Origin of the sequence: Streptomyces sp. NPDC007901, from assembly GCF_042959465.1 — a bacterium.
GTDB lineage: Bacteria > Actinomycetota > Actinomycetes > Streptomycetales > Streptomycetaceae > Streptomyces.
The window spans coordinates 85,664-141,199 of record NZ_JBIBKW010000022.1 but is presented as its reverse complement, the minus strand read 5'-3'; the positions used below and the strand labels follow the sequence as shown (position 1 = coordinate 141,199).

The 55,536-nt window shown below is 71.8% G+C and carries 54 protein-coding genes and 1 pseudogene (1 of these 55 running past the window's edge); 34 read left to right on the top strand and 21 right to left on the bottom strand.

Annotated elements, in window-relative coordinates:
* Together ACFZDK_RS45140 and ACFZDK_RS45135 are read left to right on the top strand one after the other, a co-directional pair.
* Positions 1-1,224, top strand: partial view of an AAA family ATPase gene (locus tag ACFZDK_RS45140; RefSeq protein ID WP_390982077.1) — the 3' portion only. The gene continues 6 nt to the left of window position 1, outside the view; the window shows 1,224 of its 1,230 coding nt (coding positions 7-1,230); the start codon falls outside the window, past its left edge; its stop codon occupies positions 1,222-1,224.
* Entirely contained in the window at positions 1,221-2,462 is a 1,242-nt protein-coding gene (locus ACFZDK_RS45135; RefSeq protein ID WP_390982074.1) for a VWA-like domain-containing protein, read from the top strand. Before ACFZDK_RS45140 ends, ACFZDK_RS45135 begins: the two co-directional genes overlap by 4 nt.
* A 34-nt stretch (positions 2,463-2,496) precedes the next feature.
* Here ACFZDK_RS45135 and ACFZDK_RS45130 read toward each other — a convergent pair whose 3' ends face one another.
* On the bottom strand, positions 2,497-3,180 hold the full coding sequence (locus ACFZDK_RS45130) for a PAS domain-containing protein (protein WP_390982072.1): 684 nt from the start codon (positions 3,178-3,180) through the stop codon (positions 2,497-2,499).
* A gap of 110 nt (positions 3,181-3,290) precedes the next feature.
* Here ACFZDK_RS45130 and ACFZDK_RS45125 point away from each other — a divergent pair, with 110 nt between their 5' ends.
* Positions 3,291-4,259: a threo-3-hydroxy-L-aspartate ammonia-lyase gene (locus tag ACFZDK_RS45125; RefSeq protein WP_390982069.1), complete on the top strand. Its 969-nt coding sequence runs from the start codon at positions 3,291-3,293 to the stop codon at positions 4,257-4,259.
* On the opposite strand, the gene ACFZDK_RS45120 is transcribed toward ACFZDK_RS45125, so the two are convergent.
* The 3 genes from ACFZDK_RS45120 to ACFZDK_RS45110 all read right to left on the bottom strand — a co-directional run bounded on the left by ACFZDK_RS45120 (position 4,246) and on the right by ACFZDK_RS45110 (position 6,146).
* Positions 4,246-4,569, bottom strand: a complete 324-nt coding sequence (locus ACFZDK_RS45120) for a hypothetical protein (RefSeq protein WP_390982066.1) — start codon at positions 4,567-4,569, stop codon at positions 4,246-4,248. The genes ACFZDK_RS45125 and ACFZDK_RS45120 overlap by 14 nt on opposite strands.
* 146 nt (positions 4,570-4,715) lie before the next feature.
* Positions 4,716-5,108 (bottom strand): SCO5389 family protein, encoded by a 393-nt coding sequence (locus ACFZDK_RS45115; protein WP_390982064.1) that lies wholly within the window; start codon positions 5,106-5,108, stop codon positions 4,716-4,718.
* 78 nt (positions 5,109-5,186) lie between these two features.
* The gene (locus ACFZDK_RS45110; protein ID WP_390982061.1) at positions 5,187-6,146 is read right to left on the bottom strand and encodes an ATP-binding protein; all 960 of its coding nucleotides are present in this window, start codon (positions 6,144-6,146) and stop codon (positions 5,187-5,189) included.
* 247 nt (positions 6,147-6,393) lie between these two features.
* Between ACFZDK_RS45110 and ACFZDK_RS45105 the strand changes: the two genes are divergently transcribed.
* The 3 genes from ACFZDK_RS45105 to ACFZDK_RS45095 are packed head-to-tail and all read left to right on the top strand — an operon-like array spanning position 6,394 to position 9,139.
* Positions 6,394-7,869: a cytosine permease gene (locus tag ACFZDK_RS45105; protein ID WP_390982058.1), complete on the top strand. Its 1,476-nt coding sequence runs from the start codon at positions 6,394-6,396 to the stop codon at positions 7,867-7,869.
* On the top strand, positions 7,866-8,432 hold the full coding sequence (locus tag ACFZDK_RS45100) for an isochorismatase family protein (RefSeq protein WP_390982055.1): 567 nt from the start codon (positions 7,866-7,868) through the stop codon (positions 8,430-8,432). Before ACFZDK_RS45105 ends, ACFZDK_RS45100 begins: the two co-directional genes overlap by 4 nt.
* Positions 8,429-9,139, top strand: coding sequence for a Type 1 glutamine amidotransferase-like domain-containing protein (locus ACFZDK_RS45095; RefSeq protein ID WP_390982053.1), 711 nt, complete (start codon positions 8,429-8,431; stop codon positions 9,137-9,139). Before ACFZDK_RS45100 ends, ACFZDK_RS45095 begins: the two co-directional genes overlap by 4 nt.
* Before the next feature lie 6 nt (positions 9,140-9,145).
* On the opposite strand, the gene ACFZDK_RS45090 is transcribed toward ACFZDK_RS45095, so the two are convergent.
* Entirely contained in the window at positions 9,146-10,561 is a 1,416-nt protein-coding gene (locus ACFZDK_RS45090) for a family 2B encapsulin nanocompartment shell protein (protein WP_390982051.1), read from the bottom strand.
* A gap of 338 nt (positions 10,562-10,899) precedes the next feature.
* On the opposite strand from ACFZDK_RS45090, the gene ACFZDK_RS45085 reads away from it, so the two are divergent.
* From ACFZDK_RS45085 to pqqB, 3 genes are all read left to right on the top strand, one after another.
* Entirely contained in the window at positions 10,900-11,301 is a 402-nt protein-coding gene (locus tag ACFZDK_RS45085) for an SseB family protein (RefSeq protein WP_390982048.1), read from the top strand.
* A gap of 49 nt (positions 11,302-11,350) precedes the next feature.
* Entirely contained in the window at positions 11,351-12,463 is a 1,113-nt protein-coding gene (locus ACFZDK_RS45080; RefSeq protein WP_390982046.1) for a hypothetical protein, read from the top strand.
* 62 nt (positions 12,464-12,525) lie between these two features.
* The gene (pqqB, locus tag ACFZDK_RS45075; RefSeq protein ID WP_390982044.1) at positions 12,526-13,416 is read left to right on the top strand and encodes a pyrroloquinoline quinone biosynthesis protein PqqB; all 891 of its coding nucleotides are present in this window, start codon (positions 12,526-12,528) and stop codon (positions 13,414-13,416) included.
* Between the two features lie 7 nt (positions 13,417-13,423).
* Here pqqB and ACFZDK_RS45070 read toward each other — a convergent pair whose 3' ends face one another.
* The 6 genes from ACFZDK_RS45070 to ACFZDK_RS45045 all read right to left on the bottom strand — a co-directional run bounded on the left by ACFZDK_RS45070 (position 13,424) and on the right by ACFZDK_RS45045 (position 18,717).
* Complete coding sequence (locus tag ACFZDK_RS45070; protein ID WP_390982041.1) at positions 13,424-13,822, bottom strand: MarR family transcriptional regulator; 399 nt, start codon at positions 13,820-13,822, stop codon at positions 13,424-13,426.
* An 84-nt stretch (positions 13,823-13,906) separates the two neighbouring features.
* Positions 13,907-14,257: a VOC family protein gene (locus tag ACFZDK_RS45065; protein WP_390982039.1), complete on the bottom strand. Its 351-nt coding sequence runs from the start codon at positions 14,255-14,257 to the stop codon at positions 13,907-13,909.
* A 224-nt stretch (positions 14,258-14,481) separates the two neighbouring features.
* Positions 14,482-15,516 carry a substrate-binding domain-containing protein gene (locus ACFZDK_RS45060; RefSeq protein ID WP_390982037.1) on the bottom strand — a complete coding sequence of 345 codons (1,035 nt, stop codon included), beginning with the start codon at positions 15,514-15,516 and terminating at the stop codon, positions 14,482-14,484.
* Complete coding sequence (locus ACFZDK_RS45055) at positions 15,513-16,418, bottom strand: ABC transporter permease subunit (protein ID WP_390982034.1); 906 nt, start codon at positions 16,416-16,418, stop codon at positions 15,513-15,515. The genes ACFZDK_RS45060 and ACFZDK_RS45055 overlap by 4 nt, the downstream gene beginning before the upstream one ends.
* Positions 16,415-17,404, bottom strand: a complete 990-nt coding sequence (locus ACFZDK_RS45050) for an ABC transporter permease subunit (protein ID WP_390982031.1) — start codon at positions 17,402-17,404, stop codon at positions 16,415-16,417. Before ACFZDK_RS45050 ends, ACFZDK_RS45055 begins: the two co-directional genes overlap by 4 nt.
* Complete coding sequence (locus tag ACFZDK_RS45045) at positions 17,401-18,717, bottom strand: extracellular solute-binding protein (protein WP_390982028.1); 1,317 nt, start codon at positions 18,715-18,717, stop codon at positions 17,401-17,403. The genes ACFZDK_RS45050 and ACFZDK_RS45045 overlap by 4 nt, the downstream gene beginning before the upstream one ends.
* A 237-nt stretch (positions 18,718-18,954) precedes the next feature.
* Here ACFZDK_RS45045 and ACFZDK_RS45040 point away from each other — a divergent pair, with 237 nt between their 5' ends.
* The 15 genes from ACFZDK_RS45040 to ACFZDK_RS44970 all read left to right on the top strand — a co-directional run bounded on the left by ACFZDK_RS45040 (position 18,955) and on the right by ACFZDK_RS44970 (position 35,179).
* Complete coding sequence (locus ACFZDK_RS45040; protein ID WP_390982026.1) at positions 18,955-20,976, top strand: beta-galactosidase; 2,022 nt, start codon at positions 18,955-18,957, stop codon at positions 20,974-20,976.
* Positions 20,977-21,113: 137 nt separating this feature from the next.
* Positions 21,114-22,673: a glycosyl hydrolase 53 family protein gene (locus ACFZDK_RS45035; protein WP_390982212.1), complete on the top strand. Its 1,560-nt coding sequence runs from the start codon at positions 21,114-21,116 to the stop codon at positions 22,671-22,673.
* A gap of 209 nt (positions 22,674-22,882) precedes the next feature.
* Positions 22,883-23,170, top strand: a complete 288-nt coding sequence (locus tag ACFZDK_RS45030) for an ArsR family transcriptional regulator (RefSeq protein ID WP_390982023.1) — start codon at positions 22,883-22,885, stop codon at positions 23,168-23,170.
* 29 nt (positions 23,171-23,199) lie between these two features.
* Positions 23,200-24,153 (top strand): SMP-30/gluconolactonase/LRE family protein, encoded by a 954-nt coding sequence (locus ACFZDK_RS45025; RefSeq protein WP_390982020.1) that lies wholly within the window; start codon positions 23,200-23,202, stop codon positions 24,151-24,153.
* Positions 24,154-24,222: 69 nt separating this feature from the next.
* Positions 24,223-24,684, top strand: coding sequence for a fluoride efflux transporter CrcB (gene crcB / locus ACFZDK_RS45020; protein WP_390982018.1), 462 nt, complete (start codon positions 24,223-24,225; stop codon positions 24,682-24,684).
* Entirely contained in the window at positions 24,681-25,061 is a 381-nt protein-coding gene (locus ACFZDK_RS45015; RefSeq protein ID WP_390982015.1) for a DUF190 domain-containing protein, read from the top strand. Before crcB (ACFZDK_RS45020) ends, ACFZDK_RS45015 begins: the two co-directional genes overlap by 4 nt.
* The gene (gene crcB, locus ACFZDK_RS45010; protein WP_390982013.1) at positions 25,058-25,432 is read left to right on the top strand and encodes a fluoride efflux transporter CrcB; all 375 of its coding nucleotides are present in this window, start codon (positions 25,058-25,060) and stop codon (positions 25,430-25,432) included. Before ACFZDK_RS45015 ends, crcB (ACFZDK_RS45010) begins: the two co-directional genes overlap by 4 nt.
* 72 nt (positions 25,433-25,504) lie before the next feature.
* Positions 25,505-26,341 (top strand): undecaprenyl-diphosphate phosphatase, encoded by an 837-nt coding sequence (locus ACFZDK_RS45005; protein WP_390982010.1) that lies wholly within the window; start codon positions 25,505-25,507, stop codon positions 26,339-26,341.
* 186 nt (positions 26,342-26,527) lie between these two features.
* Positions 26,528-27,205, top strand: a complete 678-nt coding sequence (locus ACFZDK_RS45000) for a FadR/GntR family transcriptional regulator (RefSeq protein WP_355711635.1) — start codon at positions 26,528-26,530, stop codon at positions 27,203-27,205.
* Positions 27,202-28,641, top strand: coding sequence for an amino acid permease (locus ACFZDK_RS44995; protein ID WP_390982008.1), 1,440 nt, complete (start codon positions 27,202-27,204; stop codon positions 28,639-28,641). The genes ACFZDK_RS45000 and ACFZDK_RS44995 overlap by 4 nt, the downstream gene beginning before the upstream one ends.
* 43 nt (positions 28,642-28,684) lie before the next feature.
* Positions 28,685-29,701, top strand: a complete 1,017-nt coding sequence (locus tag ACFZDK_RS44990) for an asparaginase (RefSeq protein WP_390982005.1) — start codon at positions 28,685-28,687, stop codon at positions 29,699-29,701.
* Positions 29,702-29,847: 146 nt separating this feature from the next.
* On the top strand, positions 29,848-31,257 hold the full coding sequence (gene aspA / locus ACFZDK_RS44985; protein WP_390982002.1) for an aspartate ammonia-lyase: 1,410 nt from the start codon (positions 29,848-29,850) through the stop codon (positions 31,255-31,257).
* Positions 31,258-31,302: 45 nt separating this feature from the next.
* Complete coding sequence (locus tag ACFZDK_RS44980) at positions 31,303-32,232, top strand: glutaminase (RefSeq protein WP_359217403.1); 930 nt, start codon at positions 31,303-31,305, stop codon at positions 32,230-32,232.
* A 191-nt stretch (positions 32,233-32,423) separates the two neighbouring features.
* Positions 32,424-33,818, top strand: coding sequence for a polyprenol phosphomannose-dependent alpha 1,6 mannosyltransferase MptB (gene mptB / locus ACFZDK_RS44975; protein WP_390981998.1), 1,395 nt, complete (start codon positions 32,424-32,426; stop codon positions 33,816-33,818).
* A complete protein-coding gene (locus ACFZDK_RS44970) occupies positions 33,815-35,179 on the top strand; it encodes a glycosyltransferase 87 family protein (protein WP_390981995.1) in 1,365 nt (454 codons plus the stop codon). The genes mptB and ACFZDK_RS44970 overlap by 4 nt, the downstream gene beginning before the upstream one ends.
* Positions 35,180-35,268: 89 nt before the next feature.
* Here ACFZDK_RS44970 and ACFZDK_RS44965 read toward each other — a convergent pair.
* Together ACFZDK_RS44965 and rho are read right to left on the bottom strand one after the other, a co-directional pair.
* A pseudogene (locus ACFZDK_RS44965) lies at positions 35,269-36,078 on the bottom strand (D-alanyl-D-alanine carboxypeptidase family protein); the annotation flags it as partial.
* A 177-nt stretch (positions 36,079-36,255) separates the two neighbouring features.
* Positions 36,256-37,404, bottom strand: coding sequence for a transcription termination factor Rho (rho, locus tag ACFZDK_RS44960; protein ID WP_390981992.1), 1,149 nt, complete (start codon positions 37,402-37,404; stop codon positions 36,256-36,258).
* Positions 37,405-37,765: 361 nt separating this feature from the next.
* Here rho and ACFZDK_RS44955 point away from each other — a divergent pair, with 361 nt between their 5' ends.
* The 5 genes from ACFZDK_RS44955 to ACFZDK_RS44935 all read left to right on the top strand — a co-directional run bounded on the left by ACFZDK_RS44955 (position 37,766) and on the right by ACFZDK_RS44935 (position 43,008).
* Complete coding sequence (locus tag ACFZDK_RS44955) at positions 37,766-39,007, top strand: cytochrome P450 (protein WP_390981990.1); 1,242 nt, start codon at positions 37,766-37,768, stop codon at positions 39,005-39,007.
* Positions 39,008-39,131: 124 nt separating this feature from the next.
* On the top strand, positions 39,132-39,902 hold the full coding sequence (locus ACFZDK_RS44950) for an SDR family oxidoreductase (RefSeq protein ID WP_390981987.1): 771 nt from the start codon (positions 39,132-39,134) through the stop codon (positions 39,900-39,902).
* 6 nt (positions 39,903-39,908) lie between these two features.
* Positions 39,909-40,349 (top strand): VOC family protein, encoded by a 441-nt coding sequence (locus ACFZDK_RS44945; RefSeq protein ID WP_390981984.1) that lies wholly within the window; start codon positions 39,909-39,911, stop codon positions 40,347-40,349.
* A 13-nt stretch (positions 40,350-40,362) separates the two neighbouring features.
* Positions 40,363-41,880, top strand: coding sequence for an MFS transporter (locus tag ACFZDK_RS44940; protein ID WP_390981982.1), 1,518 nt, complete (start codon positions 40,363-40,365; stop codon positions 41,878-41,880).
* A 165-nt stretch (positions 41,881-42,045) separates the two neighbouring features.
* Positions 42,046-43,008, top strand: a complete 963-nt coding sequence (locus ACFZDK_RS44935) for a hypothetical protein (RefSeq protein ID WP_390981981.1) — start codon at positions 42,046-42,048, stop codon at positions 43,006-43,008.
* Positions 43,009-43,011: 3 nt separating this feature from the next.
* On the opposite strand, the gene ACFZDK_RS44930 is transcribed toward ACFZDK_RS44935, so the two are convergent.
* The 8 genes from ACFZDK_RS44930 to ACFZDK_RS44895 all read right to left on the bottom strand — a co-directional run bounded on the left by ACFZDK_RS44930 (position 43,012) and on the right by ACFZDK_RS44895 (position 50,711).
* A complete protein-coding gene (locus ACFZDK_RS44930; RefSeq protein WP_390981979.1) occupies positions 43,012-43,782 on the bottom strand; it encodes an SDR family oxidoreductase in 771 nt (256 codons plus the stop codon).
* 49 nt (positions 43,783-43,831) lie between these two features.
* Positions 43,832-44,815 (bottom strand): LysR substrate-binding domain-containing protein, encoded by a 984-nt coding sequence (locus tag ACFZDK_RS44925; RefSeq protein WP_390981976.1) that lies wholly within the window; start codon positions 44,813-44,815, stop codon positions 43,832-43,834.
* A gap of 184 nt (positions 44,816-44,999) precedes the next feature.
* Positions 45,000-45,956 (bottom strand): fumarylacetoacetate hydrolase family protein, encoded by a 957-nt coding sequence (locus tag ACFZDK_RS44920; protein ID WP_390981973.1) that lies wholly within the window; start codon positions 45,954-45,956, stop codon positions 45,000-45,002.
* A 6-nt stretch (positions 45,957-45,962) separates the two neighbouring features.
* Positions 45,963-47,333 carry an FAD-binding protein gene (locus tag ACFZDK_RS44915; RefSeq protein WP_390981971.1) on the bottom strand — a complete coding sequence of 457 codons (1,371 nt, stop codon included), beginning with the start codon at positions 47,331-47,333 and terminating at the stop codon, positions 45,963-45,965.
* Positions 47,334-47,364: 31 nt separating this feature from the next.
* Entirely contained in the window at positions 47,365-48,234 is an 870-nt protein-coding gene (locus ACFZDK_RS44910; protein WP_390981968.1) for a cyclase family protein, read from the bottom strand.
* On the bottom strand, positions 48,231-49,235 hold the full coding sequence (locus tag ACFZDK_RS44905) for an amidohydrolase family protein (protein WP_390981965.1): 1,005 nt from the start codon (positions 49,233-49,235) through the stop codon (positions 48,231-48,233). Before ACFZDK_RS44905 ends, ACFZDK_RS44910 begins: the two co-directional genes overlap by 4 nt.
* Positions 49,232-50,356, bottom strand: coding sequence for an FAD-dependent monooxygenase (locus tag ACFZDK_RS44900; RefSeq protein WP_390981962.1), 1,125 nt, complete (start codon positions 50,354-50,356; stop codon positions 49,232-49,234). The genes ACFZDK_RS44905 and ACFZDK_RS44900 overlap by 4 nt, the downstream gene beginning before the upstream one ends.
* 49 nt (positions 50,357-50,405) lie before the next feature.
* Positions 50,406-50,711 (bottom strand): antibiotic biosynthesis monooxygenase, encoded by a 306-nt coding sequence (locus tag ACFZDK_RS44895; protein ID WP_390981960.1) that lies wholly within the window; start codon positions 50,709-50,711, stop codon positions 50,406-50,408.
* A 254-nt stretch (positions 50,712-50,965) separates the two neighbouring features.
* Here ACFZDK_RS44895 and ACFZDK_RS44890 point away from each other — a divergent pair, with 254 nt between their 5' ends.
* The 5 genes from ACFZDK_RS44890 to ACFZDK_RS44870 all read left to right on the top strand — a co-directional run bounded on the left by ACFZDK_RS44890 (position 50,966) and on the right by ACFZDK_RS44870 (position 55,401).
* Positions 50,966-51,931 (top strand): fumarylacetoacetate hydrolase family protein, encoded by a 966-nt coding sequence (locus ACFZDK_RS44890; RefSeq protein WP_390981957.1) that lies wholly within the window; start codon positions 50,966-50,968, stop codon positions 51,929-51,931.
* Entirely contained in the window at positions 51,928-52,863 is a 936-nt protein-coding gene (locus ACFZDK_RS44885; RefSeq protein WP_390981954.1) for a VOC family protein, read from the top strand. The genes ACFZDK_RS44890 and ACFZDK_RS44885 overlap by 4 nt, the downstream gene beginning before the upstream one ends.
* 37 nt (positions 52,864-52,900) lie before the next feature.
* Entirely contained in the window at positions 52,901-54,202 is a 1,302-nt protein-coding gene (gene hisD / locus ACFZDK_RS44880; protein ID WP_390981952.1) for a histidinol dehydrogenase, read from the top strand.
* Positions 54,199-54,960 carry an SDR family NAD(P)-dependent oxidoreductase gene (locus ACFZDK_RS44875; RefSeq protein ID WP_390981949.1) on the top strand — a complete coding sequence of 254 codons (762 nt, stop codon included), beginning with the start codon at positions 54,199-54,201 and terminating at the stop codon, positions 54,958-54,960. Before hisD ends, ACFZDK_RS44875 begins: the two co-directional genes overlap by 4 nt.
* A 102-nt stretch (positions 54,961-55,062) precedes the next feature.
* A complete protein-coding gene (locus ACFZDK_RS44870; protein WP_390981946.1) occupies positions 55,063-55,401 on the top strand; it encodes a hypothetical protein in 339 nt (112 codons plus the stop codon).
* Positions 55,402-55,536 lie beyond the last annotated feature (135 nt).

Below are 55,536 nucleotides of genomic sequence, written 5' to 3'. Positions count from 1 at the left end.
ACCCGAATTACTGACCAACTCGCCGTCGCGGACTCCCTGTTGACCCTGCTCGGCGACTCCTCCACCGAACCCCGCACCGACATCCAGCTGGAGGCGCTCACCCTCGCCGTCGCCGCCGACCTGCCCGTCCTGCTGTGGGGCGAGCCCGGCATCGGCAAGACCGCCGCCCTCACCCAGCTGGCCGAGACCCTCGAACTGCCGCTGACCACCGTGATCGCCAGCGTGCACGAGCCGTCCGACTTCTCCGGGCTGCCCGTCGTGGGGGACGACCCCGCCGTCCAGGGCGTCCCGATGGCCCCGCCGGACTGGGCGATCCGGCTGGTGAAGGCCGGCCGGGGCCTGCTGTTCCTCGACGAACTGTCCACCGCGCCCCCGGCCGTGCAGGCCGCCCTCCTCCGGCTGGTCCTGGAGCGGCGTGTCGGCGCCCTGCGACTCCCGCCCGGCGTACGGATCGTGGCCGCCGCCAACCCGCGGTCCTCCGCGGCCGACGGCTGGGAGCTGAGCCCTCCGCTGGCCAACCGTTTCGTGCACCTGCAGTGGGCCCACGACCACGAGGTCGTCGTACGCGGCCTCGGCGGCACCTGGCCCCGGGCCACCCTGCCCCGGCTCGACCCGCAACGGCTGCCCGCCGCCGTGGACTTCGCGCGCCGCGCGGTGTGCGGCCTGCTCGCCACCCGCCCCACGCTCGTGCACCGCCTGCCGAGCGGTGAGGTCCGCCGGGGCGGCGCCTGGCCCTCGCCCCGCAGCTGGGACATGACCCTGCGCCTGGTCGCCTTCGCGCACGCCGCCGGATCCTCCCGGGACGTGCTCTCCCTACTGGTCAGGGGCACGGTGGGGGACGGTCCAGGGCTCGAACTCCTGGCGAGCGTCGACCGGTTGGAACTCCCGGACCCCGAGACCCTGCTCGCCGACCCCGGCGCCGCCGACCTGCCCGAGCGCGGCGACCTGCGCCAGGCCGTCCTCGACGGCGTGGTCGCCGCGGTCCGCGAACGGCCGGATCGGGCCCGCTGGGAGGCGGCCTGGGCGGTGCTGGTCCGCGCGCTGGACACCGGAGCCCCCGACCTGGTGGTCGTCCCCGCCACCACCCTGGCCGCGCTCCGCCGCGACGACTGGGACGTCCCGGCCGAGATCGAGCGGCTGGCCGGAGCGGTGTCCGTGTCCCGACGCGCCGACCGGGCCGCGGGCCGGGCCGCCGAGCGGATCACGGCGAAGGCGGGCCGATGACCGCGGACCCGACCGGGGCACTGGACCTCGACAAGCTCTACGCCGCCCGGCTGCAGGCCGCCCGGGCCCGCCCCTACCTGGCGACGGCGCTGTTCGCCCTGCACGTCGTGGAGTCGCGCCAGGTGCCGACCATGGCCGTCGACGCCCACTGGCGGTGCTATGTCTCGCCCGCGTTCGTCGACCTGATGCCGGAGGAGGACCTGGCCGGGGTGTGGGTGCACGAGGTGTCGCACCTGTTGCGCGAGCACCACGCGCGCAGCGACCGGGTAGCCCGGGAACGCGGCCTGACCGGGGCCGGCGAACGGCTCCGGATGAACATCGCGGCCGACCTGGAGATCAACGACGACGCCTACGGCGACGGACTCGTCCAGCCCCGGGGCGCCGTCCGGCCGCACATGCTGCGGCTGACCGATGGCCAGTTGATGGAGGACTACCTGCGTGAGTTCCGGCTCGGACCGCTCACCCAGGACATCGCCTGGCTGGACTGCGGCAGCGGCGCCGACGGCCGGGCCCGGGAGTGGGACCTGGGTCCCGACGGCGCACACGGCCTGAGCGACCAGGAACGCGACGGAGTCCGGTTCCGGGTGGCCCAGGCCATCACCGGCCGCCCGGGCAGCGCCCCGCAGGGCTGGCGGCGCTGGGCGGAGGAGGTGTTCCATCCACCCCAGCCCTGGCGGGAGTTGCTGGGCGCGGCCGTCCGCTCGGCTACCTCCGCCGCGGGCGCCGGCGACGACTACAGTTACGGCCGCCCCTCGCGCCGCTCGGCCGGCCTGCCCGGGGTGGTCCTGCCCAGCCTGCGCCGCCGCCCGCCCCGGGTCTCCGTCGTCATCGACACCTCCGGCTCCGTCAGCGACGCCGAACTGGGCAGCGCCCTGCTGGAGGTGGCCGCCATCGCCCGCGCAGTCGGCGGCCGTCGCGACCTGGTCAGCGTGGTGTCCTGCGACGCGGCCGCCCGGACCGCGCATCCGCTGTGCCGCGCGGAGGGGATTCCCCTGGTGGGCGGCGGCGGTACGGACCTGCGCGCGGGCTTCGCCACGGCGCTGCGCGGGCGGCCGGCACCGGACGTGGTGGTGGCCCTCACCGACGGGCAGACCCCCTGGCCCGAGGCACAGCCCCCGTGCCGGACGGTGGTCGGGCTGTTTCCCCGTCCGCACACCGGCACGGCGTACCGCGAGTCCGACCCCGACTACGTACCGGACGCACCGCCCGCCTGGGCACGGGTCGTCGAGATCGGGTGACGCCGCCGGCCGGCGTGAGGGGCCTCGGGGGCGGTCAGCCGGTGCGGGTCGCGCCCAGGTAGGTGTAGGCGGAGGCCCGGGAGATGCCGAGGCGTGCGGCGACCTGCTGGACCGCCCCGCGCACCGCGAAGACGCCCTGCCGGTCGAGGTCGCGGAAGAGCTCCAGGCGTTCGGCGCGGGTGAGTTGGGGCCAGGGCTTGTTCTGGCGGAGCTGGCGGGCGTCGACGATCGAGTCCAGTACGGCCGTGATGTCGTCGCCGAACGTCGTGGTCGGCGCCGTCTCGGGCACGGCGGTGACCCCGGCGAGGCCGCCGAGCAGCGTGTGCGCCTGGCTCACCGCGGTGACGTCGAGGTTCACGCACAGCGCCCCGAACGCCGTACCGGCCGAGTCGCGCAGCACCATCGTGGAGGACTTGACCAGCTTCCCGTCCCGGGTGCGGGTGAGGTAGTTCAGCTCGTCGGCCGCCTCGTCCCCGGCCGCCAGCAGCTTCATGCCGATCTCGCTCATCGACCCGCCGACCCCGCGGCCCGTGACCGACCCGGCGAGGGCGACCACGGACCGCTCCGGGCGCCGGAAGTCGTGGATCACGACCTCGCAGAAGGAGCCGAAGGTCGCCACGATGCCGTCGACGACCGGGGTCAGCGCCGTGATGATCGCGTCCTGCTCGGCCCGCGCGGTGGCCCCGCCGCCCGCCGCCGCTGCCGGTCCGTGTGCCATGGATACCCCCGCCGGGATCGGGTCTGGACTTCCTGTCCAGATGATAGACAATAATTCCAGACGACCGACGCCCATCCGGTGCTCGCCGGCGCCCGGAACGGAGGACGAAGATGACCGACACCCCGCCCATGACCCTCCGGGACGTGCACGACGCGGCCGCGCGGATCAAGGGAGTGGCCCACCGCACCCCCGTACTGCGTTCGCGTACCCTGGACGAGCTGGTCGGCGCCGAGGTCTTCCTGAAGTGCGAGAACCTCCAGCGCATCGGCGCGTTCAAGTTCCGGGGCGCCTACAACGCCGCGTCCCGGCTCTCCGCCGCGCAGCTGGCCAAGGGCATCGCCGCCTACTCCTCGGGCAACCACGCCCAGGCCGTCGCCCTCGCCGCCCGCGAACTCGGCACCACCGCCGTCATCGTGATGCCCGAGGACACCCCGCGCGCCAAGCTGGAGGCGACCGCCGGCTACGGCGCGGAGATCGTGACGTACGACCGCTACACCGGCGACCGGGTCGCGATCGGCGAGGCCCTCGCCGCCGACCGCGGGCTCGCGCTCATCCCGCCGTACGAGCACCCGCACGTCATCGCCGGCCAGGGCACGGCCGCTCTCGAACTCATCGAGGAGGTGGGTGAGTTGGACGCCCTGGTGGTGCCCGTCGGGGGCGGTGGGCTGATCGCGGGCAGCGCCACCGCCGCCAAGGGGCTGCTGCCCGGGATCCGGGTCGTCGGGGTCGAGCCGGAGGCCGGCGACGACACCAGGCGGTCGCTGGCGGCGGGGCACCGGGTGTCGATCCCGGTGCCGAGGACCATCGCCGACGGCCAGGCGGCCGACATCCCCGGCGAGCTGACCTTCTCCGTCAACCGGCGTCTGGTGGACGACATCTCGCTGGTGAGCGACGAGCAGATCCGGGACGCGATGCGGTTCGCCTTCGAGCGTCTGAAGACCGTCGTGGAGCCGAGCGGCGCCAGCGGTCTGGCCGCGCTGCTCGCCCGCCGGGTGACGCCGCTGCCGCGCCGGATCGGGGTCGTCCTGTCCGGCGGCAACGTGGGCGCGGAGCGGTTCGCCGAGATCATCGCGGGCTGAGTGGGCTGGGCGGGCTGAGCGGGCGGAGGTGGAGGAACCCCGGCGGGGTGCCTCCACCCGGGGTGCGGGCGCGGGCCTGCTCGTCCGCTGGACGCGGACGGCGCGGGATGCACAGGGCGCACAGGGCGCCGAAGAAGACCACCGCGACCCCGACCCACACGGCAGGGTGCAGTCCGTCGACGAACTGCTGCGGGCCCTCGGTGCTGCCGTAGGTCACGAACACCGTGCTCAGGGCGGCGATCCCGAGGGCCATCAGCCGGCCGCCGCCGACCTTGTCCGTGATCAGACCGGCCACCCGGGTCACGAACATCGGCGTCAGCGTCCAAACGGGGGGCGCGGGGCACGATCTGGAGGTACTGGGCGAGCAGCAGCGGCCGCAGAGCTTCCCCCCGGCGGGCTCGTTGACCTGGTGGATGGTCTGCCGGGCGGCCCTCGTGGAGCCGCCCGGCGGACGGCTCAGCAGTCGCGGAACTCCGGTGACTGGTTGAGGATCTGCGAGCGCGCCGAGGTGAAGCGGGTGTGCGTCTCCCCGCCCCGCGCCCCGGACGGGAACACCGCGACCCGGTGGCAGTTCTGGAAGGCGAGGGCGACCCCGAAGTGCCGTTCCAGACTGCTCCGGATCGCGTCGGAGGACAGCGCCCGCAGCAGCTGCCCGCGCTCCCTCTCCGAGGGCGGCGGGGTCTGGTTGTCGGCGAACTCGGCGGTTCCGCCGCGCAGTTCGGTGGTCAGCCGGGCGATGAGGTCGTACGCGTACGGCAGGGACGTACGGACGGTTTCCACGAAGTCCTCCTCCCGCACCGAACCGGTCTCGGCTTCGGCGAGCAACTGCGGGGAGACGTCGAGCGACATGGGCGATGGCCCTTTCTTTTCAGGGGGTATTCGGAGGGGGGGCAGTCGGAGGGGGTGGCGTGAACGAGAAGGTCGGTTTCAGGCGTACGCGGGCAGCGCCGCAGGACCGTGCCGGAACTCCGGGTCGACCTGGTCGGCCAGGTTCTGGCCGGTGGCGGCGTCGGCCCAGGCGGTGGCGTTGCGCAGATGGAACTCCACGGCGTGCCGCTGGAAGACGTCCCAGTCCTTGCCGCGCGCGTCCACGGCGGCCCGCAGCCGGTCCAGGGCCCGGGAGTTGTCCGGCTCCAGCGCACCGCCCGCGCGGCCCTGCTCCTGCGCGCGGACGTGCGGCGACAGCCCGCAGTGGGTCAGCAGGTCGTCGCCGACCCGCTCGCGCAGGAAGGCGAGGTCGTCCGCGCCGGTCACCTTGTTGCCGACCACGGCGACCGGGATCCCGAACTCGGCCGCGTGGTCCCGGTACTGGCGGTACACGGACAGGCTCTTGCGGGTCGGCTCGACCACCAGGAACGTCATGTCGAAGCGGGTGAACAGACCGGAGGCGAAGGCGTCGGCGCCCGCCGTCATGTCGACGACCACGTACTCGCCCGGCCCGTCCACCAGATGGTTGAGGTACAGCTCCACCGCGCCCAGCTTGGAGTGGTAGCAGGCCACCCCGAGGTCGCTCTCGGCGAACGCCCCGGTGACCATCAGCGGAACGCCGCCGACCTCCTGGACGTGGTGGGAGTGCACCTCGTCGTCGCCCAGCAGGCGCAGCAGCCGGGAGCCGCGGCCGGGCGGGGTCGTCTTGACCATGGCCTCCCGGGACGCGATCCGCGGGTTCGTGCCGCGCAGGTAGTCCTTGATCTCGCCGGTCCGCGCGCTCAGCGGCGGCGCGCCGAACGGCTCGTCCTCGTCGAGGCCGAGGGCGTGGGCCAGGTGCTGGTTGATGTCGCCGTCGATGGCGACGACCGGCGCGCCGGAGAGCGCCAGATGCCGGGTGAACAGGGCCGACAGGGTGGTCTTGCCGCTGCCGCCCTTCCCGACGAAGGCCACGCGCATCGCTAGTCGCCCCTCCTGTTGAAAATGGATTTCATGACCATAGGTTGGGGCGGGGCCCTGGCGGTGTCAAATCGGGGTGGGCCAATCGGGTTGCCGGCCCCCACAGTTGACGGAGCCGCAGGTCCCGGTGGGTGCGCCGGCCGTGCCCGGGTCCGGCGCACCCCGCCGTCGGCTGATCAATTCGCCTTGACCCCCGAGATCGGCCGACCTAGCCTCCAGCCAACACACCTGGACGGATGGGTCGACGATGGCGGACACACGGGAACCCGGCAGACAGCTCCAGGTCGAGACCCACGGGCTCGACGTGATCGGCGACGCCGACCGCAAAGGCACCCCGCGCACGCTGTTCTGGCCCTGGTTCGGCGCCAACGTCTCCGTCCTGGGGCTGAGCTACGGCGCCTTCGCACTCGGCTTCGGCATCTCCTTCTGGCAGGCGCTGGCCGCAGGAGTCCTCGGCATCCTCGCCTCCTTCCTGCTCTGCGGCTTCATCGCGGTCGCCGGAAAGCGCGGCTCGGCGCCCACCATGGTCCTGAGCCGGGCCGCCTACGGCGTGCGCGGCAACCGGCTGCCCTCGGTCGTCTCCTGGGTGCTCACCGTCGGCTGGGAGACCGTCCTCATCGCCCTCGCCACCATGGCCACCGCGACCGTCTTCACCCGGCTTGGCTGGGGCGGCGGCACCGAGACCGAGGTGGTCGCCCTGATAGTCGTCTGCGCCCTGACCGTGGTCGGCGGGGTGATGGGCTTCGACCTGATCATGCGGCTGCAGACCGTGATCACGGTGATCACCGGCGTGCTCACGATCGTCTACGTCGTCCTGGTCGCCGACCACATCCACTGGGCCACCGTCAGCGCCGTCCCGGCCGGCTCCGCCCAGGAGTTCATCGGCGCGCTGGTGTTCATGATGACCGGCTTCGGCCTCGGCTGGGTCAACGCGGCCGCCGACTACTCCCGCTACCTGCCCCGGACCTCCTCCAGCCGGGGCGTGATCGGCTGGACCACCTTCGGCGGCTCCGTCGCCCCGCTCCTCCTGCTGCTCTTCGGCCTCCTGCTCGCGGGCTCCTCCCCGGCCCTGAACAAGGCGATCGCCGCCGACCCCATCGGCGCGCTGACCACCATCCTCCCCACCTGGTTCCTGGTGCCCTTCGCCGTCGTCGCCGTCCTCGGCCTGGTGGGCGGCGCGGTCCTGGACATCTACTCCTCGGGCCTCGCCCTGCTCTCCGCGGGCCTGCCCGTGCCCCGCTACCTGGCCGCCCTGGTCGACGGCGTCCTGATGATCGCCGGCTCGGTCTACATCGTCTTCTTCGCCGACGACTTCCTCGGCCAGTTCATGGGCTTCCTCACCACCCTCGGCGTGCCGATCGCCGCCTGGTGCGGCGTCATGCTCGCCGACCTGGCTCTGCGCCGCCGCGATTACGACGAGGCGGACCTCTACCGCCCCGCCGGCCGCTACGGCGACGTACCGCTTGCGCCGCTGCTCCTCACCCTCGCCGCCACCGCGCTCGGCTGGGGCCTGGTCACCAACACCGCCGCGAGCTGGCTGACCTGGCAGGGCTATCTGCTCGGCCCGCTCGGCCTCGGCGGCAAGTCCGGCGCCTGGGCGTACGCCAACCTGGGCGTCCTGGCCGCCCTGGCGCTCGGCTTCCTCGGCACCCTGGCCCTGGCCCGCGGCCGGGTCCGCGCCCAGGAGGCCGAGCCGCCGAGTGCACCGGTGACGGCCGTATGAACGCCGCGCCCGCCCCGCCCGGCCTGCTGGCCGTCATCGACATGCAGCACGTCTTCGCCGACCCCGCCGGCCCCTGGGCCGCCCCGCGCTACACCGAGGCGGCGGCGGGCGTACGACGCCTGCTCCCGGCCTTCGCGCACCGCACCGTCTTCACCCGCTTCATCGCCCCCGAGCACCCCACCGGCGCCTGGCAGGCCTACTACGCGCAGTGGCCCTTCGCGCTCCAGCCCCCGGACGCCGAACTCTGGCGCCTCACCGGCGACTTGGCCGAGCAGGCCGAAGTCGTCCTGGACGCCCCGACGTTCGGCAAGTGGACCCCCGAACTCGCCGCCCTCACCGCCCCGCACGGCCGGCTGGTCCTCACCGGCGTCAGCACCGACTGCTGTGTCCTGTCCACCGCCCTGCCGGCGGCCGACGCCGGGACCGAGGTCGTGGTCGTCGCCGACGCCTGCGCGGGAGCGGACGACGACTCCCACGCGAAGGCGCTGCACCTGATGGACCTGTACCGCCCGTTGATCCGGGTGACGACGGTCGCCGAACTCCTCGGGGAGCCGGGCCCATGACCGGTCGGCTGGTCCTGCTCGGCGGCGGTTTCTCCACGGACGACGACGGCCTGCTCGACGACTGGGCCCTCGCCCACGCCCGCGTCCGCCGCCCTCGGGTCTGCTTCCTGCCCACCGCCAGCGGCGACGCCGAGGCCTACGTCGAGCGGTTCCGCGCCCTCTTCGGCCCGCGCACCGACTGCGAACCGTCCGTACTGTCCCTGTTCCGCAGAGAGCTGGACGACTCCGCGCTCCGCGGCCACCTGCTGGCCCAGGACGTCGTGTACGTCGGCGGCGGCAACACCGCCAACCTGCTCGCCGTCTGGCGCGCGCACGGCGTGGACCGGCTGCTGCGCGAGGCCTACGCGGGCGGGACCCTGCTGTGCGGCATCAGCGCGGGCGCCAACTGCTGGGCCGAGGGCTCGCACACCGACTCCTTCGGACCGCTGACCCACCTGACCGACGGACTCGGGCTGCTGCCCGGCTCCGTCTGCCCGCACTACGACGGCGAGCCGGGCCGCCGCCCGTCCTACCGGCAGGCCGTGGCCCAGGGACGGTTGCCCGCCGGGTGGGCCCTGGACGACGGGGCGGCCGCGCTCTTCACCGACGGGGAGCTCACGGAGACGGTGAGCCGGGTGCCCGGCGCCCGGCTGTACCGGGTGTCGCCGGACGGCTCGGGCGGTGTCCATGAGCGGCCCGAGCCGAGCCGGCTGCTCACCCCGGGGTGAGGCGGCTCAGTCCCGGCGCGACACCTCCACGTTCTCCAGCACGCCGAGGGCGTCGGGGACCAGGACGGCGGCCGAGTAGTAGGTGCTGACCAGGTAGGAGATGACCGCCTGCTCGTTGATGCCCATGAAACGGACGTTCAGGCCCGGCTCCACCTCGTCCGGCAGACCCGTCTGGAAGAGGCCGACCACACCCTGGTTCTCCTCGCCGACGCGCATCGCGATGATGGAGGAGGTGCGGGCCTGCGAGACCGGGATCTTGCCGCAGGGCAGCAGCGGCACACCGCGCCAGGCCGGCAGATGGTGGCCGTTGAAGTCCACACTGCCGAAGTACAGACCGCGCTTGTTGCACTCCCGGCCGAACGCGGCGATCGCCCTCGGATGCGCGAACAGGTGGGTCGTGTCGCGGCGCATGCCGAGCAGCTCGTCCAGGTCGTCCGGGGTCGGCGGACCCGAGTGGGTGGAGATCCGCTGGTCGTAGTCGGCGTTGTGGAGCAGCCCGAAGTCCCGGTTGTTGACCAGCTCGTGCTCCTGGCGCTCCCGCAGCACCTGCACGGTGAGCCGGAGTTGCTGCTCGGTCTGGTTCATCGGCCGGTTGTAGAGGTCGGCCACCCGGGAGTGCACGCGCAACACGGTCTGGGCCACGCTCAGTTCGTACTCGCGCGGATCGAGCTCGTAGTCCACGAAGGTGTGCGGGATGTCCGGCTCGCCGACATGGCCCGCGCTCAGCGCGACCTCCGCCTCGCCGAAGGCGTTGGTGTCCCGGTGCCCGTCCGGACCCGCCAGCTCCACGTGCGCCCGCAGGTCGGCGTGGAGCCCCGCCACCTCCAGGTACGCGGTGTGCGGCAGCGCCAGCACGGTCGTGGCCGTCGCCGCGCGGGCCGTGAAGTCCCAGACGCCGTCCGGCCCGGCGAGCACATGGCCGCCGAAGGCGTCGCCGTCCGCGAGGAGCCCGACGACCGCCTCGTCGCCGTACGGGCCCTCGCCGATCTGCTCCACCTTGCCGTGCGCGACCAGATACACATGGTCGGCCGGACGCCCGGCCGACACGATCACCTGCCCCGGCGAGTACTCCCGCTGCTCGAACCGGGCCGCCAGCGCCTGCAGCGCCGTGCCGTCCTCGAAGCCCCGCAGCAACGGCAGTTCGCCCAGCTCGGCGGGGATCACGCTGACCTGCGCCCCGGTCCGTACGAAGGTCACCCGGCCGTCGCCGACCAGGTACGACAGCCGGCGGTTGACCCGGTACGTGCCGCCGGGCACGTCCACCCAGGGCAGGGTGCGGGTCAGCCACCGGGAGCTGATCTCCTGCATCTGGGGTTCGGACTTGGTCGTCGTCGTGAGGTTCCGCGCCGCGGCGGTACCGAGGCTCTGCTGCTCCCGCTCCTCGGCGTCCGCCGCGGGTGCCGTACCGGTCTCGACCGACATGACTTTCCTTCTCTCCTGTCGCACGGGTGACGGACCGTATGCGGACCGTCACCTTCCGCGGCTACCCCTACCCCCGGACACGCGCGGGGAGTGCCGCCGGGGGACGGAGCGCGAGGCACGTGCCAGCGGGAACCGCCTCCGCACCACCCCCCGTTCCGCCGCGGCCACCCGGTCGGGCGGTTTGCGGCCGGAACACCGCCGCCACTGCCCCGTAAGCCCACCCGAAGGCCCTGGTGGTCCCGGCGCATGCCCCGGCCCGGACCGGGTACGCGTGCCGTGGCCGCCCGGCGCCCTGCCGGACCCCGCGGCCCGTACCACCACCTACCTGGGGATCTGCCATGGAGACACCCGCACACGACGACATCCCGACGCCGGCCCAGCGGGCGCTCGACACGCTGGCCGTGAACGCCGAGGACCGCACCGCCCTGGACACGCTCGCGCACAGCGACGTGCTGGTCCCGGTGCCGGACGACGCCGGGGAGGCCGCCGACCCCGCGATGATCGCGCTGCCCGTCCTGGAACGGCCCGACGGCGACCCCGTCGTCCCCGTGTTCACCTCGGAAGGGGAGCTGACCGGCCTGCTGCCGACGGTCTCCCGCTACCGGGTGGTCCCGCTCGGCGCGCTCGCCTCGCAGTGGCCCGAGGAGAACCTCTCCCTCGCCATCGACGGCAGCTCGGCGCACGCCCTGACGCTCACCTCGGAGGGAGTGCGCACCCTGCTCGCCCGGCCGGCGGGCTGACCCGGGGCTCCGGTCACCGCACGCCCGCCCCGCGGGCCAGAATGGCGCCATGGAATGGATCTCGGGGGTGGCCGGAGGACTGGTACTGATCCTGGTCCTGCGCAGCATCCTGCGCACCCTCGTGGTCCCCAGGGGCCTGTACTCCGTGCTGGTGTACCGGCTGTGGTCGACCCTGCGCCGGGTGCTCTGCCTGGTCGCGCACCGGGGTGGCTACCGCGCCATCGACCGCGTCCAGACCTGGCTCGCCCCGCTGATGCTGATCGGCATGCTCGCCGCCTGGCTGGGCGGGGCGTTCCTCGGCTTCGGAATGCTGCTGTACGCGTTCTCCCCGCTGTCCTGGAGCACCGCGTTCCGGGAGGCCGGCTCCAGCCTGTTCACCCTGGGCTTCGCCAACGGCGCCCGGCTGCGGCTGTCCGCGCTGGACTTCGTGGCCGCCGCCACCGGCCCGGTCGTCATCGCCCTGCAGATCGCCTACCTGCCGACTCTGTACGCCGCCTACAACCGCCGCGAACTGGAGGTCACCCTCCTGCAGTCCCGGGCCGGCGAGCCCGCCTGGGGCCCGGAGATCCTCGCCCGGCAGTGGCTGGTCGACACCGAGACCGCGCTGCCCGAGCTGTACCGGTCCTGGGAGCGGCTGGCCGCGGACATGGGGGAGAGCCACGCCACCTACCCGGTGCTGCTGGCGTTCCGCTCGCCCCGCCCCTACCGCAGCTGGCTCGTCGGCCTGATCGCCGTCATGGACGCGGCCGCCCTCCAGCTGGCGCTCACCCCGCGCACCGCCCCGCCGGAGGCCCGGCTGGTTCTGCGCGCCGGCTTCACCGCGCTGCGCGACATCGCCGCCTCCGTACGGGCGGACTTCGACACCGACCCGGCCCCGGACACCCCCATCCAGCTGACCTACGCGGAGTTCGAGGCGGCCGTGGCCATGCTGGAGAAGACGGGCTTCCACGCCGAGCGCGGCACCGCGCAGGCCTGGCCGCACTTCCACGGCTGGCGGGTCAACTATGAGGCCGTGGCCTACGACCTGTGCCGCCGCTGCGACGCCGTACCGGCGCTGTGGACCGGACCGCGCGACTTCGCTTCGGAGCCGATCCCGCCGCGGCGGCCGGTGGACCGGCAGCCTCCCGAAGGACGGCCGGAAGTTCCCCCCACCCGCGGGTAGCGCGGCCCGTCCTGAGGGAAGATCCCAGCAGGGGCCGGGGAGACCGAGAGGGGCGGATCGTCGTGAGGGTCGTCCTGCTGGGCACCGCCGCCGGCGGCGGTTTTCCGCAGTGGAACTGCGCCTGCGGGCTGTGCGCCGCCGCCCGGGACGGCAAGCTGCCCTCCCGCGGCCAGGAGTGCGTGGCGCTGACCGGCAACGGCCGGGACTGGTGGCTGCTGAACGCCTCCCCGGACATCCATGCCCAGCTCACCGCCACCGCCGCCCTGTGGCCGGGACCGGGCGCCCGGGACACCCCGCTGCGCGGTGTGCTGCTCACCGACGCGGAGGCCGACCACGTCACCGGCCTGACCGTGCTGCGCGGGGCGCCGGACCTCAAGGTCTACGCGGCACCGCCGGTCCTGACGGTCCTGGCCCCGGTCCGCGGCGCCCTCGACCGCTACGCCCCCTGGCAGTGGGCCGACAGCATGGCGGACGGCGGCTTCGTGCTGGCCGGCGGCCTGGTCGTGACCGCCCACCCGGTCGGCGCCAAGGCCCCCAAGTACGTCCCGGCCGCGCTCGCCGAGGCCGACGGCCGCTGGGTCACGGCGTACCGCATCGAGGACCTGGCCACCGGGGGAGTCCTGCTCTACGCCCCCTGCGTCGGCGCCTGGAGCGACGTCCTGGACGAGCTGTGCGCGGAGGCCGACTGCGTCCTGCTGGACGGCACCTTCTTCAGCGCCGACGAGATGGGCACGGCGGTCCGCTCGGGTCCCGGCCAGGCGGCCATGGGCCATCTCCCGGTCTCCGGCCCGCACGGCAGCCTGGCCGCCCTGGCCCGGCATCCCCGCACCCGCCGGATCTACACCCACCTCAACAACACGAACCCGCTGGTCGACCCGGCCTCCCGGGCCCGCGCCCAGGTGGCGCGGGAAGGCGTCGAGGTCCCACCGGACGGCATCGAGTTCCTGCTCTAGCCGGCCGTCAGCCGACCGGACCCGCCAGCATCCGCTCCAGCGCGGCCCGCTGCAGCGGCCGTACCTCGGCGTGCAGGCCGCGCCCCTTCGCCGTCAGCGCCACCCACACGCCCCGCCGGTCCTCGACGCAGACCGACCGCTCCACCAGGCCGTCCTTCTCCAGTCGCCCGATCAGGCGGGACAGCGCGCTCTGGCTCAGATGGACCCGCCCCACCAGGTTCTGCACCCGGCAGTGGTCGCCCTCGGCGGGCGACTCGCCGGCCAGCAGATCGAGCACCTCGAAGTCGCTCGCGCCCAGCCCGTAGGGATGCAGCACCCGGTCGATCTCGCACATCGTGCGCGCATGCACCGACAGGATGTCCCGCCACTGTTCCTCGAGCCGGGCCTCGGCCGTCTTGACTGCCATACCCGCACGGTAGCACCGATCCGGCCAATCGTTGAGTGTGCAACTAGTGCGGGTGCAAGCAGTCCTCCGACGGCGGTACGACGCTCAGGCGACCGGGTCCTGGAGCAGCCCCACCATGTTGCCGTCGGCGTCCTTCACCGACGCGACCAGCCGCCCGTTGCCGACGTCCCGCGCGTCCTGCACCAGCTCCGCCCCGGCCGCCACCAGCGCCGCGAGCCGCTCCCGCAGATCCGTCACATGCCAGAACGGCGTCGGCCCCGTCAGCCCCTGCGCGTGCCCGTTCGGGTCCAGCCCGACATCCTGCCCGGCGGCCTTGTACCCGATGTAGTAGGGGGTGTCGGCGTACGGCTCGACGCCCAGCAGCGCACCGAACACGGCCTTGGCCTGCTCCACGTCCTTCACGGGGTAGATGATCGTCTGGATGCCTGCGGTCATGGGACGTTCTCCTTCTGGGATACGCGACCCGACGGATTCCTCGTCGGTGACCCCACGCTAGGCCGGGGAAGCCGACCGAGGCTTCTCCGATCCTGACCGGTTGCGCAGCGCCCCCGAAGGGGCGCGGGGCCCTGTTGAACATGCGGCTCCGCCGCGTGGGCGCGACCAGCCCCCACGCACCCGCAGACAACCGACGGCATGTCAACGGCACCCCCAGCGAAGCGTCACGCCGAGTCGCGCACCACCAGCTCCGTCGGCAGGATCACCGCCGCCGGGTCCTCGCCGCCGATCTGCGCGAGCAGCAACCGCACCATCTCGGCGCTGATGCGGTCGTAGGGCTGGCGGATCGTGGTCAGGGCGGGGACCGCCTCCGTCGCCGCGACCGAGTCGTCGAAACCGCCGACAGCGATGTCATCCGGCACCCGGCGGCCCGCCCGGCGCAGCGCCGTCAGGGCGCCCTGTGCCATCAGGTCGGAGGCCACGAACAGGGCGTCCAGGTCGGGGGCGCCCGCCAGCAGCCGCTCGGCGCCCGCCTCGCCGCTGGCCCGGCTGTAGTCGCCGGAGACGACGAGCCGCTCGTCGAACTCGACGCCCGCTTCCGTGAGCAGCTCGCGGTAGCCGGCGAGGCGGTCGACACCGCCGGGGGTGTCCAGCGGGCCGGTGATCATGCCGATCCGGCGGCGCCCCACGTCCAGCAGGTGCCGGACCATGTCCCGGGCGCCGTCCCGGTCGTCCGCCGCCACGTAACTCACCTTGGAGCCGGGCCCCATGGGCTTGCCGCACTGGACGAGCGGCACCCCGGCCTCGCGCAGCTCCTCGGCGACCCGGTCGCCGGAGTGGCTGGAGACCAGCAGCACCCCGTCGACGTGCCCGGCGGTGATGTACCGCGTGATCCGCCGCCGTTCGTCCTTGGTGCCCGCCAGCATCAGCAGCAGCGGGATGTCGTGCCCGGCCAGCGCCTGCGTGCAACCGCTGAGCAGCACATTGAAGTTGGGGTCCTCGAAGAACCGCTCCTGGGGCTCGGTCAGCAGGAAGCCTATGGAGTCCGAACGCCCGGTGATCAGCGACCGGGCGTGCCGGTTCACGACGTACCCGGTCCGGCGGATCGCGTCGTTGACCGCCTCCTGTGCGGCGGGGCTGACGTAGTGCCCGCCGTTGAGCACGCGCGAGACGGTCCCTCGTGAGACACCTGCCTCGCGCGCCACATCGTGGATCGTCGGCGGTTTGCGCCGGCCCCCCGCATTGCTGCTCATGGTCATGACTTTACGGCCCCGGACAGCAGGTCAAGGCTCCAGAAGCGCTGAATGACCAGGAAGAGCGCGATCAGTGGCAGGACGGCCAGGAACGCACCGGTGATCACCAGGGTGTACAGGGCCGGGGTGTTGGCGCCCTGCATCAGGAGCGTGTACAGACCGAGGGTGAGCGGGAACCGCTCGTCGTTGCTCAGCATGATGTACGGCAGCAGGAAGTTGTTCCAGATGGCCACGAACTGGAACAGGAACACCGTCACCATGCCGGGGATCATCATCGGCAGCGCGATCCGGGTGAAGATCCGCCACTCGCTCGCCCCGTCCATCCGCCCGGCCTCCACCACGTCGGTGGGGACGGCCGCGGCCGCGTAGATCCGCGAGAGGTAGACACCGTACGGGGCGAGGATCTGAGGGAGCAGCACGGACAGGTAGGAGTCCGTGAGGTTCGCCTTGGCCAGCAGCAGGTACTGCGGGATGGCCAGGATGACCGGGGGCATCAGGACGCCCGCGAGCAGCACGTTGAAGATCGCCTCGCGGCCCCTGAACCGGTAGGTGGCGAGGGCGTAGCCGCTGAACGCCGACACACACGTCGAGACCAGGGCACCGAGACCGGCGTACAGACCGGAGTTGAGCATCCACTGCCAGTAGATGCCGTCCCGGTAGGCGCTGAGGTCCTTCAGGTTCTGGGCGAAACCGGAGCCGGGCAGGAAGGTGAACGTGGAGAACAGCTCGCTGCCGGACTTGGTGGACGCGATCACCACCCAGGCCACCGGCAGCAGCGTGTAGACCGCGCCCAGCAGCAGGGTGATCGTCGGGATCAGGGCGACCCGGCGGCGCGGCGACGGCCCCTGGGCCGTGCCGGGTGTCGTACCGGCCGCCGATGCGGCCTTGTGGACGGCGACAGAACTCACTGCGCGGCTCCTTGACTGGCGTCCCGCTTGTTTCGTCGGTTCGCGGCGCGCAGGAACCCGAAGGACAACGCCAGCGTGGCGAGGGCGATCAGCGTCGCCTCGGCCGACGCCGAGTAGATGTCCCCCTTGGCGAAGGCGTCGACGTACACCTTCATCAGCGGACTCCAGGTCGTGCTGACCGAGTTGGTGAGGGGCTTGAGGGTCATCGGCTCGTTGAACACCTGGAGCGTCGCGATGATCGAGAAGAAGAAGGTCAGCACCAGCGAGGGCGCCACCATCGGGATCTTGATCCGCAGGGCGATCTGCAGCGGGGTGGCCCCGTCCAGCTTCGCCGCCTCGTACACCTCGACCGGGATGGACCTCAGCGAGGTGTAGATGACGATCATGTTGAAGCCGGTGCCGCCCCACACCGCGATGTTGGAGAGGGCCAGGTACAGCGGCCCGCCGTCCAGCAGGTCGGGCTGCGCCAGGTGCAGCTTCTCCAGCACGTAGTAGAAGGGGCTGACGTCCGGCAGGTACAGGAAGCCCCACAGCAGCGCGGCCACCACGCCGGGGATGGCGTACGGCAGGAAGATCGCGAGCCGGGTGAACGGGGCGAGCCGGACCCGCTCGGAGTCGAGCATCAGGGCGAACAGGAGGGCGAGGCCCAGCATCACCGGGACGACGATGCAGCCGTAGCCGAGGACGCGCAGCGCACCCTGGTAGAACTCGTTGTCGGTGAGGGCGTCGCGGTAGTTCTCCAGTCCGGCCCAGACCTCGCTGCGGGCGCCGGCGCCCAGGCCGAGGCCGGAGACGTGCACCTTGCGGAAGCTGAGCCAGACCGCGTACCCGATGGGCAGCGCGAAGAACAGGGCGAAGAGGACGGTCGCGGGGAGAAGGAAAAAGTAGGGGGCGCTCCGCGCTCGTTTGAGGGTGGTGGTGGGAGACGGGTGGGCGTACGGGGCCCCCTTGACCCCGTACGACTTCCGGCCGGTGGGGCTGGTCACTGAGAGACCTCGAAGCCCTGCTTCTTCATGTCGGCGACCGTGGCGTCCTGCATGGTGTTCAGGGCGGTCACGAAGTCCGACTTGTTCTTCGCGGCGGCGCCGAACGCGTCGTTGAAGGACGTGTAGGCGACGTTCACGTTCGGGCCCCAGGCGGAGGGCGCCGTGGTCTTCGCGATCTTGGCGGCCTCGGTGTAGAAGTCGGCCTGGTTCGAGAAGTACTCCGGCGGGTTGGAGAAGGCGCCGCTGAGCTGGGCCGAGCTGGACGCCGGGTAGATGCCGCTCTCCTTGGCGAGGGCGTTGAGCGCGTCGCCGTCGGTGTTCAGCCAGGCGGCGAACTTGGCGGCGGCCTCCTGGTGCTTGGAGTCGGTGGTGACGGCGGTGGAGGAGCCGCCCCAGCTGCCGGTGACGTCCTCGGACGCGGACCACTGGGGGAGCGGGGCCATCGCCCACTTGCCCTTGGTGTCCGGCGCCGCCGTGGTCAGGGTGCCCGGCGCCCACACCGCGGAGACCCAGGCGATCTGCTTGCCGGTGTTCAGCGCCTTGTTCCAGGCCGGGGTGTACATCGGCTGGTTGTCGACGGCGCCCTCCTTGACCAGGCCGCCCCAGAACTTGGCGACCTTCTGGGTGGCCGCGTCGTTGATGGCGACCTTCCACTTGTCACCGGAGGTGGTCCACCACTTGGCGCCGGCCTGCTGGGCGAGGCCCGCGAAGAGACCGGAGTCGTTGGCGGAGAACGTGGTCAGGTCGACGTCCGGCGCCTTCTTCTTCAGCGCGCGGGCGGTCGAGGCGAACTCGTCCCAGGTGGTGGGGACCGTCAGGCCGTACTTCTTGAAGAGGTCCGCGCGGTAGTAGAACATCATCGGGCCGATGTCCTGCGGCACCGCGTACACCGCGTCCGTGCCCAGCGTGACCTGCTGCCAGACGCCGTCGGCGAACTTGCTCTTCGCGTCGCCGACGTTCTTCGATATGTCGGCCACGGCGTCGTTGCTGACCAGCGTCGGCAGCGCCTGGTACTCGGCCTGCACCAGGTCGGGGCCGTTCTTCGCCTTGTGCGCGGTGAGGATCTTGGTGACCAGCGTGTCGCCGGACGCCTGCTTCTTCACCGTGACGGTGATCTGGTCCTTCTTGCCCTCGCCCTTGTTCCACAGGTCCACGACCTTGTCCATACCGGGCGCCCAGGCCCAGTACGTCAGCGAGACCGGACCGGAGTCGGCCTTGCTGTCGTCGGACGAGCCGCAGGCGGCGAGGGCGGTGGCGCCGAGCGAGACGGCGACGAGGGCTGTCACGAGGCGACGGCGCTTCGTGTGCGGCATGGATCTCTCCCCTGACCTGGGTCCCCGCCCGTCGCGGGAACCTGCCGTGCAGATGTGTGAGCGTTCTCAGACCCGGATCATCGCCCGTCGCGAGTCCGTGTCATGCTCTGTGAGCGTTCACAGTAGAGAAACATCCCGGACACTTGTCAATGGTTGTTGCTGTGCGGTTATGTTGGGCTCACGCCACGATCGATGTGTGTGCACGTTCCCAAATGATCGATAAAACGGGAGAGATCCATGCCGGACACCACCCCCAGGGGCCTCACCAGGCTCGCCTTCGGCGGGGACTACAACCCCGAGCAGTGGCCGGAAAGTGTCTGGCACGAGGACGTCCGGCTGATGCGCGAGGCCGGGGTCACCATGGTGAGCGTCGGGATCTTCTCCTGGGCCCTGCTGGAGCCGGCGCCGGGGGAGTACGACTTCGGCTGGCTCGACCGCGTGCTCGACCTGCTGCACGAGAACGGCATCCGCGTCGACCTCGGCACCCCCACCGTCGTACCGCCCGCCTGGTTCTACCGCGCCCACCCCGAGGCGCTGCCGGTGACCGCGGAGGGCGTGCGCTACGAGTTCGGCTCGCGCGGCGCCATCTGTCACTCCAACGCCGACTACCGCGCGGCCGCCGCGAACATCACCACCAGGCTGGCCGAGCGCTACGGCGACCACCCGGCGCTCGCCCTGTGGCACGTCCACAACGAGTACGGCGTCCCGGTCTCGGCCTGCTACTGCGACTCCTGCGCCGCCCACTTCCGCCGCTGGCTCGCGGACACGTACGGCACGGTCGACGGGGTCAACGAGGCCTGGGGCACGGCCTTCTGGGGCCAGCACTACACGGACCTGGCGCAGATCAACCCGCCGCGCGCCACTCCCACGGTGGGCAACCCGGGCCAGGCCCTGGACTACAAGCGGTTCGCCGACGCCACCGTCCGCGAGAACTTCGTGGCGGAGCGGGACATCCTGCACCGCCTCTCGCCCGGCGTCCCGGTCACCACCAACTTCATGACCGCCCTCAGCCAGTGCGACTCCATGGACTACTGGGCCTGGGGCCGCGAGGTCGACCTGGTCACCAACGACCACTACCTGATCACCGACGGCCGCCGCACCCACGTCAACCTCGCGATGGCCGCCGACCTGACCCGCTCCGTCGCCGGCGGCGCCCCCTGGCTGCTGCTCGAACACTCCACCTCGGGTGTCAACTGGCAGCCGCGCAATCCGGCCAAGGCGCCCGGCCAGATGGCCCGCAACTCCCTCGCGCACGTGGCCCGCGGCTCCGACGGCGCGATGTTCTTCCAGTGGCGCCAGTCCCGGCGCGGCGCCGAGAAGTTCCACTCCGCGATGCTCCCGCACGGCGGCACCGAGACCCGGGTGTGGCGCGAGGTCGTCGAACTGGGCGCGTCCCTCGACTCGTTGAGCCAGATCCGGGGCAGCCGCACCCGGGCCGACGTGGCCGTCCTGTGGGACTGGCAGTCCTGGTGGGCGCAGAACCTCCAGTGGCGCCCCAGCGAGGACCACGACCCGCGCGAGCGCGCCGACGCCTTCTACGAGGCCCTCTACGACCGCCACCTCACCGTCGACTTCGCCCACCCGGAAAGCGACTTGTCGGCCTATCCCCTTGTCGTCGTACCGGCCCTGTACCTGATGACGGAGGCGGCCGGGAACAACCTCCGGGAGTACGTCGAGAACGGCGGCACGCTGGTCGTCTCGTACTTCTCCGGCATCGTCGACGAGCACGACGCCGTGCACGAGGGCGTCTACCCCGGCCCCCTGCGCGACGTCCTCGGCCTGGCCGTGGAGGAGTTCTCGCCGCTCCTGAAGGACGGACGGGTGCGCCTGACCGGCCCCGACGGCTCCGAGCTGACCGGTGACGTGTGGACCGAGTTCGTGGTCCCGCGCGGCGCCGAGACCGTCTGGACCTACGCCGACGGCCTCACCGCGGGCCACCCGGCGGTCACCCGGCACCAGCTGGGGGAGGGCACCGCCTGGTACGTGTCGACCCGCCTCGACGCCCACGGTCTGGACGCCCTGCTCGGCTGGGCCGCCGAGGACGCCCGGATCGCGCCCCGCGCCGAACTGCCCCGCGATGTCGAGGTCGTCCGCCGCACCGGTGAGTCCGGCACCTTCCTGTTCGCGATCAACCACACCGCCACCGACGCCAAGGTGCCCCTGGAGGCGCACGGCACCGAACTGCTGACGGGCGAACGCGCCGCGGGCCGGCTGGCGGTCCCCGCGGGGACCGTCCGGGTCGTACGACTCGACGGCTGAGCACCGGCACCGGGCCCCGGCCCGCCGATACTCCCCTCCGTCCGCGCGTGCCACGAGAGCCGCGGGCGGAGGGGCTCTCCTCCGGCCCCGCCGGAGGACACCCCTCCCCAGTCACGTCGAAGGGACGACGGACGATGATGTTCCATCCCAGACGCACCATCAGAGCCCTGCTGCTGCCGCTCCTGGCCGGGCTCGCCCTCACCGCCCTTCCCGCGCAGACCGCCCAGGCGGCGTCCACCCTCACCAACGGCGGCTTCGAGTCGGACGGCGCGGGCGTGGCCGGCCCCACCGGCTGGTCGGAGTACGGCGACACGGGCGCCTCGTACACCGAGTCCGGTGGCCACAGCGGCAGTTACCGCCTCAGCCACTACTCGGCCTCGGCCTACAAGGTGGAGACCTACCAGTACCTGTCGGGGCTGACCAACGGGAAGTACACCCTCACCGCCTGGACCCGCTCCAGCGGCGGGCAGAACTCCGCGTACATATCGCTGAAGAACTGCGGGAGTTCGGAGCAGCGGACCGACCTGCCCGTCTCCACCAGCAGCTGGGTGCGGATCGTCACCTCGATCGCGGTCACCAACAACCAGTGCACGATCAGCATTTACTCCGACGCCAACGCGGGCAACTGGATCAACGTCGACGACGTGACGTTCGCCTCCGGCTCGACGGGCCTCGCCATCAAGGGCGCCGACATATCGTCGCTCGCCAAGAGCGAGGCCAAGGGCGGCGTCTACAAGACCAGTTCCGGCACCACCGGGGACGCGGTCACCATCCTCAAGAACGCCGGCATGAACTACGCGCGGCTGAAGGTCTGGGTCAACCCGGCCGACGGCTACAACGACAAGGCGCACGTGCTGGCCATGGCCAAGCGGATCAAGGCCGCCGGCATGAAGCTGCTGGTCGACTTCCACTACTCGGACAGCTGGGCCGACCCGGGCAAGCAGACCAAGCCCGCCGCCTGGTCCGGCCACTCCTACAGCCAGCTGAAGACCGACGTGTACAACCACACGTACGACGTCCTCAACGCCCTGAAGTCCCAGGGCACCACCGCCGACATGGTCCAGATCGGCAACGAGATCAACGGCGGCATGCTCTGGTCCGAGGGCTCCACCGACAACTGGTCGCAGCTCGCCGGTCTGATCAACTCCGGCTACAGCGCGGCCAAGGCGGTCTCCTCCTCCACCCAGGTCGCCCTGCACCTGGCCAACGCGGGCGACGACGCCACGGTCCGCTGGTGGTTCGACAACGCCAAGACCTACGGCATCAACTACGACGTGATCGGGCTGTCGTACTACGGCTACTGGCACGGCTCGCTGGCCGCCGCCCAGACCACCCTGGACGACGTGGCCTCGCGCTACTCCAAGCCGGTGTTCGTCGCCGAGACCGCCTACCCGTTCACCCTCGCCCAGGACGACTCGCTGGAGAACCAGATCGACACCAGCGGCGAACTGGTCACCGGCTACCCGGCCACCGCGGCCGGCCAGCTGGCCTGGATGAACGCCGTCGCGAACATCGTCGAGGCCGTCCCGAACGGCCGGGGCCTCGGCGTCTTCTACTGGGAGGCGACCTGGACCGCCGTCACCGGAAACGGCTGGGACCCGACCGACGCCACCTCCGGCAACGGCTGGGAGAACCAGGCCCTGTTCGGCTACGACGACAAGGCGCTGTCCTCCATGGCGTGGTTCAGCCACCGCTGAACCACCACTGACGAGGGGCCCGGCCGTAAGGGGACGGTCGGGCCCCTCCGCCGTGTCCCGGGCATGTCGCGGAGTCACGTCCTCAACCGGCCGATCTCGTACGGCCGTTCGGTCTCGGACAACGCGCACCGAGTCCCTGACGTGGGGGCTTCGGCTGCGGGACAGTGGGGCACACGAACTACGAGGAGGCAGGGACGGAGGCCGGTCGGATGCTGAGGAACCCCACGAGCGCGCATCGCCTGGACATTCTGGACTGGCTCAAGGATCCGGCGGCCCACTTCCCGCCCCAGCGTCACGCCGACCTCACCGAGGACGGCGTCACCGTCCGGGCCGTCGCCGCCAAGCTCGGCGTCTCCCGCAAGGTCGCCGGCACCCATCTGGCCCTGCTGACCCGGCTCGGGCTGCTGCGCACCAAGCGCATCCGGCACCGCACCTACTACCGGCGCGACGAGATGCGGATCGCCGAAGTGGCCCGGATGTTCGAGAAAGGCTGGTGAGAACCGTTCCGCCTGCCACCATGGGGCTCATGGACCGACCCACGCGCCTCGTCCCCCTCCACTACGTCGCCATCGGCGGCCGGGGCCCGGAGGACGTGGTGACGGATCCGGACGGCCGGGTCCTCACCGGCGTCGAGGACGGCCGCATCCTGCGCCTGGACGGCCTCGGCGACCCGGACACCCCCCGGGTCCGGGAGCTCGCCCGGACCGGCGGCCGCCCGCTCGGGCTCGAGCTGCTGCCGGACGGCGACCTGCTGGTGTGCGACGCGGAGCGCGGCCTGCTGCGCGTCGGCCTCGCCGACGGCGCCGTCCAGGTCCTCGCCGACACGGTCGAGGGGGAGCCGCTGCGGTTCGCCAGCAACGTGGTCGCGCTGCCCGACGGCACCCTCTACTTCACCGTCTCCAGCCGCCGCTTCCCGCTGGACCACTGGATCGGCGACATCGTCGAGCACAGTGGCACCGGCCGCCTGCTGCGCCTCGCCCCCGGCGCCCGTACGCCCGAAGTCGCCTGCGAAGGGCTCCAGTTCGCCAACGGGCTGGCCGTGAGCGGTGACGGCACCTTCCTGATCGTCGCCGAGACCGGCGCGTACCGCCTCACCCGGTACTGGCTCACCGGCCCGCGGGCCGGCCGCGCCGAGTTCTTCGCCGAGCTCCCCGGCATGCCCGACAACCTCTGGCGCGACGGCGATCTCACCTGGGCCGCCCTGGCCGGACCGCGCAACCCTCCGCTGGACCTCTTCCACCGCACCCCGGCCACCGTCCGCCGCGCGGCCGCCCGGGCCGCCGTGCACGCCCCCTACCGCCCGGCCGGCACGGTCGCCGTCGTCGCCCTGGACGACCACGGCAGGGTCGTGCACCACCTGGCCCGCCGGCCCTCCGGCTTCCGCATGGCGACCAGCGTCTGCCGCACCGGCCGCCTGCTGGTCCTCGGCAGCGTGTGGGAGCCCGGCGTCGCGGTCTGCGCGGCCCCCACCGCGAAGTGACCGCCGGGTACACCCGGCGGTACCCTGATGCACCCGTCGGGGCGGTGCCGAACAGGAGAGATACGACCGATGACAGCCCCGGAAGCCGAGAGCCTCCGAGTCCAGCCGAGCCCGCGGCGGCGGCCCGAGTGGCGCACCCAGGCACCCGTCGTCGCGGTGGTCGCCGCCGGCGGCGCGATCGGCGCCGTGGCCCGCTACGCTCTCGCCCTGGCCCTGCCCACCGCGGCCGGCGGATTCCCCTGGGCGACCTTCTGGACCAACGTGATCGGCTGCGCGGTGATCGGCGCCTTCCTGGTCCTGATCACCGAGGGACTCCCCGCACACCGCCTGGTCCGCCCCTTCTTCGGCACCGGCGTCCTCGGCGGCTTCACCACCTTCTCCACCTACGCCGTCGACATCCAGAAACTGGTCGACCACGGCCGCCCCGCCACGGGCCTGGCCTACCTCGCCGCGACCCTGTGCGCGGCCCTCGCGGCGGTGTGGTGCGCGGCGACCGCGACCCGCCGCGTCCTCACCCGGAGGCAGCGATGACCAGACTGACCGGCCGCGCCCTGCGCCTGACCGTCCACATCGGCGAGGACGACATCTGGCACCACAAGCCCCTCTACACGGAGATCGTGCACCGCGCCCACCGGGCGGGCCTCGCGGGCGCCAGCGTGTTCCGGGGCATCGAGGGCTTCGGCGCCTCCTCCCGCATCCACACCTCCCGGCTGCTGTCCCTGAGCGAGGACTTGCCGGTGGCGGTCGTGATCGTGGACACCGAGGAGCGGGTCCGGGCGTTCCTGCCACAGCTCGACGAACTGGTGACCGAGGGTCTGGTCACGCTGGACGACTGCGAGGTCATCCGGTACGTCGGCCGCACGGACGGAACGGGCAAAACGGACGCGGAAGGTAAGAAGTCGTTGTGAACTGGCTGTTGGTCGTCGCCGGCGCCGTCGTGGGTGCTCCGCTGCGCTATCTCACCGACCGCGCCGTCCAGGCCAGGCACGACTCCGTCTTCCCCTGGGGCACCTTCGTGGTCAACGTCACGGGCTGCCTGGTCCTGGGCCTGCTGAGCGGCGCGGCCTCGGCCGGTGCGGCGGGCCCCCATCTCCAGCTGCTGCTGGGCACCGGGCTGTGCGGGGCGCTGACGACGTACTCGACGTTCTCGTACGAGACCCTCCGGCTGACCGAGACCGGCGCGGGGCTCTACGCTGCCGCCAACGTCGTCGCGAGCCTCGTGGCGGGGCTCGGGGCGGCCTTCGCCGGGGTGGCGATCGCCCAGGCGGTCTGGTCCTAGGACTTGCTTCACACCCCCGCGCTGTAAGACTGTCTACAGCACTGTCGACCAAACTCTGCAGAACTGGATCCCATGAGCGCCATCTCTGTCGGCCAGGCCGCCATCCTCGGGGTAGTCGAGGGGGTGACCGAGTTCCTCCCGGTGTCCTCCACCGGCCACCTCAAGATCACCGAGGGGCTCATGAACATCCCCGTCGACGACCAGTCCGTCGTCGGGTTCTCCGCCGTCATCCAGGTCGGCGCGATCGCCGCCGTGCTCGTGTACTTCTTCAAGGACATCAAGCGCATCGTCTCCGCCTGGTTCCGCGGTCTGGCCAACAAGGAAGAGCGCTACCACCACGACTACAAGTTCGCCTGGTGGGTGATCGCCGCGACGATCCCGATCGTCCTGGTGGGCCTCGCGGCCAAGCCGCTGATCGACGGCCCGCTCGCCTCGCTCTGGGTGGTGGCCGGTTCGCTGATCGCCGGCTCCGGCGTGATGTGGGCGGCGGACCAGATGGGCCGTCACAAGCGCGGCGAGGACGACACCTCGTTCAAGGACGCGATGCTGGTCGGCAGCTCCCAGATCCTCGCCCTGCTCTTCCCCGGTTTCTCCCGCTCCGGCGCCACCATGTCCACCGCGCTCATCCTGGACCTGGACCGTGTCGCCGCCACCCGGCTCTCCTTCTTCCTCGGCATCCCGGCCCTGACCGGCGCCGGCCTCTACGAGCTGAAGGACGCCCTGGGTGCGGGTGTCGGCGCCGCCCCGCTGGTGGTCGGCACCGTCGTCTCCTTCGTGGTCGCCTACGCCTCCATCGCCTGGCTGCTGAAGTTCGTCGCCAAGCACTCCTTCAACGCGTTCGTGATCTACCGGATCGTGATCGGCCTGGCGGTCTTCGGCCTCCTCGCCACGGGCACCGTCAACGCCTGACCGATTCACCGTTCCACGAGTCACCGTTCCACCACGGGGTGTGACGCCTGCGCATTCAGGCGTCGCACCCCGTGAATGTTTCCTTTCGCGACACCTTGACAGCCTCGTCCCGCAACCCGGAACATCTCACTCGTGAACCTGTCAGACAGCCCGACAGCCGGACAGCCCCCGCGACGCGTGAGCGCCATGGAGGCGGTGCTGGCGCACCTGCGCGGTGCCATCGAGCGCGGCGAGTACGCCATCGGCGACAAGCTCCCCTCCGAGGCGGAGCTCTGCCGCACCCTGGAAGTCAGCAGGCCCGTCCTGCGCGAGGCCCTGCGGGCCCTGCAGACGATGGGCCTGACCGTCTCCAAGACCGGCAAGGGCACCTTCGTCGTCGCCAGCGCGGTGGAGGACCCCACCTTCGGCGACTACGCGGCGAGCGACCTGCTCGAAGTGCGACGGCACATCGAGATCCCGGTCGCCGGGTACGCGGCGCTGCGCCGCAGCCCGGAGAACCTGGACCACCTGGCCCATCTGCTCGACCGCATGGAGCGGGAGACGGACACCACCGCGTGGGTCGCGATGGACACCCTCTTCCACCTCGCCGTGGCCGAGGCCGCCCAGAACCCGGTCTTCCGCCGGGTCATCGAGGAGATCCGGGACGCACTGGCGCGTCAGTCGGCCTTCCTCAACGAGCTGGGCGGCCGCCGGGAGCAGTCCAACCGGGAGCACCGGGCCATCGTCGAGGCCCTGATCGACGGTTCCGAACCCGACGCCGTGGAGGCCATGAGCCACCACCTCGACCGCGTCGAGACCACCCTCACCCACATCGTGCGCCCCGCGCGCACGGACCAGCACCAGGAAGGCGGAACCGAGGCGTGAGCGAACAGCACCTCAAAGACGAGACGCGCCCCTCGTCCCGTCACGTCGACGCCGGAGACGACGGCTACAGCAAGTCGCTGAAGCACCGGCACGTCAACATGATCGCCATCGGCGGCGCCATCGGCACCGGCCTCTTCCTCGGCGCCGGCGGCCGCCTCGCCGACGCCGGCCCCTCCCTCTTCGTCGCGTACGCGGTCTGCGGCATCTTCGCGTTCCTCGTCGTGCGCGCCCTCGGCGAGCTCGTCCTGTACCGCCCCTCCTCCGGCGCCTTCGTCTCGTACGCCCGGGAGTTCCTGGGCGAGAAGGGCGCCTACACGGCCGGCTGGATGTACTTCCTGAACTGGGCCACCACCGGCATCGCCGACATCACCGCGGTCGCCACCTACACCCACTACTGGGGGATGTTCTCCGACATCCCGCAGTGGGTGATCGCCCTGATAGCCCTGGCCGTGGTTCTCACCGTGAACCTGATCTCGGTGAAGTTCTTCGGCGAACTGGAGTTCTGGTTCGCGATCGTCAAGGTCAGCGCCCTGGTGATCTTCATGGTCATCGGCATCTTCCTGCTGGTCACCCAGCACCCCGTCGACGGCGCGACCCCCGGCCCGTCCCTCATCACCGACAACGGCGGCATCTTCCCCAACGGCCTGCTGCCCATGCTGCTGATCATCCAGGGCGTCGTCTTCGCCTACGCCTCGGTGGAGCTGGTCGGTGTCGCGGCGGGCGAGACCGAGAACCCCGAGAAGATCATGCCGAAGGCGATCAACTCGATCATGTGGCGCGTGGGCCTGTTCTACGTCGGCTCGGTCGTCCTCCTCTCGATGCTGCTGCCCTGGGACAAGTACACGGCGGGACAGAGCCCCTTCGTCACCGTGCTCTCCCACATCGGCGTCCCGGCGGCCGGCGGCGTGATGAACCTCGTCGTCCTCACCGCGGCCATGTCCTCGCTCAACTCCGGCCTCTACTCCACCGGCCGCATCCTGCGCTCCATGGCCGTCAACGGCTCCGCCCCGAAGTTCACCGCGAGGATGAGCCGCACCCAGGTGCCGTACGGCGGGATTCTGCTCACCAGCGGTATCTGTGTCCTCGGCGTGGGTCTCAACTTCGTCGTCCCCGCCGACGCGTTCGAGATCGTCCTCAACTTCGCGGCGATCGGCATCATCGCCACCTGGGGCATGATCATGCTCTGTCACCTGCTCTTCTGGCGTAAGACCCAGAACGGCGAACTCATCCGTCCCGGCTACCGACTGCCGGGCTCCCCCTGGACCGAGATCGTGACGCTGGCGTTCCTCGCCTCCGTCCTGGTCCTGATGTACGCCGACGGCGGCGCCGGACGCACCACCGTGCTCTGTGTGCCGCTGATCGGCGCAGCGCTCGTCGCCGGCTGGTACGCCATCCGCCGGCGCGTGGCGCGCCCGTCCGCCGGAACCGACGCGTGAACCGCGCACCGGTCCGTCCCGACTCACCCGAGACCAGGAAGTGATGTACAGCAGTTCCCCCGCGGACGCACCCATCGTCCGTGAACCCCTCCACGCCCCCGTCGCCCACCTCATACGCGACGGGGTCGTCGAGGGCATCCACTACGGTTCCGTCGCCGTCCTCGGCGCCGACGGAGAGGTCCAGTTCCAGCTCGGCGACATCGAGGCCGCGTTCTACCCGCGCTCGGCCCTCAAGCCCGTCCAGGCCGTCGCCATGCTGCGGGCCGGGCTGCCCCTCGACGGCGACCTGCTCTCCCTGGCCGCCGCCAGCCACTCCGGCGAGGAGCGGCACCTCGCCGGGACCCGGCGCATCCTCGACCTCGCCGGACTGACGGAGGACGACCTGCGCAACGTCCCCGACATGCCGTACGACCCCGGCGTGCGCGACACCTGGGTCCGGGAGGGACGGCCGCCGTCGCGGCTCGCCCAGAACTGCTCGGGCAAGCACGCGGCGATGCTGTGGACCGCGAAGCTGAACGGCTGGTCGCTGGACGACTATCTCGATCCGGGCCATCCGCTCCAGCAGGCGATCGCCGAGATCGTCGAGGACCTGACCGGGCAGCGCATCGCCCGTACGACCGTGGACGGGTGCGGGGCCCCGCTGTTCTCCATCTCCCTGCACGGGCTGGCCCGCGCGGTGTCGCGGATCGTCGCCGCCGCGCCGGGTACGCCCGAGGCACGGGTCGCCGACGCGATGCGGGAGCACGCGGAGATGGCGTCCGGGGCCGGGCGGGACGTGGCCGCGCTCATGCGGGCCGTGCCGGGGCTGCTCGCCAAGGACGGCTTCGAAGGTGTCGAGGTCGCGGCGCTGCCGGACGGGCGGGCCGTTGCCGTGAAGATCGCGGACGGGGCGAACCGGGCGCGGATTCCGGTGACGGCCGCGGCGTTGGCGCGGGCCGGGGTTGCTCCGGAGCTGCTCACCGAGTTCGCCGGGGAGGCGTTGCTCGGTGGTGGGCGGCCGGTCGGGTTCGTGCGGCCCGTTCGGTCGCTGGAGCCGGTGTCGGTTTCGGCCTGCGCCTAGTCGTCTGCGTGGATCTGTTGTTCGGCGACTGCGGGCCGGTCGTGGCTGGTCGCGCCCACGCGGCGGAAGCCGCAAAGAGATGACGCCCCGCGCCCCTGACGGGGCGCTCCAACCCTCACCTCCTGTGAAAGAGGAATCGTTCCTTCATGACTGTCGTCACCCGTAGCGAACACGATCTGCTCGGCGACCGTGACGTGCCCGTCGACGCGTACTGGGGTGTGCACACCCTGCGCGCGACCGAGAACTTCCCGATCACCGGTACGCCGATCTCCGCCTACCCGCATCTGATCGACGCGCTTGCCGCCGTGAAGGAGGCCGCGGCCCTCGCCAACGAGGAACTGGGGCTGCTGGCGCCCGAGAAGGCGGCCGCGATCGTCGCCGCGTGCCGGGAGATCCGGGGCGGCAAACTGCACGACCAGTTCGTGGTCGACGTCATCCAGGGCGGTGCCGGGACCTCGACGAACATGAACGCCAACGAGGTCGTGGCGAACCGGGCGTTGGAGCTGCTCGGGTACGAGAAGGGGCAGTACGCGTACCTGCACCCCAACGAGGACGTCAACCTGGGGCAGTCGACCAACGACGTCTACCCGACCGCCGTCAAGGTTGCGACCGTCTTCGCGGTACGCGGGCTGCTCAGGGCGATGGCGGTGCTGCAGGACTCCTTCGGGCGCAAGGCCGTCGAGTTCCGCGACGTGCTGAAGATGGGCCGTACGCAGTTGCAGGACGCGGTGCCCATGACGCTGGGGCAGGAGTTCTCCACGTTCGCCGTGATGCTGGACGAGGACCGGAGCCGGCTGGCCGAGGCGGTCGAGCTGATCCACGAGATCAATCTGGGGGCGACGGCGATCGGTACCGGGCTCAACGCGCCCGCCGGATACGCCGAGTCGGCCCGCAGGCACCTCGCCGAGATCACCGGGCTGCCCCTGGTCACCGCCGCCAACCTGGTGGAGGCGACCCAGGACTGCGGTGCCTTCGTCCAGATGTCGGGCGTGCTCAAGCGGATCGCGGTCAAGCTCAGCAAGAGCTGCAACGACCTGCGGCTGCTGTCCTCCGGGCCACGGGCCGGGCTCGGCGAGATCAACCTGCCGCCCGTGCAGGCCGGTTCGTCGATCATGCCGGGCAAGGTCAACCCGGTGATCCCCGAGGTCGTCAACCAGGTCGCCTTCGAGGTCATCGGCAACGACGTGGCCATCACCATGGCCGCCGAGGCCGGACAGCTCCAGCTCAACGCGTTCGAGCCGATCATCCTGCACTCCCTGTCGGAGAGCATCACGCACCTGCGGAACGCCTGCCTGACCCTGGCCGAGCGCTGCGTCGACGGCATCACCGCCAACACCGAGGTGCTGCGGGCCACCGTCGAGAACTCCATCGGCCTGGTCACCGCCCTCAACCCGCACATCGGGTACACGGCGGCCACCGACATCGCCAAGGAGGCCCTCGCCACCGGCCGCGGGGTGGCCGAACTCGTCCTGGAGAAGGGCCTGCTGCCCGCCGAGCGGCTCGCCGACCTGCTGCGTCCCGAGGTCCTCGCCGGCAGCGGATCGCCCCTCGTCTGACCTGCACGTACGCACCAGGACCGGCACGGAGGCACAATAGTGATCATGACAGTGACGTCGTCGCCCGCCTTCCTGCCGGTCCTGGAGCGCATCGCCGAGGAGATAGGCCGCACGCCGGGCCGCGGCCGCCCCGCCGACTACATCCCGGCGCTCGCCGCCTGCGATCCGCGCAGCTTCGGCATGGCGGTCGCCGAGCTGGACGGCACGGTCTACGGCGTGGGGGAGTGGCGGCAGCCGTTCTCCACACAGTCCCTCACCAAGGTCTTCACCCTCGCCCTGGACCTCGCCCGCGAGGGCGACGAACTCTGGGAGCACGTCGGCCGCGAGCCCTCCGGCAACCCCTTCAACTCCCTGGTCCAGCTGGAGTACGAGCAGGGCATCCCGCGCAACCCCTTCATCAACGCGGGCGCCCTCGTCGTCACCGACCGCCTCCACACCCGTACCTCGGACGCGGCCGGCGAACTGCTGGCCTTCCTGCGCGCCGAAAGCGGCAACGCCGGCCTGGACTTCGACCGGGAGGTGGCCGCCTCCGAGTCCCAGCACGGCGACCGCAACGCCGCGCTGGCCCACTTCATGGCCTCCTACGGCAACATCGACAACGAGGTCCCGGTCCTCCTCGACCAGTACTTCCGCCAGTGCTCCGTCGCCGCCTCCTGCGCCGACCTCGCCCTCGCCACCACCTTCCTGGCCCGCCACGGCATCCGCGCCGACGGCACCCGCCTGCTCACCCAAAGCCAGGCGAAGCAGGTCAACGCCGTGATGCTGACCTGCGGGACGTACGACGCGGCGGGCGACTTCGCGTACCGGGTGGGGCTGCCGGGGAAGAGCGGGGTCGGGGGTGGGATCATCGCCGTGGTGCCCGGGCGTTGCGCGCTCTGCGTGTGGAGCCCGGGCCTGGATGAGCGGGGCAACTCCGTGGCGGGAGTGGCGGCGTTGGACAGATTTACCACTTTGACAGGCCTGTCAGTCTTCTAGACCGGGACTGTGGCGCCCTTTGGGGGCGCGGGGCGTCATCCATGTGCGGCTTCCGCCGCGTGGGCGCGACCAGCCACAACGGACCTGCACCCGACCACGCACCACACACAGGTAACAAGTAGGCCGCTCCCAAGAAATCGCCTCGTCGCTTTCCGGCCACCCACCATTGACACGCTGACCCAGTGTTGGCCATGGCTTTCCCCGTCGATCTACGCCGCTGCCAGGTTCTCGGCCTGGCCGGCACCGCCTTCCTGGCGCTGGGAGGTGAGACTGCCGGCGCCCTGCCCGTGGAGGATCTGCTCGCCCCCAGCTCGGTACAGGCGGCGTTCGGCCTGGTCGGGGTCTACTTCGGCGTCGTCCTGCTGATCGCGGCCTGGCTGCTGCTCGGCCGCCTCGTGCGCAGCGGCGCGCCGCCCACCCCGCGCCAGCTGATGCTGGTCCTCGTCGTGTGGGCGGCCCCGCTGCTGCTCGCGCCGCCGCTGTTCAGCCGGGACGTATACAGCTACCTGGCGCAGGGCGCGATGGTCGACGCGCACATGGACGTCTACACCTCGGGCCCCGCCCAGCTCGGCGGCCCGCTGGCCGACGAGGTCGCGCCGGTGTGGCAGAACACCGCCGCCCCGTACGGTCCCGCGTTCATGGGCGTGGCCTCGCTGCTGTCCGGGCTGACCCGGGGCGAACTCCCGGCCGGGCTCTTCGGGATGCGACTGGTCGCCCTGCTCGGCGTCGGCCTGATGGCGGTCGCACTGCCCCGGCTGGCCCGGCACAGCGGCGCCGACCCAGCCGCCGCGCTCTGGCTGGGCGCCCTCAACCCGCTCGTGCTGCTGCACCTGGTCGCGGGCGCCCACAACGACGCGATCATGCTCGGTCTGCTCGGCCTCGGCCTGGTCGCGGCGCTCGGCCGCTGGCCGGTCCTGGGGGCGGTGCTGGTCACGCTCGCGGCACTGGTGAAGGCACCCGCCGCGCTCGGACTGCTCGCGATCGTCGTCGTACAGGCGCGCAGGGGCCGCAGCCCGGTGCGCGCCACCCTGCTGACGGCCGCGGCCTCCGGGGTCACCACCGTGGTGGCGACCGCCGTCGCGGGGACGGGGTACGGGTGGATAAGGGCGCTGGACACGCCCGTGTCGCCGCACAACTGGGCGCTCAGCAGCCTGCTGGGCCGGGCCACCGGCGCGCTCCTCGAACACCTCGGCAGCGACCTGGCGCCGCTCGCCGTGCCGGCCTGGCATCTGCTCGGGATGGCGCTGACCGCGGTGACCGTGCTGCTGATATGGGTCCGGCTGCGGCCCCGCCCGGTCTACGCGCTCGGTCTGAGCCTGGCCGCGGTCGCCGCCTTCGGGCCGGCGATCCGGCCCTGGTACGCGATCTGGGGTCTGTTCCTGATAGCGGCGGCGGCGCCCAGCGCCTCGGTACGGCACCGGGTGGCCGCTGTCACCGGGGTGCTCGCGCTCGCCGTGCTGCCCAGCGGCGGCCCCGCCGACGTCGGCCAGCTGGTCCTCGCCGTCTCCGGCGGGGTGCTCGGTGTGGTCGTGCTGTGGCAGGCCCACCAGGCCGCGCAGGCCCCGGCCGTGGGACGTACGGCATGAGAGGACCGCAGACCGCGCGGGGGAGGCTGCTGCTCGTCCTGGCCCTCGTCGCCGCCGTGACCGTGTTCACGGCCACCGTGCCGCTGCTGCGTGACTGGTTCGACCTGCGGGTCTACTACGGGACCGTGCACACCTGGGTGCATCACGGCGGCCGGATCTACGACTACCGGGTGCCGGGGACGGAGTACGGCTTCACCTATCCGCCGTTCGCCGCCGTCGGCATGCTGCCCATGGCGCTGATGGGACTGCCGCTGGCCATCGTGGCCTCGCTGCTCGTCAACCTGGCCGCGCTGGCGCTCGTGCTGCGCATCCTGGCCGGGCCGGGCTGGCGGCGCTGGGGCTGGTACCGGTGGGCGCTGGCGCTGTGCGCGCTGGCCCTGTTCGAGCCGCTGCGGGACACCTTCAGCTTCGGCCAGGTGAATCTCATCCTGCTCGCCCTGGTGCTCGGCGACTGCTGCCTGCTGCGCAGCGGGCGGGGCCGCTGGGCCGGGGTCGGGATCGGGCTCGCCGCCGCGATCAAGCTCACGCCGGCGCTGTTCATCGCCATGCTGCTGATCGGCCGCAGGTGGCGTGCGGCGGGGGTCGCCACGGCCGTGGCGCTCACGGCGACCGGGCTGGCGGCCTGGACCGATCCGAAGGCGTCCCGGTTCTACTGGACGCAGGCGCTCTGGGACACCAGCAGGGTCGGCCGGCTCGACTACGTGTCGAACCAGTCGCTGCAGGGCGTCCTGGCCAGGCTCGGCCATCCGGACAAACCACTGTGGGCGATCGTCGTGCTGCTCACGCTGGCCGTCTGGGCGTGGCGGACCCGCCGGGCCGTGGCGGCCGGCGACTGGACGGCCGCGTTCGCGCTCACCGGTCTCGCCGCGTGCCTGGTCAGCCCGATCACCTGGGTGCACCACCTGGTGTGGGTACTGCCCTCGTTCGCGCTGCTGGCCCGTGCGGGGTACCCGCGGATCGCGGGCGCTCTCTACGCGGTGATGTGCACCAGCGTGGTGTGGCTGTGGTTCGACGACGCGTCCGGCATCGACGGTTTCCTCGGCAGCAACCTCTACACCTGGATCACGCTGGGTCTGCTGTTCGGGCTGCCGGTCGGTCAGTCCCGTCCGGGCGGGTCGGAGGGGTCCGACCGGTCCGGGCGTTCGCCCTTGAGCCGCATCGCCAGGGTCACGGCGCCCACCCCGAGACCGGCGAAGGCCGCGGCGATGGCGGTGTCCGACCAGACGGAGTCGTCCTCCGGTGCCGCGGCGGCCGCCATCGGTACGGTGCTCGGTCCCGGCCGCGGGGCCGGCCGCAGGGCGTCCAGCGAGCCCACCGGATCGACCCGCCCGGCCGCCTCGAAACCCCAGTCGAGCAGCTGACGGGCCTCGTCGTACACGCCGCCGTCCTGGGGGTTCATCACCGTCACGAGGAGGGTGCGCCCGCCCCGCCGGGCGGCGGCGACGAGGGTGTTGCCGGCGTTGCTGGTGTAGCCGTTCTTGATGCCGATCAGACCGGGGTAGCGCGCCACCCCGTCCTCGCCGGTCAGCAGCCGGTTGGTGTTCTCGATGCCGAACGTCCAGCCGTCGCCGGCCGGGAAGCGGGCCTCGGCGGTGGAGCAGTAGCCGGCGAACTCGGGGTTGTGGAGTCCGGCCCGGCCGAACACCGCGAGGTCGTACGCCGAGGAGACCTGCCCGGGTGCGTCGTAGCCGTCCGGGGACTCGACATGGGTGTCGAGTGCGCCCAGGGAGCGGGCCTTGGCCTGCATCCGGGTGACGGTGCGGCTCCAGCCACCGTCGAGCGCGGCCAGGACGTGCACGGCGTCGTTGCCGGAGCTGAGGAAGACCCCGCGCCACAGATCGGACACCTGGTAGGTGTGGCCCTCCTCGACACCGACCAGGCTGCTGCCCTCGCCGACGTCCGCCAGCTCCGCGTGAGTCACCCGGTGCTTCAGACCAGGGGGCAGGGTGGGCATCACCGTGAGCGCGAACAGGGTCTTCAGCGTGCTGGCCGGCGGCAGTCCGAGATGCGCCCCGTTCGCCGCCAGCACCTGGCCGCTGCCGGCGTCGGCGACCACCCAGGAGAGCGCGGAGACGTCCGGCAGTCCGGGGGCCCCGACGTGCGGACGCACCTGGACCCCGGAGCGGTAGAGCAGCGACGGCCCCGGCACCACCGCCCTCGGCGGCGGGGCCGGGTCCAGCGCCCTGGTACCGGCGGCCGCCGTACCGGGCGTCAGTGCCAGCAGGCCCGCCAGACAGAGGGCGCAGGTCGACGCCGTCATTCGGCGAGGGAAGCGGTCAGGGAATCCGATATTCATATGATCAACGTAGGAAGGTGGGCGCTGGACGGCGCGCGGCCTGGGCCGGACGGGCGTGAGGAGCAACCCGGATGCCGCACGCGCGGCTCGCCCGTCGGTCCGTCGATAGGTCGGTCCGTCGGGCCGTCAGCCCGTCAGCCGTCAGCCCGTCGGCAGGGTCGGCTGGACCCGGCGCAGGAAGGTGGCGTTGTCCGGGGTCTCGCGCATCCGCTCCAGGAGCGTCTCCAGCCCGCTCGGAGTGCCCTCCCGGTTCTGCAGGGCCCGGCGCAGTCCGCGTACGGCGGTCAACTCGGCCGGGGCGAGCAGGAGTTCCTCGCGGCGGGTGCCGGAGGGGGCGATGTCCAGGGCCGGGAAGACCCGCCGGGAGGCGAGCTCGCGGTCCAGGCGCAGCTCCATGTTGCCGGTGCTCTTCAGCTCCTCGAAGAAGTAGCCGTCGGCCCGCGAGCCGGTGTCCACCAGGACGGTGGCCAGGATGGTGAGCGAGCCGCCCTCCTCGGCCTTGCGGGCGGCGCCGAAGAACCGCTTGGGGCCGAGCAGCGCGCCGGCGTCGACACCGCCGCTGAGGGTGCGGCCGTTGGAGGCGGCGGCGTTGTTGTGGGCCCGGCACAGCCGGGTCAGGGAGTCCAGGAGGATGACGACGTCCTGGCCCTCCTCGACGAGCCGCTTGGCGCGCTCGACGACGAGTTCGGCGAGGGAGATGTGCTCCTTGGCGGGCCGGTCGAAGGTCGAGGCGTACACCTCGCCCTGCACGGAGCGCCGCATGTCGGTGACCTCCTCGGGGCGCTCGTCGAGCAGCAGCACCATCAGACGGCACTCCGGGTGGTTGCCGGCGACGGCCGCCGCCAGCTGCTGGAGCAGCACGGTCTTGCCGGTCTTCGGCGGGGCCACGATCAGCCCGCGCTGCCCCTTGCCGACCGGTGCGAACAGGTCGGCGACCCGTCCGGCGAGCCCGGCGGCCGGGTGTTCCAGGCGGATCCGCTCGTGCGGGTGCAACGGGGTCAGATCACGGAAGTGACGGCGGCCGCGCAGCTCTCCGGGCGTACGGCCGTTGACGCGCGTGACCTCGGTCAGCGCGCGCTGATTGCCCCGGACGCCCTCGACGAGGTCGCCCTTGCGCAGGCCGTGACGGCGGATCAGCGCGGCGGGGACCTGAGGGTCGGCGGGGGAGGTCAGGCAGCTCGGGGCCCGCAGCTGCCCCTTCCCGCTCGTGTCGATGTCGAGGACACCGGTGACGGGACGGGCGGCGTTCTGGGCCTGCTGCCGTACGGGGGGTTCGAGTGTGGTGGTCATGAGTGGTGGTCCTTTCGAGGACGGAAGTCAGGAGAGAAGGGGGAGTGGGCCGCGAGCGGGAGGGCGTGTGCGCATGCCTCCGTGCGGCGGGAACGACACCTCGGCGACGGCGGAGAAGCCCTGGTCACGAGGTGGTGCTGAGAAGCCGGCGGGCCGGTCGGGAACCGACGGGCGGTGCGGCTGGAGGAGGTGGAACGGGCACGGCGCCCAACAGGGGGGCGGCCACACGTGCTGACCGCACTATACCCAGCGTTCCGGGATCGTCAACATGGCACCGGTCACGGATATTCCCGCCCCGCGGGCACCCGGGCGCCTACGATCAACCGTGTCCGCGTCGTACGGCTGTCCGTCAGGAGCCCCGGTGGAGACCCCGTCCGTGCCGCACCGCCTGTACCCCGTCGGCGGCTGTCCGCATGCCGACAACGCCCGGCTGCTGGCGCGCGGTGCCGTGGCGCCGGTCGTGCTGCCCGGTGGTGTCGAGGGCATGGCCGTCCTCGGGCACGAGACGCTCAGGGACTTCCTCCAGCGTCCCGAAGCCGCCAAGAACGCACGGCACTTCACGGAACTGGCGGAGGGCCGGATCCCCGTCGGCTGGCCGCTGCTGACCTTCGCCACGGTACGGGGCATGACCACCGCCGACGGGGCCGACCACCGCAGACTGCGCGGCCTGGTCAGCCGGGCGTTCACGCCCCGCCGGGTGGAACAACTGCGGTCATGGATCGAGGAGTTGACCGCAACGCTGCTCGACGCGTTGGAGCGGGCCGCGGCCGAGGGCGACGGCGTCGCCGACCTGCGGCGGCACTTCGCGCTGCCGCTGCCCATGGAGGTGATCTGCGAACTCCTGGGCGTGGACGCCGAGTTCCGGCACCGGCTGCACCATCTGTCCAGCCAGGTCGTGGCCACCGACATCGCACCGGCCGAGGCCGTCGCCGCCAACCGGGAGCTGGTCGCGGTGCTCGCCGCCGTCGCCGCCGCCCGGGCCGAGCGACCCGGCGACGACCTCACCAGCGCCCTGATCGCCGCCCGGGACGAGGACGGCGACCGGCTCGGCCAGGAGGAGCTGATCGGCACCCTGGTGCTGATGATCATCGCGGGGCACGAGACCACCCTCAACCTGATCACCAACGCGGTGCGCGCCCTGTGCGGCCACCGCGACCAGCTCGGACTCGTCCGGAAGGGGGACGCGAGCTGGGCCGACGTGGTGGAGGAGACACTGCGCTGGGACGCGCCGGTCAGCTTCTTCCCGTTCCGCTACCCCGTGCGGGACCTGACCGTGGACGGCACGACGATTCCCGCGGGCACGCCCGTCCTGGCCGGCTACTCCGCCGCCGGCCGCGATCCGGCCGCGCACGGCCCCGACGCCGACCGGTTCGACGTCACCCGGCCGGCCCGCCCCGACGCCGTACGCCACCTCTCCCTCGGTCACGGTGCCCACTACTGCCTGGGCGCCCCGCTGGCCCGGCTGGAGGCCACGGTCGCCCTGGAGCGGCTCTTCGACCGCTTCCCCGCCCTGGACCTCGCCGTGCCCGAGGACCGCCTCGCCCCGCTCGCCGGGTTCGTCGGCAACAGCGTCCAGGCCCTCCCGGTACGCCTGCGCGCCTGAGGCGCATACCAGCCATACGAACCCCCGATGGCGTTTCCCCGGCGCATTTCTTGTTCTGGGCAAAGGCCCTACCTACGCTGCCAGCACCGCACTCGGGCGGCATGGGACAAGGGACTTGGCAATCATGGGTCGATTGGCCGGAAAAATCGCTTTCATCAGTGGAACGGGGGCTGGAATCGGCCGGGCCGCGGCACAGGTATTCGCGGCCGAGGGCGCCACCGTATTCGGCTGTGACATCGATGAGAGCAGCGCCGCCGAAACCGTCGCACTCGTCGAGAAGACCGGTGGTGTGATGCGTTCGCCGGCGCCGGTCGACCTTTCCACCGAGGCCGGGGCCCGGGAGTGGATCGAGGCGGGGATCGCGGAATTCGGCGGGATCGACATCCTCTACAACAACGCCTCCGCGCTCCGGAACGGCCCGTTCGAGACGATGCCGGCCGAGGACTGGTATTTCACGATCAAGAACGAGCTGGACATCCCCTACTTCTGCACGCAGGCCGCCTGGCCGCACCTGATCGCACGCGGCGGCGGGGCCGTCCTGAACGTCGCCTCCGTGGTCGCCGAGCGCGGGGCACTGTTCATGCCGATGGTGCCGCACGGCGCCGCCAAGGGCGGGGTCCTCGCGATGACCAAGCACCTGTGCGCGGCCGGTGCCCCGCACCACATCCGGGTCAACAGCATCGCCCCCGGCATGACCCGCACCTCCGCCACGGCGCCCTTCCTCGACGACCCGAACGGCCCCAAGGCCCAGCTGGAGGCCAGGATCCCGGTCGGCCGGGTTGGGCAGCCCGAGGACATCGCCCGTGCGGCGGCCTTCCTCTGCTCCGACGAGGCGGCCTTCGTCAACGGCGCCAACCTCATGGTCGACGGCGGCGACAGCGCGATGGCGGGCTGAGCGCGCATGCACGCACGACTCGACCACGTGGGCCTGAACGTACACGACCTGCCCGCCCAACTCTCCTGGTATCAGAAGGTCTTCGGACTGGAGACCGTCTTCGAGTTCCATCTCGACGGCCCCGGACTGACCGGTGTCGTCCTGGAACACCCGCACGGCTGGCGCATCGAGCTGCTCGCCAGGCCCGGATCCACGCCCGGCCTCAGGGCGCCGGACCCGATGACGGCCGTACTCACCGAGGGGTACGGGCACTTCGCGGTCACCACCCCCGAACTCGACCCCGTGTACGCCGCGTTGACGGCTCACGGAGCGGGCGAGGTCCTGGCCCCCGGCCCGTCCCCCGAAGCGGGGGTGCGGATGGCCTGGGTCAAGGACCCCGAGGGAAATCTCATCGAACTCATAGAACGCGGCGAACCGACCGAACGCGGCACCACTGTCAATCCCTGAGACGGAGTACGGAATGACCGACGCTGTGAAGAAGCTGGACGTGGGCACGCTCATAGCCTGTTGTCTGGCAGTTGCCGCCGCGCAGCTGTGCATTACCGTCCCCTCGCCCATCAACGGGGAAATCCAGACCGCGTTCGGTGCGTCGGGATCACAGGTCGCCTGGGTCACCTCGGCGTTCATTCTCCCCACCGCGATTCTGGAACTGAATTTCGGTGTGGTGGGCGACCTGTTCGGCCGCAAGCGGCTGCTGGTCCTCGGCGGATTCGTGCTGGCGATCGGTGAACTCCTCAACGCCACCTCCCAGAACATCACCATGCTCTGGATCGGCCAGGCCCTCGCCGGTGTCGGTGCCGCCGCGCTCTTCCCGAGCTCCCTCGCCGTGATCGCGGCCGTGACGCCCGAAGAGAAGGACCGTGCCAAGGCGGTCTCCATCTGGGCGCTGAGCATCTCCCTCGCCTCCGCCGTGGGCCCGCTGTCCTCCGGCATCCTGGCCACGGTCGCCGACTTCCGCTGGGCGTTCGTGCCGCCGGTCGTCCTCGGCATCGCGGTCGGCTTCGCCGCCTGGGCGCTGGTCACCGACTCCAAGGCGCCCGAGGGCCGGGCCCTGGACTGGCCCGGTCAGATCAGCGTCGCCGTCGGCCTCACCGCCCTGCTGTGGGGCATCATCGAGGGCGGCGACCGCGGCTGGAGCAGCCCGTCGATCGTCTTCGCGCTGACCCTGGCCGCCGTGGCCCTGGTCGGCTTCGTGATCGCCGAGAAGCGCGCCGTGTCCCCGATGTTCAACCTGGAGCTGCTGAAGATCCCGTCGTTCGCGGCGGCCGCGGTGGTCGCGCTGACCGGCATGTTCGGCTTCATCGGCACGGCCTACGTGGTCTCCATCCGGCTGGGCGCGGTGATGCACCTCAGCGCCCTGCGGGCCGGCATGCCGTTCGTGATCCTCCAGCTGATCCCGCTGCTGCTCGCCCCGGTGCTCAGCAAGATGCTCACCCGGGTCGAGCCGCGCCGGCTGCTGATGGGCGGCCTGCTGCCGATGGCCGCCGGCCAGTTCTGGATCGCGGCACTGCCGATCACCACCACCTCCCTGGCGGCCTTCATCGGCCCGGTGCTGCTGCTCGGCGTCGGCTTCATCTGCGTGGTCTCCTCGCTGACCTCGGCCGCCGTCAACGCGGTGCCGATCGAGATGACCGGTATGGCGAGCGGCGCGACCAGCCTGGTCCGCGAGTTCGGTCAGGGCCTCGGCCCGGCCGTGATCAGCACGGTCGCGATGAGCGCGGCCTCCTCCGCCCTGGTCGGCAAGCTGTCCGGCGCCGACGCCGGCATGGAGGCGGCGGCCGGTCCGCTGGCCGTGGTCAACGCGGGCAGCGACAGCGCCAAGGCCGCCGCGCGGGACGCCCTCGCGCACGCCATGTCCCTGGGCGTGGTGATCTGCGGCTGCGCCTCGCTGCTCGGCGCGGTGGTCACCCTGCTGCTGGTCCGCAGGAGCACCGCCCGTGCGACGGCGGGGGCGCCGGTGCAGGCCGCGTCCGCCTGATCCGGAACCCACAGAGCGGAAGGCCGGGGCGGCAGCCCCGGCCTTCTGACATGTCCTCAAGTCGCCGTGCGCCACGCGGTTGTGCAACGGCAACAGATGTTCTCAGACCATAACGATGCTGGACGTGACGGGACTTGACATCCGGTTGTGCACTATCTTCACGACATGTCCACGCCACCGCAGCAGCCGCCGTCCTCTTCGCAGCAGCCGCAGCCCCCGCAGCAGCCGGCGCCGCCCGCGCAGCAGCCGGACCAGCCACCGGCGATACCGCCGCAGCCGGCCCAGCCCGCTCAGCCGGCCCAGCCCGCTCAGCCGGCCCAGCCCGCCCAGCCGACCGCCTACCCGTATCCGAACCCGCAGTCGCCGCCCCCGCAGAACCCCTACGCCCAGCCGACCCTCGCCAGTCAGCCTGCCCAGCCGCAGCAGCCCAACCCCTATGCCCCGCAACCCGGTTACGGCTATCCGCCGGTGGCCGCCCCGCCGTCGGGCGGCGGCGGGGGCAGGGCGGGACAGGCCGTGCTGTGGGCGGTGGTGGGCGCGGTGGTCGCCTCCGCGGCCTGGGCGGCCGGCGTCTTCCTCACCGGGGGCTTCGGGGACAGCGCGGACCTGCGCGGCTACCAGGCGCCCGCCAACCTCTGCTCCGGCGCGGACTACTCCTCGTTCAAGGACGAGTACCCCGAGGACGACTCGTCCCCGACCAAGAACGCGCTGAAGGACCCGGCCCTGGACGAGAGCTACTGCAGTCTCAGTCTCAAGAAGACCGGGTCCAGCTACGGGGACGCCTATCTCACCCTGCAGGTCGACCTGCACAAGAAGACCGACCCGGGGCCGGAGTTCACGGCCACCTGGAAGAACTACGGCGACAGCCACACGGACTACGACGTGAGCCCGGTGAGCGGTATCGGCGACGAGGCCTACCTGGTCACCGAGGACACCAGCAACGGCTCCTCCACCAGCGGCTCGCGCTACGCCACCCTTGCGGTCCGGGACGGCTGGATGACGTACACCATGAGCTACAGCGCGTACTTCTCCTCGTACGACAACGACACCGACCCGCCGACGCTCGACGACGTGACGGGCTGGCTGAAGACGGACACCAAGTCCACGCTGGAGCAGCTCAAGGGCTGACGCTCAGTCCTGGTCGAGGGCGTTGGTGATCGCCTTCACCGGGCCGTGCGAGGAGTAGCCGCCGTCGACGGTGATCTCCGCGCCGTTGACGTAGGACGCCTCGTCGGAGAGGAGATACACGACGAGTGGCGCCACCTCGTCGACGGTGCCGGGGCGGCCCTGGGGCGTCATGGCGAGGTGTGCGGCGACGAAGACCGGGTTGGCGGTCGCCATCAGCGGGGTCTCGATGTGCCCGGGGTGGATGATGTTCGTCCGGATGCCGCGCGGGGCCAGCTCCAGGGCCGCCACCTTGGACAGGCCCCGCAGCGCCCACTTGCTGGTCGTGTACGCGACCGCGTGATGGGCGGTGAGCCCGGCGACCGAGCCGACGTTCACGATCGAGGAACCGGCCGGCATCAGCGGGGCCAGGGCCTGGATGCCGAGCAGGGCGCCGGTGGTGTTCACGGCGAAGGCCCGGTTCCAGTCGGCGAGCTCGACCTGGCCGAGCCGGGCCCGCATCGGGATGCCCGCGTTGTTCACCAGGCCGTGCACCACGTCGAGGGAGTCCGCGAGGGACGCCCAGTCCTCGGGGGAGGTCACGTCCAGGTGGACGTAGCGGACGTCGAGGCCGTCGGCGCGCAGCGACGCGGCGAGCTTCTCGCCGGCCTCGTCCAGCACGTCGGTCGCGATCACCGTGGCGCCCTCCCGGGCGGCCGCGGCCGCCTCGGCGGCTCCCTGGCCCTGTGCGGCTCCGGTGACGACGACGGTACGGCCCGCCAGGCGCGTGCGGCTCACGGCTTCCACGGTTTCCTCCAGGGGGGTGCGGGATGTCCTCCCGTCCACGCTAGGAAGCCGCGGACAGCTCCGGAAACGCGCTCTCGGGATGGGTGGCATCCGCCTCGGCGATCTCGACCGGGGCGTCCTGGCTCAGCGCGGCCCCGACCTTGCGGACCGTGTCCCGCAGCCAGCGGTGCGCCGGGTCGCCGTGCCGGTTGTGGTGCCAGTACATGGCCTCCACCAGCGGTACGTCCGGGAACGGCGCCGGTACGACCGCACAGCGCGCGAAGTCCTCGTAACGCCGCGCCAGCCGCTCCGGGATCATCGCCACCAGGTCGGTGCCGCTCACCAGGAACGGCAGCACACTGAAGCCCGGCGTGCTGACCTGCACCTTCGGGGTGATCCCGAGGGTCTCCAGCTGGCGCTCGGCGGGGGTGTGGCTCTTGCCGATGGCGCAGGCCGCGTGCGGCATCTCCGCCAGGTCGCGCAGGGTGAGCCGGCCGTCCACCAGCCGCGGGTTGTCCGGGTCCACGATGCACACGAAACGGTCGTGCATCACCGCCTCGCTCACCCCCGGCAGCTGGTAGCCGAGCGGCACGATCATCAGGTCGTGACAGCGCAGATGCGTCTCGGTCTCCAGCTGCCCGTCCACGATCGGATGGAAGTCGATCCGGATACCCGGCGCTTCGGCGGCGATGACCCGCAGCAGCGGCTCCACGAACACCGACATCACATAGTCCGACATCACCACGGAGAACCGCTGGCGGCTGCGCCCCGGATCGAAGTGCCGGGTCAGCGACAGCGCCTCCTCGGCCTTCTGCAGCGAGCCCTGGACGACCGGCAGCAGCCGCTCCGCCAGCGGGGTGAGCTCGTACTCCCGGCCCACCCGGATCAGCAGCTCGTCGTTGAAATGGCGCCGCAGCCGCGCCAGCGAGCCGCTCATCGCGGACTGGCTGGTGGACAGTCGTACACCCGCGTGGGTGACGTTCTTCTCCTCCAGGAGTGCTTCCAGTGCCACCAGAAGATTGAGATCGATCGCTCCGAGACCCACGGATGTCCCCTTCCGGCCGGCCACGTCTTTGAAGCTTCGGTGAAACGCGAGGTTAACCAGCGGACGGCCGTCGAGGAAGGGGGTCGGGCCGACTCTCAGGAAGATTCGATGCCAGGCATCCGGTCGCCGGATACCCGCAGGTGGGGGGTCTGCACGCACCACAGGCCCCCCACAGGTCCCCGTGTTACGGCCGGGGCGTACGACCCCTTTTGCGGGCTCGCGGAAGGTAAGCGTCCGCCCGTCCGGGCACGATCCTGTTGGACACCGTGCCCAGTCCCTCGACGGTCAGCGTCACCTCGTCCCCGGCCTGCAGCGGGGGCGGTGTGCGTTCCCCCACACGGCCCCAGAACTCCGCCAGGGCACCCCAGCCGCAGGTGCCGGACCCGAGGATGTCACCGGGGCGCACCCAGGCGTCCCGGCTGGCGTAGGCGATCATCTCCTCGAAGGTCCAGGAGACGTTGGCCAGGGTGTCCCGGCCGATCAGCTCGCCGTTGAGGGTGACCGTCATCTCCAGGTCCAGGAAGCCGTCCGGGTCCCGCCGGTCCTCCACCTCGTCGGCGGTGACCAGGAAGGGGCCGAGGGTGTTGGCGAAGTCCTTGCCCTTGGAGAAGCCCAGGCCGAGGTTCTTCTCCGGCTTCTGGAGGTCACGGGCCGACCAGTCGTTGAAGACCAGGTACCCGATGATGTGGTCCTTCGCCTGCCCGGGCGTGAGGTCCCGGCCGCTGCGGCCGATGACCGCACCGACCTCCAGCTCGAAGTCGAGCACCGAGCAGCCCGCCGGGACCGGCACGTCGTCATGGGCGCCGTAGGCGGCGTGCGGGTTGGTGAAGTAGAAGTTGGGCGCCCGGTACCACTCCTCGGGTACGTGCTCAAGCCCGTCCAGCGACTTCGACACGCCCTCGATGTGTGCCTCGAACCCGACGAAGTCCCGGATGGACGGCGGCTTCAGCGGCGGCAGCAACCGCACCTGATCCACCGTCAACTCGCCTGCTCCGTCCAGGGCTTCGATACCGGCGGCGTACAGCACCCCGGCCTCGATCAGGGCCAGCAGGGTCACCCCCTCGGGCAGCGGGTGGATCACCCCGTCCCGCACCACACCGGCGTGCTCCTCGCCCTCGTACTCGTATGTCGCGAAACGCATGGCTGCTCAGCTCTCCCAGTGGTTGGTGTTGGTGACGGTCCCGGCGCTCAGATATCCGGCGAACACGCCCTTGGGGTCGCGGGCGGCCCGGATCCCGTTCAGCCGCCGCCACTGCTCGTCCCCCATGAACCTCACCTGCCGTACGGTGAAGTCGGAGTCGCCCAGGTACTGGCCCGCGGTCACCGGCTCCATCGCCGCCATCGCCTCGTCCAGCCAGCCGCGCAGCTCCGCGTCCCGGGTGGCGTCGTCGTGGACGACATAGGTGGCGCAGTAGATCTCCGACTGCAGCGAGAAGGCCATGTCGGGCAGTGCGCGCAGCGGCGCCATCGAGAACCAGATGGTGAAGGTCTGCCGGGTGGGATGCTCGGTGAAGGCCTTGCGGATCGCCGGGACGACCTCCTCGGCGGTACCGGTCAGCCAGGCGTTGTCGACGAAGTAGCGGTGGCCCTCCGGGTTGGCGGTGCGCTGGCCCGCCAGCTGCTCGGCGAGGGTGGTGGGCTGCGCCTCGACACGGAACAGGGCCCGGTCGGCGTACGGGTTGGCGTGCAGCGGCGCCAGCGCCTCGGCCGCCTGCTCGGGGGTGTCGGTCATCGAGACGCCGGTGACCAGCAGCACCGGACCGTCGAGGTCGGGCGGGGTCTGGGTGAGCGCGACGATCTCCACCAGGTCGGAGACCGTGTGGTGGGTGTCGTGCAGCCAGGTCATGACCTCGTCGAAGAGGTCGAGCGGGTAGGCGTGCACGGTGTGCGCCAGGTGCCGGGGGAGGGGGCGGGTGCGCAGGTGGAAGCGGGTGACGACGCCGAAGAAGCCGGGCCCCGCCCCGCGCGCCGCCCAGAACAGGTCGCTGTTCTCGCTCTCGTCGGCCCGGACCAGCTCGCCGTCCGCCGTGACGACGTCGATCGCCACGATGTTCTCGGCCGTCCAGCCCCAGCCGCGCGCGTTCCAGCCCTGCCCGCCCTGCAGCAGGAACCCGCCGATGCCGACGGAGGGACAGTGCCCGCCGTTGAAGAAACGCCCGAACCCGCCGAGATACGGGTTGAGTTCGTCGCCGCCCTTGACGCTGGGGGTGGCGGTGACGATCCCGGTGGTCTCGTCGTACGCCATCTCGCGGAAGTCGCCGAGGTCGATCAGCAGCGCGTCCCGGCGCACCGACCAGGCGGCCCAGCTGTGCCCGCCGGAGCGGACGGCGACCTGCCAGCCGCGCTCCAGGGCGAACCGGACGCCTTCGACGACGTCCTGTTCGGTGGCCGCCCTGAGGACGGCGGCGGGGGTGCGGTCGGCCGGGCGGCGGGCGTTGAAGACCCGGCCGAGGCAGGCCTCCTCGAAGTCCTCGTCGCCGGGGAGGTGGAGGGTGCCGGAGAATCGGTTCGTGTTCACGTGGGGGCTCATTTGCGGCTCGCTGGGCGGTTCACTTGACGGCGATGGGGCTGACGGGGGCACCGACCGCGCCGGTGACCGGGAGCGGGGCGGCGACCAGCAGGAACTCGTGGACACCGTCGGCCGCGCAGTCCTGCGCGAGGGCCTCCAGGTCCCACATCCCGCCCAGCGGCAGGCCCATCTCGGGGATGGCGATCCGGTGCAGCGGGTCCGTCGCCGGCTCGGCGAACTCGGACGGCCGTACCTCCAGGCCCCAGGTGTCGGTGGCGACGGCCGCCATCTCCGTGCGGTGCAGCCAGCCGAGGGCGGTGAAGGACAGGCCGGGCGCGTCCCCGCCCGCGTACCCGCCCCATGCGCCGAGCCGCCGCACCCGGCCCAGCTGGCCGGTGCGGACGAGAACGATGTCACCCCGGCGCACACTCGACGTGGCGCCCTGCGCCTCGACCGTGTCGCGCAGGTGCTCCTCCGTGATCGCGAAGCCGTCGGGCAGTTCACCGCGCGCGTCCCCGACCACCCGGCCGACATCGAGGAGCACCCCGCGGCCGGTGAACGCGTCCCGGATGCGCCCGACGCCGGTCACGGAGTCCCCGTCGCCGGTGACGGCGGTGCGCGGACGGGCTTGCCACGCCTGCTCGTTGGCGTAGACAGGGCCCGGCCCGTCCCACCGGGTGAAGGCCCGCGACGGCAGCAGGGCCCGGTCACCGCGCCGCGGGCCGGACTCGTCGAACTCCTGGGCCAGCGAGAAGGAGCGGCCGCGCCGGACCAGGCTCGCGGCGTGCGCGCGGATCGCGTCGTCGATGAGATTGAGCGTGCCCAGCACGTCGTCCTCGCCCCAGCGGCCTCGGTTCCGGTAGGCGGCACGGGCCTTGGTGAGCTCCTCCTCGAGGGGACCCAGGATCATCGGGCGTCTCCTTTCACCAGCAGATCGAGCGCGTTGCCCCCGGCGATCGCGTCCCGGGCGGCCGGATCGAGACCGGCCGCGTCCAGGCGGGCCACCGGGTCGGTCACGCCCATGTCGAAGGGGTGGTCGGTGCCGAGCACCACCCGGTCCGCGCCCACCTCCTCGACCAGGTGCCGCAGCGCGCGCGGGGTGTAGACGAGGGCGTCGAACCACATCCGCCGCAGATAGGAACTGGGCGGCTCGGCACAGCCGCGCGCGTCCGGCCGTACCCGCCAGGCGTGGTCGGAACGGCCGATGCAGGTCGGCAGATAGCCGCCGCCGTGCGCGGCCACCAGCTTCAGCCGGGGGAAGCGGTCCAGGACCCCGGTGAAGATCAGCCGGGAGAGCGCGACCGTGGTCTCGGTCGGCTGGCCGACCGTGTTGCCCAGGTAGTTCGTGGCGAGCCGCTCGCCGAGCGAGCAGCCCCACGGGTGGACGAAGACGACCGCGCCCAACTCCTCGGCCTTCAGCCAGACCTCGTCGTGCGCCGGCTCGGCCAGCTCGCGCCCCTCGACCGTGGTGGAGACACTGATGCCGGACAGGCCGAGCTCGGTGACCGCCTTGTCCAGCAGGGCGACGGCCAGGTCCGGGTGCTGCAGCGGTACCGTGCCGAGCCCGCGGAGCCGTTCGGGTACGGCCGCGCAGTGCTCGGCGACCGCCTCGTTGACGGTACCGGCCAGTCGTACCGCCAGATCGGGTTCGGCCCAGTAGTGGTGCATGGGCATCGGGCCGACCACCTGGAGGTCGACGCCCATCGCGTCGAGATCGGCGAGGCGGGCCTCCACGTCTGTCAACTTCCCTGCCAGGCGCTGGAGTTGCGCCCGGTTGGTGGCCAGTGACTCCGGGGAGTGGGCGCGCTGCTCGGCGGCCAGCTCGACCGCGAAGCCCTCGGTGCCCGCCACCAGGGCGTCGGCCTCCGGGACCGCGAGGTGGCCGTGGAAGTCGACGACGGGCGTGCTCATGCGGCGGCCGTCAGCGAGGAGAGCGTCTCCGACATGATCCGGGCCGGGTCGGCGCCCGCGGTGTCCGGGTGGATCTCCCAGTCGGCGAGCTGGAGGGAGTTGTCCAGCACCATGCGGACCCGCGGCAGGCGCCGGGCCATGAACCGCTCCAGGGCCCGCTCCAGCGGCTCGTCGCCGGCGACCAGCTCGGCCAGCAGCACCGCGTCCTCCATGCACATCGCGGCACCCTGCGCGATCAGCGGCGGGCAGGCGTGCGCCGCGTCGCCGATCACCATCGTCCGGCCCCGGTACCAGGGCTCGTCGATCAGCACCGCCTCGATCCAGCGGTAGTCCACCGCCGTGTCGTCGGGCAGCGAGGCGAGGATCTTCCCCCAGGTGCCGCCGTAGCCGGCGCCGCGCTCACGCATCAGGTCCAGGGAGGCGCGCGGGCCGACCAGGGAGGCGTCCAGGTTCTCGTCGAGGAGGTAGGCGTAGCACTGGTCGTCGGATATCGGGCTGTACCCGGCCTTGTAGCGCGGGCCCCCGTAGTAGACCTCGGCGCAGTCCATCTCGGCGGGACGCCGCGCCACCACCCGGAAGATCGACATGCCGACCGGGCGGGGCTTCGCCTCGATGCCGATGAGGGCCCGCATCGACGAGTTGATGCCGTCCGCGCCGACCACCAGGTCGTAGCGGCCGGTGGAGCCGTCGGTGAAGGTGACGTCCACCTGATCGTCTTGCTCGGCCAGCTCGCGCACGCTCAGGCCCAGCCGGACGGTGACGCCGTGCGCGTGCACCGCGTCGCACAGCGCGTTCTGCAGGTCGGAGCGGAGCGCGCCCGCCGTCGACGGCAGGTCCTCGCCGCCGGTGTGCGGGGTCTGCAGCTCGGTGATCAGACCGCCGTCGGCCCGGCGCAGCCGCATGTGGTCGAACGGCACCGCCCGGGCCAGTACCCGGTCCAGCACGCCGACCGAACGCAGCGCCTTGAGCGCGTTGCCCTGGATGGTGATGCCATGTCCCACCCCGAACCACTGGGGGGAGATCTCGACGAGCTCCGCCTCGACACCGCGCTGGGCGAGGGCGAGACACAGCACGCTTCCGGTGATGCCGCCGCCGACGACGAGCACCTTGTTCACGGGCATGGGCGATCCTTGCGAAAGTAGAAAGACAGACAGTGGGGGTCAGCGGCTCTCAGCCGGTGTAGCGGGGGCCCAGCTCGTGGTAGTGCTCGACGGCCGGCGGGGCGGCGAAGAACGGGCCGACCAGGGCCCGCCAGCGGGCGAACCGCTCCGACTCCCGGAAGCCGACCGTGTGCGCCTCGACCGACTCCCAGCCGACGAGCAGGAGGAACGTCCGCGGCCGCTCGTCGCAGCGCAGCAGCTCGGCCCAGCGGAAACCGTCGGCCTCGGCGAGCACCTCGCGGGCGTTGCCGAAGACCTCCTGGAACTCCGCTTCCCGGCCTTCCTCGACGGTCAGCTCGGCATGCTCGACTACCACGGTGTGCTCCTAGCGATCGGGGTGGCATCGAGCCTGATCGGCGGTACCTGCAGGGTCAACGGATCGAGTCATCGGCAAGGGGGACGTCATCCATCCCGTACGGCGATGGAGCCGCCCGCCCGGCGCGGCCGCATCCGCGCAGGCAGGGGGTGGGACCGCAGATGATGGCAGGCATCGCGAACGGCCATTTCCGCCGACCGCGTGCGATGCCTAGCGTCGAAGGCGAGCCCCCATCCGTACGAGGAGAGCCGCCCGTGCCCGAACCTTCCCCCTCCCATGCCGGACCCTTCGCGCTGGGTACCTTCCGCGGCGCCGCGGCCGCCTTCCCCGGCCTGGTCGCCGGCACGCGGGTCCGCGACCTCTCCGACCGGGCCGGGTCGGTGCGCGAGCTCGTCGAGGACTGGGACGCCTGGCTGCCCCTGCTGCACGAACTGGCCGCCTCCGCCGACGGCACCTGGCACGACCTGGCGGACCTGCGGGTCCTGACCCCGATCGAGCCCGGCCAGATCCTGCAGAGCGGCGCCAACTACCGCAAGCACGTGGTGGATCTGGTCGCCGCCGAGAAGGAGAGCGTGCACGGCGCCACCCCCGAGGAGGCCCGCGCCGACGCCGAGAAGATGATGGACGAACGGAGCCGCAACGGCGTCCCGTACATCTTCCTCGGATCGCCGCGCGCGCTGTGCGGACCGTACGACGACGTCGTGCTGCCCGCGCTCGGCGAACAGCACGACTGGGAGCTCGAACTCGCCCTGGTCATCGGGAGGTCGGGCAAGGACATCCCGGCCGGGGAGGCGATGTCGTACGTCGCCGGCTACACGATCAGCAACGACCTGACGACCCGTGACCGGCTGTACCGGCCCGACCTGAAGGCCATCGGCACCGACTGGTTCACCGCCAAGAACGCCGACACCTTCCTGCCGACCGGACCCTTCCTGGTCCCGGCCGACTTCGTCGGCGACCCGGGCGACCTGCGGATCACCCTGCGGCACAACGGCGTGGTCCGGCAGGACGAGTCCACCAAGGACATGATCTTCGACATTCCCCGGCTGATCGCCTACGCGTCCACGACCACCACCCTGCGCCCCGGCGACCTGCTGCTCACCGGCTCCCCGGCCGGCAACGGCGCGCACTGGGGGGTCTTCCTCAAGCCCGGTGACGTGATCGACGCGGAGATCACCGGCCTCGGCCGTCAGCGCAACACCGTCAGGAGCCACGCATGAGCTTCCAGCCCATCACCCACCTGCGCCATGTCGATCTGGCCGTACCGGACTTCGACACCCAGCGCGCCTTCTACGGCACCACCTGGGGCCTGACCGAGGCCGCGAACGACAGCGGCATCGCGTTCTTCGCCGCCGAGGGCAGCCCGGAGCAGTACATCGTCCGGATCCGCAAGGACGAACGGAAGCGGATGGACCTGGTCGCCTTCGGGGCGGTCTCGGCCGCGGCGGTCGACGAGCTGGCGGTGCGGCTGGGCCGGGCCGGCGTGCAGATCATCCATGAACCCCGGGCGCTGGACACCCCGGGCGGCGGCTACGGGCTGCGCTTCTTCGACCTCGACGGGCGGGTCGTCGAGGTCTCGGCGGACGTGGCCACCCGCACCCACCGCAGGATCGAGGAGCGCGAGGCCATCCCGGTACGGCTCTCGCACTGTGTGATCAACTCCCAGGACCCCGAGCGCCTGCGCGACTTCTACATCGAGCACCTGGGCTTCCGGCTCACCGACACCCTGTACTCCACGCACATGGGTGACCTCATGTACTTCCTGCGGTGCAGTCCGCTGCACCACTCCTTCGCCATCGCGCGGGGCCCCCATGTGTCGCTGCACCACGCCTCGTTCGAGATGCGGGGGGTGGAGGAGTACATGCGCGGCACCGGGCGTGCGCTGCGCGCCGGGACCCGCCTCACCTGGGGCCCGGGACGGCACCTGGCGGGCGACAACACCTTCTCGTACTTCCACGACCCGCACGGCAACACCGTCGAGTACACCACCGAGCTCGCCGTCCTCGAAGAGGACCTGTGGCACCCCGGCCGGCACGACGTCGACGACCCGGTCACCCAGGACCAGTGGGGCACCGCCGACCCGATGAGCGAGTCGGTCGCCAAGGAGCAGTTCAACGACCCCGACGTGCTTTTCGAAGCGCCCCCCGTCTGATCCTCCGAGCCGAGAACTCCTGAGAAAGGCCGCAGCTGTGGCAGAGATCCTGAAGCACGCCGTGCCCAAGGCCGAGGTGGCCGCCTCCCTCGACCAGGTACGCGAGACGGTGGCCGGTGTCATCGCGGACATCCGGGAGCGCGGTGACGAGGCCGTCCGCGCGTACTCCGAGAAGTTCGACAAGTGGAGCCCCGACTCCTTCCGGCTGAGCGCCGAGGACGTCGAGAAGATCGTCGCCTCGGTGCCCCGGCAGGTCATCGACGACATCACCTTCGTCCAGGAGCAGGTCCGGAACTTCGCCCGCCACCAGCTCGCCTCGATGGGCGAGTTCGAGGTGGAGACGCTGCCGGGCGTGAAGCTCGGGCAGAAGCACATCCCGGTGCAGGCGGCCGGCGCCTACATCCCCGGCGGCCGCTACCCGCTCACCGCCTCCGCCCACATGACCATCGTCACCGCCAAGGTGGCGGGCGTGCCCCGGGTGGTCGCCTGCACCCCGCCGATCCACGGCGAGATCCCGGCCGCCACCGTCGCCGCCATGCACCTGGCCGGCGCGGACGAGATCTGGCTGCTCGGCGGCGTCCAGGCGGTGGCCGCGATGGCCGTGGGCACCGACACCATGGAGCCGGTCAACCTGATCGCAGGGCCCGGCAACGCCTATGTCGCCGAGGCCAAGCGCCAGCTGTTCGGCGAGATCGGCATCGACCTGTTCGCCGGACCGACCGAGATCCTGGTCCTCGCCGACGACCGGGCGGACCCGTTCGTCTGCGCGGTCGACCTGCTCTCCCAGGCCGAGCACGGCCCGGACTCCCCGGCCGTCCTCATCACCACCTCCCGCGAGGTCGCCGAGCAGACCGTCGCCGAGGTCGAGCGCATCCTGCCCTCCATGCCCACCCGCGACTACGCGGAACCCGCCTGGCGCGACCACGGCCAGGTGCACGTCGTCGACTCGGTCGACGAACTGTACGCATTCGCCGACGCGTTCGCCTTCGAGCACGTCGAGGTGCTGACCGCCGAACCGCGTCTCGCCCTGGAGCGGATGACCCAGTACGGCGCCCTGTTCCTGGGCGAGGGCACCTGTGTGTCGTTCGGCGACAAGGTCATCGGCACCAACCATGTGCTGCCCACACGTGGTGCCGCCCGCTACACCGGCGGCCTGTGGGTGGGGAAGTACCTCAAGACGGTCACCTACCAGGAGGTCACCGACACCGCCTCGCAGGCCCTGCTCGGGCGGCTGTGCGGGCGCGCGTCCCGGGTCGAGCTGTTCGAGGGCCACGCCCGCTCGGGTGACGTACGGGCCGCGAAGGCCGCCGGCGACGAGCTGCCGTGGAACAAGGCGTGAGCCTGGACGGCCGTACGGCGCTGGTCACCGGCGGGGGCGGTCCGCTGGGCCGGGCCTTCGCCCGGGCGCTCGCCGAGGCCGGCGCCCGGGTGGTCCTCGTCGGACGGGGCGAGCAGGCCCTCGCCGAGGCGGCGACCAAGGTGGGGGAGACGGCCCGCACGGCCGTGTGCGACGTCTCCGACCCCGCCTCCGTGCGCGCCCTGGCCGGGCAACTCGCCGACGAGGACGTGTCGGTGCTCGTCAACAACGCCGGCGTCGCGGGCCCGGTGCGGCCGCTCGTCGACATCGAACCCGACGAGTGGGACGACGTGTTCGCCGCCAACGTACGCGGCGTCTACCTCATGTGCCGGGCCTTCCTGCCGCCCATGCTCGCCGCCGGACGGGGCGACATCGTCAACGTCGCCTCGGTCAGCGGCAAGCGTCCGCTGCTCAACCGCACCCCGTACACCGCCTCCAAGATGGCGCTGATCGGCCTCACCCGGACCCTGGCGGGCGAGGTGGGCCCGCGGGGCGTCGCGGTCAACTCCCTGTCCCCGGGCCCGGTGCGCGGCCCGCGGATGGACCGCAACTTCCGGCTCACCGCCGAACTCACCGGCTGCACGGTCGAGGAGGCGGAACGGGACTTCGCGTCCCGGGCCGCGCTCGGCCGGCTGGTGGAGGAGGACGAGGTCGCGCAAGCGCTGGTGGCGATGCTGGCGATGCCCGGACTGTGCGGCGCGGACATCGACCTGTCGGCGGGGATGATCGCACCGGCGTAGATCACATACAGGGAACACGGCGAGGCGGACGGCATGCGGGCCGTCCGCCTCGCCGTCGTGTGTTCCCGCCACACAGGACTGTGGCCACTCTGTGTAATCGCCATGGTCCTCACCTTCGAGGGCTCCACCGTCGAGGGCGTCATCTCGGCGACGAAGACCAAGCACCGGGTGTCCTCGATCGACTCGTCCACCTTCTACGAACTCGGCATCGTCACCAACACCGTGCAGGCGGCCGTCAACAACGGCGTGGTCGTCCAGCTGAACAGCGGCTCGGCCTGGACGGTCACCGGCACGTCGTACCTGACCAGCCTCACCCTGGCCGCCGACGCCGCCGTGAAGGCGCCGCGCGGCAAGAGCGTGAAGCTCACCGTCGACGGCACCGAGACGGCCCTCGCCGCCGGCTCCAGCTACACGGGTGCCCTCGTGCTCACCGTGGCGTGAGACCCGGCGGAGGGGGGGGCCCCGCCCCCCGGCCCCCCCCCCCCCCCCCCCGCCCCGGCCCCCCCCCCCCCCCGGGGGGGCGGGGCGGACGCCCCCCCCCCGCCCGCCCACGCCAGGGCCCGCAACCCCCACCCG

Excerpts from the sequence above, each read along its gene's own strand:
- ACFZDK_RS45135 (WP_390982074.1), top strand. The coding sequence starts at position 1,221 with ATGACCGCGGACCCGACCGGGGCACTGGACCTCGACAAGCTCTACGCC.
- ACFZDK_RS45130 (WP_390982072.1), bottom strand. The coding sequence starts at position 3,180 with ATGGCACACGGACCGGCAGCGGCGGCGGGCGGCGGGGCCACCGCGCGG.
- ACFZDK_RS45125 (WP_390982069.1), top strand. The coding sequence starts at position 3,291 with ATGACCGACACCCCGCCCATGACCCTCCGGGACGTGCACGACGCGGCC.
- ACFZDK_RS45120 (WP_390982066.1), bottom strand. The coding sequence starts at position 4,569 with ATGTTCGTGACCCGGGTGGCCGGTCTGATCACGGACAAGGTCGGCGGC.
- ACFZDK_RS45115 (WP_390982064.1), bottom strand. The coding sequence starts at position 5,108 with ATGTCGCTCGACGTCTCCCCGCAGTTGCTCGCCGAAGCCGAGACCGGT.
- ACFZDK_RS45110 (WP_390982061.1), bottom strand. The coding sequence starts at position 6,146 with ATGCGCGTGGCCTTCGTCGGGAAGGGCGGCAGCGGCAAGACCACCCTG.
- ACFZDK_RS45105 (WP_390982058.1), top strand. The coding sequence starts at position 6,394 with ATGGCGGACACACGGGAACCCGGCAGACAGCTCCAGGTCGAGACCCAC.
- ACFZDK_RS45100 (WP_390982055.1), top strand. The coding sequence starts at position 7,866 with ATGAACGCCGCGCCCGCCCCGCCCGGCCTGCTGGCCGTCATCGACATG.
- ACFZDK_RS45095 (WP_390982053.1), top strand. The coding sequence starts at position 8,429 with ATGACCGGTCGGCTGGTCCTGCTCGGCGGCGGTTTCTCCACGGACGAC.
- ACFZDK_RS45090 (WP_390982051.1), bottom strand. The coding sequence starts at position 10,561 with ATGTCGGTCGAGACCGGTACGGCACCCGCGGCGGACGCCGAGGAGCGG.
- ACFZDK_RS45085 (WP_390982048.1), top strand. The coding sequence starts at position 10,900 with ATGGAGACACCCGCACACGACGACATCCCGACGCCGGCCCAGCGGGCG.
- ACFZDK_RS45080 (WP_390982046.1), top strand. The coding sequence starts at position 11,351 with ATGGAATGGATCTCGGGGGTGGCCGGAGGACTGGTACTGATCCTGGTC.
- ACFZDK_RS45070 (WP_390982041.1), bottom strand. The coding sequence starts at position 13,822 with ATGGCAGTCAAGACGGCCGAGGCCCGGCTCGAGGAACAGTGGCGGGAC.
- ACFZDK_RS45065 (WP_390982039.1), bottom strand. The coding sequence starts at position 14,257 with ATGACCGCAGGCATCCAGACGATCATCTACCCCGTGAAGGACGTGGAG.
- ACFZDK_RS45060 (WP_390982037.1), bottom strand. The coding sequence starts at position 15,516 with ATGACCATGAGCAGCAATGCGGGGGGCCGGCGCAAACCGCCGACGATC.
- ACFZDK_RS45045 (WP_390982028.1), bottom strand. The coding sequence starts at position 18,717 with ATGCCGCACACGAAGCGCCGTCGCCTCGTGACAGCCCTCGTCGCCGTC.
- ACFZDK_RS45040 (WP_390982026.1), top strand. The coding sequence starts at position 18,955 with ATGCCGGACACCACCCCCAGGGGCCTCACCAGGCTCGCCTTCGGCGGG.
- ACFZDK_RS45035 (WP_390982212.1), top strand. The coding sequence starts at position 21,114 with ATGTTCCATCCCAGACGCACCATCAGAGCCCTGCTGCTGCCGCTCCTG.
- ACFZDK_RS45030 (WP_390982023.1), top strand. The coding sequence starts at position 22,883 with ATGCTGAGGAACCCCACGAGCGCGCATCGCCTGGACATTCTGGACTGG.
- ACFZDK_RS45025 (WP_390982020.1), top strand. The coding sequence starts at position 23,200 with ATGGACCGACCCACGCGCCTCGTCCCCCTCCACTACGTCGCCATCGGC.
- crcB (WP_390982018.1), top strand. The coding sequence starts at position 24,223 with ATGACAGCCCCGGAAGCCGAGAGCCTCCGAGTCCAGCCGAGCCCGCGG.
- ACFZDK_RS45015 (WP_390982015.1), top strand. The coding sequence starts at position 24,681 with ATGACCAGACTGACCGGCCGCGCCCTGCGCCTGACCGTCCACATCGGC.
- ACFZDK_RS45005 (WP_390982010.1), top strand. The coding sequence starts at position 25,505 with ATGAGCGCCATCTCTGTCGGCCAGGCCGCCATCCTCGGGGTAGTCGAG.
- ACFZDK_RS45000 (WP_355711635.1), top strand. The coding sequence starts at position 26,528 with ATGGAGGCGGTGCTGGCGCACCTGCGCGGTGCCATCGAGCGCGGCGAG.
- ACFZDK_RS44990 (WP_390982005.1), top strand. The coding sequence starts at position 28,685 with ATGTACAGCAGTTCCCCCGCGGACGCACCCATCGTCCGTGAACCCCTC.
- aspA (WP_390982002.1), top strand. The coding sequence starts at position 29,848 with ATGACTGTCGTCACCCGTAGCGAACACGATCTGCTCGGCGACCGTGAC.
- ACFZDK_RS44980 (WP_359217403.1), top strand. The coding sequence starts at position 31,303 with ATGACAGTGACGTCGTCGCCCGCCTTCCTGCCGGTCCTGGAGCGCATC.
- mptB (WP_390981998.1), top strand. The coding sequence starts at position 32,424 with ATGGCTTTCCCCGTCGATCTACGCCGCTGCCAGGTTCTCGGCCTGGCC.
- ACFZDK_RS44970 (WP_390981995.1), top strand. The coding sequence starts at position 33,815 with ATGAGAGGACCGCAGACCGCGCGGGGGAGGCTGCTGCTCGTCCTGGCC.
- rho (WP_390981992.1), bottom strand. The coding sequence starts at position 37,404 with ATGACCACCACACTCGAACCCCCCGTACGGCAGCAGGCCCAGAACGCC.
- ACFZDK_RS44950 (WP_390981987.1), top strand. The coding sequence starts at position 39,132 with ATGGGTCGATTGGCCGGAAAAATCGCTTTCATCAGTGGAACGGGGGCT.
- ACFZDK_RS44945 (WP_390981984.1), top strand. The coding sequence starts at position 39,909 with ATGCACGCACGACTCGACCACGTGGGCCTGAACGTACACGACCTGCCC.
- ACFZDK_RS44940 (WP_390981982.1), top strand. The coding sequence starts at position 40,363 with ATGACCGACGCTGTGAAGAAGCTGGACGTGGGCACGCTCATAGCCTGT.
- ACFZDK_RS44935 (WP_390981981.1), top strand. The coding sequence starts at position 42,046 with ATGTCCACGCCACCGCAGCAGCCGCCGTCCTCTTCGCAGCAGCCGCAG.
- ACFZDK_RS44920 (WP_390981973.1), bottom strand. The coding sequence starts at position 45,956 with ATGCGTTTCGCGACATACGAGTACGAGGGCGAGGAGCACGCCGGTGTG.
- ACFZDK_RS44910 (WP_390981968.1), bottom strand. The coding sequence starts at position 48,234 with ATGATCCTGGGTCCCCTCGAGGAGGAGCTCACCAAGGCCCGTGCCGCC.
- ACFZDK_RS44905 (WP_390981965.1), bottom strand. The coding sequence starts at position 49,235 with ATGAGCACGCCCGTCGTCGACTTCCACGGCCACCTCGCGGTCCCGGAG.
- ACFZDK_RS44900 (WP_390981962.1), bottom strand. The coding sequence starts at position 50,356 with ATGCCCGTGAACAAGGTGCTCGTCGTCGGCGGCGGCATCACCGGAAGC.
- ACFZDK_RS44885 (WP_390981954.1), top strand. The coding sequence starts at position 51,928 with ATGAGCTTCCAGCCCATCACCCACCTGCGCCATGTCGATCTGGCCGTA.
- ACFZDK_RS44870 (WP_390981946.1), top strand. The coding sequence starts at position 55,063 with ATGGTCCTCACCTTCGAGGGCTCCACCGTCGAGGGCGTCATCTCGGCG.